General features: G+C 74.2%; 55 protein-coding genes and 1 riboswitch (2 of these 56 running past the window's edge). Of the genes, 26 read left to right on the forward strand and 29 right to left on the reverse strand.

From position 1 onward, the window contains the following. A protein-coding gene (locus tag ACZ7C5_RS06640) for a dihydrofolate reductase family protein (RefSeq protein WP_401091844.1) crosses the window boundary here: on the forward strand, positions 1-58 show its final stretch. Its footprint begins 527 nt before the window's first position; only the last 58 of its 585 coding nucleotides appear in the window; its start codon lies off the left edge, out of view; its stop codon occupies positions 56-58. 31 nt (positions 59-89) lie between these two features. Here the strand turns inward: ACZ7C5_RS06640 and ACZ7C5_RS06645 are convergent, their stop codons facing one another. Continuing rightward, complete coding sequence (locus ACZ7C5_RS06645) at positions 90-1073, reverse strand: adenosine deaminase (RefSeq protein ID WP_401091846.1); 984 nt, start codon at positions 1071-1073, stop codon at positions 90-92. Positions 1074-1215: 142 nt separating this feature from the next. Between ACZ7C5_RS06645 and ACZ7C5_RS06650 the strand changes: the two genes are divergently transcribed. Further along, the gene (locus tag ACZ7C5_RS06650; protein ID WP_401091848.1) at positions 1216-1497 is read left to right on the forward strand and encodes a DUF6158 family protein; all 282 of its coding nucleotides are present in this window, start codon (positions 1216-1218) and stop codon (positions 1495-1497) included. Positions 1498-1621: 124 nt separating this feature from the next. Continuing rightward, positions 1622-3010, forward strand: coding sequence for an NADP-dependent succinic semialdehyde dehydrogenase (locus tag ACZ7C5_RS06655; protein ID WP_470322145.1), 1389 nt, complete (start codon positions 1622-1624; stop codon positions 3008-3010). Positions 3011-3042: 32 nt separating this feature from the next. Here ACZ7C5_RS06655 and ACZ7C5_RS06660 read toward each other — a convergent pair whose 3' ends face one another. Beyond that, the gene (locus ACZ7C5_RS06660; protein ID WP_470322146.1) at positions 3043-3354 is read right to left on the reverse strand and encodes a hypothetical protein; all 312 of its coding nucleotides are present in this window, start codon (positions 3352-3354) and stop codon (positions 3043-3045) included. A gap of 57 nt (positions 3355-3411) precedes the next feature. Then, positions 3412-4404 (reverse strand): non-homologous end joining protein Ku, encoded by a 993-nt coding sequence (ku, locus tag ACZ7C5_RS06665; RefSeq protein WP_470322147.1) that lies wholly within the window; start codon positions 4402-4404, stop codon positions 3412-3414. 147 nt (positions 4405-4551) lie between these two features. Here ku and ACZ7C5_RS06670 point away from each other — a divergent pair, with 147 nt between their 5' ends. The 5 genes from ACZ7C5_RS06670 to ACZ7C5_RS06690 all read left to right on the forward strand — a co-directional run bounded on the left by ACZ7C5_RS06670 (position 4552) and on the right by ACZ7C5_RS06690 (position 12116). Further along, positions 4552-4779, forward strand: coding sequence for a hypothetical protein (locus tag ACZ7C5_RS06670; protein WP_470322148.1), 228 nt, complete (start codon positions 4552-4554; stop codon positions 4777-4779). Between the two features lie 267 nt (positions 4780-5046). Continuing rightward, positions 5047-6486: an amino acid permease gene (locus ACZ7C5_RS06675; protein ID WP_401091856.1), complete on the forward strand. Its 1440-nt coding sequence runs from the start codon at positions 5047-5049 to the stop codon at positions 6484-6486. Between the two features lie 665 nt (positions 6487-7151). After that, positions 7152-7820: an aggregation-promoting factor C-terminal-like domain-containing protein gene (locus ACZ7C5_RS06680; protein WP_470322149.1), complete on the forward strand. Its 669-nt coding sequence runs from the start codon at positions 7152-7154 to the stop codon at positions 7818-7820. Positions 7821-8025: 205 nt separating this feature from the next. Then, positions 8026-9030, forward strand: coding sequence for a glycosyltransferase family 2 protein (locus ACZ7C5_RS06685; protein ID WP_401091860.1), 1005 nt, complete (start codon positions 8026-8028; stop codon positions 9028-9030). A 161-nt stretch (positions 9031-9191) separates the two neighbouring features. After that, positions 9192-12116: an FAD-binding and (Fe-S)-binding domain-containing protein gene (locus ACZ7C5_RS06690; protein ID WP_470322150.1), complete on the forward strand. Its 2925-nt coding sequence runs from the start codon at positions 9192-9194 to the stop codon at positions 12114-12116. Here ACZ7C5_RS06690 and ACZ7C5_RS06695 read toward each other — a convergent pair. The 3 genes from ACZ7C5_RS06695 to ACZ7C5_RS06705 all read right to left on the reverse strand — a co-directional run bounded on the left by ACZ7C5_RS06695 (position 12113) and on the right by ACZ7C5_RS06705 (position 14218). After that, a complete protein-coding gene (locus ACZ7C5_RS06695; protein ID WP_401091864.1) occupies positions 12113-12628 on the reverse strand; it encodes a hypothetical protein in 516 nt (171 codons plus the stop codon). The two genes, ACZ7C5_RS06690 and ACZ7C5_RS06695, sit on opposite strands and share 4 nt — an antisense overlap. A gap of 68 nt (positions 12629-12696) precedes the next feature. Next, entirely contained in the window at positions 12697-13146 is a 450-nt protein-coding gene (locus ACZ7C5_RS06700) for a CBS domain-containing protein (RefSeq protein WP_470322151.1), read from the reverse strand. A 199-nt stretch (positions 13147-13345) separates the two neighbouring features. Next, complete coding sequence (locus ACZ7C5_RS06705) at positions 13346-14218, reverse strand: SPFH domain-containing protein (RefSeq protein ID WP_401091868.1); 873 nt, start codon at positions 14216-14218, stop codon at positions 13346-13348. 161 nt (positions 14219-14379) lie between these two features. On the opposite strand from ACZ7C5_RS06705, the gene ACZ7C5_RS06710 reads away from it, so the two are divergent. Then, the gene (locus tag ACZ7C5_RS06710) at positions 14380-15168 is read left to right on the forward strand and encodes a uracil-DNA glycosylase (protein WP_470322152.1); all 789 of its coding nucleotides are present in this window, start codon (positions 14380-14382) and stop codon (positions 15166-15168) included. Between the two features lie 25 nt (positions 15169-15193). On the opposite strand, the gene ACZ7C5_RS06715 is transcribed toward ACZ7C5_RS06710, so the two are convergent. Next, positions 15194-16072 (reverse strand): CHAD domain-containing protein, encoded by an 879-nt coding sequence (locus ACZ7C5_RS06715; protein ID WP_470322153.1) that lies wholly within the window; start codon positions 16070-16072, stop codon positions 15194-15196. Between the two features lie 202 nt (positions 16073-16274). On the opposite strand from ACZ7C5_RS06715, the gene ACZ7C5_RS06720 reads away from it, so the two are divergent. The 3 genes from ACZ7C5_RS06720 (at position 16275) to ACZ7C5_RS06730 (ending at position 18644) form a co-directional block, all read left to right on the forward strand. Continuing rightward, positions 16275-16937: a hypothetical protein gene (locus tag ACZ7C5_RS06720; protein ID WP_401091873.1), complete on the forward strand. Its 663-nt coding sequence runs from the start codon at positions 16275-16277 to the stop codon at positions 16935-16937. 154 nt (positions 16938-17091) lie between these two features. Continuing rightward, on the forward strand, positions 17092-17904 hold the full coding sequence (locus ACZ7C5_RS06725) for a DsbA family protein (protein WP_401091874.1): 813 nt from the start codon (positions 17092-17094) through the stop codon (positions 17902-17904). An 89-nt stretch (positions 17905-17993) separates the two neighbouring features. Continuing rightward, a complete protein-coding gene (locus ACZ7C5_RS06730) occupies positions 17994-18644 on the forward strand; it encodes a vitamin K epoxide reductase family protein (protein WP_188300498.1) in 651 nt (216 codons plus the stop codon). 7 nt (positions 18645-18651) lie between these two features. On the opposite strand, the gene ACZ7C5_RS06735 is transcribed toward ACZ7C5_RS06730, so the two are convergent. The 4 genes from ACZ7C5_RS06735 to ACZ7C5_RS06750 all read right to left on the reverse strand — a co-directional run bounded on the left by ACZ7C5_RS06735 (position 18652) and on the right by ACZ7C5_RS06750 (position 21338). Continuing rightward, complete coding sequence (locus ACZ7C5_RS06735) at positions 18652-19152, reverse strand: NUDIX domain-containing protein (protein WP_401091876.1); 501 nt, start codon at positions 19150-19152, stop codon at positions 18652-18654. Positions 19153-19268: 116 nt separating this feature from the next. Beyond that, a complete protein-coding gene (locus ACZ7C5_RS06740; protein ID WP_470322154.1) occupies positions 19269-20333 on the reverse strand; it encodes a serine hydrolase domain-containing protein in 1065 nt (354 codons plus the stop codon). A 48-nt stretch (positions 20334-20381) separates the two neighbouring features. After that, the gene (locus ACZ7C5_RS06745) at positions 20382-20897 is read right to left on the reverse strand and encodes a GNAT family N-acetyltransferase (RefSeq protein WP_401091988.1); all 516 of its coding nucleotides are present in this window, start codon (positions 20895-20897) and stop codon (positions 20382-20384) included. Between the two features lie 24 nt (positions 20898-20921). Continuing rightward, entirely contained in the window at positions 20922-21338 is a 417-nt protein-coding gene (locus tag ACZ7C5_RS06750) for an ankyrin repeat domain-containing protein (protein WP_470322155.1), read from the reverse strand. A 455-nt stretch (positions 21339-21793) separates the two neighbouring features. Here ACZ7C5_RS06750 and ACZ7C5_RS06755 point away from each other — a divergent pair, with 455 nt between their 5' ends. The 3 genes from ACZ7C5_RS06755 to ACZ7C5_RS06765 all read left to right on the forward strand — a co-directional run bounded on the left by ACZ7C5_RS06755 (position 21794) and on the right by ACZ7C5_RS06765 (position 24404). Continuing rightward, complete coding sequence (locus ACZ7C5_RS06755) at positions 21794-21988, forward strand: hypothetical protein (protein WP_188300502.1); 195 nt, start codon at positions 21794-21796, stop codon at positions 21986-21988. Between the two features lie 116 nt (positions 21989-22104). Then, a complete protein-coding gene (locus tag ACZ7C5_RS06760) occupies positions 22105-23718 on the forward strand; it encodes a hypothetical protein (protein WP_401091990.1) in 1614 nt (537 codons plus the stop codon). Positions 23719-24029: 311 nt separating this feature from the next. After that, positions 24030-24404 carry an RNA polymerase-binding protein RbpA gene (locus ACZ7C5_RS06765; RefSeq protein WP_188300504.1) on the forward strand — a complete coding sequence of 125 codons (375 nt, stop codon included), beginning with the start codon at positions 24030-24032 and terminating at the stop codon, positions 24402-24404. Positions 24405-24597: 193 nt separating this feature from the next. Here the strand turns inward: ACZ7C5_RS06765 and fxsA are convergent, their stop codons facing one another. From fxsA to ACZ7C5_RS06785, 4 genes are all read right to left on the reverse strand, one after another. After that, positions 24598-25170: an FxsA family membrane protein gene (fxsA, locus tag ACZ7C5_RS06770; RefSeq protein WP_470322156.1), complete on the reverse strand. Its 573-nt coding sequence runs from the start codon at positions 25168-25170 to the stop codon at positions 24598-24600. Positions 25171-25225: 55 nt separating this feature from the next. Next, complete coding sequence (gene lnt / locus ACZ7C5_RS06775) at positions 25226-26872, reverse strand: apolipoprotein N-acyltransferase (protein WP_401091992.1); 1647 nt, start codon at positions 26870-26872, stop codon at positions 25226-25228. Positions 26873-27462: 590 nt separating this feature from the next. After that, positions 27463-29103, reverse strand: a complete 1641-nt coding sequence (locus ACZ7C5_RS06780; RefSeq protein WP_401091993.1) for an amidohydrolase — start codon at positions 29101-29103, stop codon at positions 27463-27465. 31 nt (positions 29104-29134) lie between these two features. Next, positions 29135-29575: an Lrp/AsnC family transcriptional regulator gene (locus ACZ7C5_RS06785; RefSeq protein ID WP_045694655.1), complete on the reverse strand. Its 441-nt coding sequence runs from the start codon at positions 29573-29575 to the stop codon at positions 29135-29137. Positions 29576-29803: 228 nt separating this feature from the next. Here ACZ7C5_RS06785 and ACZ7C5_RS06790 point away from each other — a divergent pair, with 228 nt between their 5' ends. Further along, on the forward strand, positions 29804-30325 hold the full coding sequence (locus tag ACZ7C5_RS06790) for a hypothetical protein (RefSeq protein WP_401091994.1): 522 nt from the start codon (positions 29804-29806) through the stop codon (positions 30323-30325). Positions 30326-30399: 74 nt separating this feature from the next. On the opposite strand, the gene ACZ7C5_RS06795 is transcribed toward ACZ7C5_RS06790, so the two are convergent. After that, on the reverse strand, positions 30400-31563 hold the full coding sequence (locus ACZ7C5_RS06795) for an acyl-CoA dehydrogenase family protein (protein ID WP_188300510.1): 1164 nt from the start codon (positions 31561-31563) through the stop codon (positions 30400-30402). Between ACZ7C5_RS06795 and ACZ7C5_RS06800 the strand changes: the two genes are divergently transcribed. From ACZ7C5_RS06800 to ACZ7C5_RS06810, 3 genes are all read left to right on the forward strand, one after another. After that, complete coding sequence (locus ACZ7C5_RS06800) at positions 31562-31831, forward strand: hypothetical protein (protein ID WP_401091995.1); 270 nt, start codon at positions 31562-31564, stop codon at positions 31829-31831. The two genes, ACZ7C5_RS06795 and ACZ7C5_RS06800, sit on opposite strands and share 2 nt — an antisense overlap. Then, positions 31774-32430: a uridine kinase family protein gene (locus tag ACZ7C5_RS06805; RefSeq protein WP_470322157.1), complete on the forward strand. Its 657-nt coding sequence runs from the start codon at positions 31774-31776 to the stop codon at positions 32428-32430. Before ACZ7C5_RS06800 ends, ACZ7C5_RS06805 begins: the two co-directional genes overlap by 58 nt. A gap of 389 nt (positions 32431-32819) precedes the next feature. Further along, positions 32820-34859 carry an AAA family ATPase gene (locus tag ACZ7C5_RS06810; RefSeq protein WP_401092063.1) on the forward strand — a complete coding sequence of 680 codons (2040 nt, stop codon included), beginning with the start codon at positions 32820-32822 and terminating at the stop codon, positions 34857-34859. A gap of 65 nt (positions 34860-34924) precedes the next feature. Here the strand turns inward: ACZ7C5_RS06810 and ACZ7C5_RS06815 are convergent, their stop codons facing one another. The 11 genes from ACZ7C5_RS06815 to ACZ7C5_RS06865 form a co-directional block, all read right to left on the reverse strand. Further along, positions 34925-35911, reverse strand: coding sequence for an NAD-dependent epimerase/dehydratase family protein (locus ACZ7C5_RS06815; protein WP_470322158.1), 987 nt, complete (start codon positions 35909-35911; stop codon positions 34925-34927). Positions 35912-36021: 110 nt separating this feature from the next. Next, positions 36022-37068 carry a hemolysin family protein gene (locus tag ACZ7C5_RS06820; RefSeq protein ID WP_401091998.1) on the reverse strand — a complete coding sequence of 349 codons (1047 nt, stop codon included), beginning with the start codon at positions 37066-37068 and terminating at the stop codon, positions 36022-36024. Then, the gene (locus ACZ7C5_RS06825) at positions 37065-38408 is read right to left on the reverse strand and encodes a hemolysin family protein (protein WP_401091999.1); all 1344 of its coding nucleotides are present in this window, start codon (positions 38406-38408) and stop codon (positions 37065-37067) included. Before ACZ7C5_RS06825 ends, ACZ7C5_RS06820 begins: the two co-directional genes overlap by 4 nt. A gap of 266 nt (positions 38409-38674) precedes the next feature. Further along, positions 38675-39115 carry a PH domain-containing protein gene (locus tag ACZ7C5_RS06830; protein ID WP_317620354.1) on the reverse strand — a complete coding sequence of 147 codons (441 nt, stop codon included), beginning with the start codon at positions 39113-39115 and terminating at the stop codon, positions 38675-38677. A 210-nt stretch (positions 39116-39325) separates the two neighbouring features. Beyond that, on the reverse strand, positions 39326-40174 hold the full coding sequence (gene hisG, locus ACZ7C5_RS06835) for an ATP phosphoribosyltransferase (RefSeq protein WP_188299759.1): 849 nt from the start codon (positions 40172-40174) through the stop codon (positions 39326-39328). A gap of 56 nt (positions 40175-40230) precedes the next feature. Then, positions 40231-40503 (reverse strand): phosphoribosyl-ATP diphosphatase, encoded by a 273-nt coding sequence (locus ACZ7C5_RS06840; RefSeq protein WP_097238956.1) that lies wholly within the window; start codon positions 40501-40503, stop codon positions 40231-40233. Positions 40504-40604: 101 nt separating this feature from the next. After that, positions 40605-41078, reverse strand: coding sequence for a 6,7-dimethyl-8-ribityllumazine synthase (gene ribH / locus ACZ7C5_RS06845; RefSeq protein ID WP_401092000.1), 474 nt, complete (start codon positions 41076-41078; stop codon positions 40605-40607). 52 nt (positions 41079-41130) lie between these two features. Beyond that, a complete protein-coding gene (locus tag ACZ7C5_RS06850) occupies positions 41131-42417 on the reverse strand; it encodes a bifunctional 3,4-dihydroxy-2-butanone-4-phosphate synthase/GTP cyclohydrolase II (RefSeq protein ID WP_470322159.1) in 1287 nt (428 codons plus the stop codon). Further along, positions 42414-43061 (reverse strand): nicotinamide mononucleotide transporter family protein, encoded by a 648-nt coding sequence (locus tag ACZ7C5_RS06855; RefSeq protein ID WP_470322160.1) that lies wholly within the window; start codon positions 43059-43061, stop codon positions 42414-42416. The genes ACZ7C5_RS06850 and ACZ7C5_RS06855 overlap by 4 nt, the downstream gene beginning before the upstream one ends. Then, a complete protein-coding gene (locus tag ACZ7C5_RS06860; RefSeq protein WP_401092003.1) occupies positions 43058-43813 on the reverse strand; it encodes a riboflavin synthase in 756 nt (251 codons plus the stop codon). The genes ACZ7C5_RS06855 and ACZ7C5_RS06860 overlap by 4 nt, the downstream gene beginning before the upstream one ends. Before the next feature lie 226 nt (positions 43814-44039). Then, a riboswitch (FMN riboswitch) is annotated at positions 44040-44167 on the reverse strand. A 151-nt stretch (positions 44168-44318) separates the two neighbouring features. Continuing rightward, on the reverse strand, positions 44319-44633 hold the full coding sequence (locus ACZ7C5_RS06865) for an antibiotic biosynthesis monooxygenase family protein (protein ID WP_188299763.1): 315 nt from the start codon (positions 44631-44633) through the stop codon (positions 44319-44321). A 170-nt stretch (positions 44634-44803) separates the two neighbouring features. On the opposite strand from ACZ7C5_RS06865, the gene ACZ7C5_RS06870 reads away from it, so the two are divergent. Continuing rightward, the gene (locus ACZ7C5_RS06870) at positions 44804-45499 is read left to right on the forward strand and encodes an MSMEG_1061 family FMN-dependent PPOX-type flavoprotein (RefSeq protein WP_401092004.1); all 696 of its coding nucleotides are present in this window, start codon (positions 44804-44806) and stop codon (positions 45497-45499) included. Between the two features lie 152 nt (positions 45500-45651). Here the strand turns inward: ACZ7C5_RS06870 and ACZ7C5_RS06875 are convergent, their stop codons facing one another. Further along, the gene (locus ACZ7C5_RS06875) at positions 45652-45840 is read right to left on the reverse strand and encodes a YegP family protein (protein ID WP_188299765.1); all 189 of its coding nucleotides are present in this window, start codon (positions 45838-45840) and stop codon (positions 45652-45654) included. A 168-nt stretch (positions 45841-46008) separates the two neighbouring features. Between ACZ7C5_RS06875 and ACZ7C5_RS06880 the strand changes: the two genes are divergently transcribed. The 4 genes from ACZ7C5_RS06880 to ACZ7C5_RS06895 all read left to right on the forward strand — a co-directional run bounded on the left by ACZ7C5_RS06880 (position 46009) and on the right by ACZ7C5_RS06895 (position 50106). Beyond that, positions 46009-46422: an HIT family protein gene (locus tag ACZ7C5_RS06880; protein ID WP_401092005.1), complete on the forward strand. Its 414-nt coding sequence runs from the start codon at positions 46009-46011 to the stop codon at positions 46420-46422. 111 nt (positions 46423-46533) lie between these two features. Further along, positions 46534-47598: a serine hydrolase domain-containing protein gene (locus ACZ7C5_RS06885; protein ID WP_470322161.1), complete on the forward strand. Its 1065-nt coding sequence runs from the start codon at positions 46534-46536 to the stop codon at positions 47596-47598. A gap of 429 nt (positions 47599-48027) precedes the next feature. Then, positions 48028-48900: a hypothetical protein gene (locus ACZ7C5_RS06890; RefSeq protein WP_470322162.1), complete on the forward strand. Its 873-nt coding sequence runs from the start codon at positions 48028-48030 to the stop codon at positions 48898-48900. Positions 48901-48921: 21 nt separating this feature from the next. Beyond that, entirely contained in the window at positions 48922-50106 is a 1185-nt protein-coding gene (locus ACZ7C5_RS06895; protein ID WP_470322163.1) for an alpha/beta hydrolase family protein, read from the forward strand. Between the two features lie 108 nt (positions 50107-50214). On the opposite strand, the gene ACZ7C5_RS06900 is transcribed toward ACZ7C5_RS06895, so the two are convergent. After that, on the reverse strand, positions 50215-50760 hold the full coding sequence (locus ACZ7C5_RS06900) for a winged helix-turn-helix transcriptional regulator (RefSeq protein ID WP_401092009.1): 546 nt from the start codon (positions 50758-50760) through the stop codon (positions 50215-50217). 120 nt (positions 50761-50880) lie between these two features. On the opposite strand from ACZ7C5_RS06900, the gene ACZ7C5_RS06905 reads away from it, so the two are divergent. After that, positions 50881-52383, forward strand: a complete 1503-nt coding sequence (locus ACZ7C5_RS06905) for an MFS transporter (RefSeq protein ID WP_470322164.1) — start codon at positions 50881-50883, stop codon at positions 52381-52383. Positions 52384-52603: 220 nt separating this feature from the next. Beyond that, positions 52604-54138 carry the 5' end (the start) of a SpoIIE family protein phosphatase gene (locus ACZ7C5_RS06910; protein WP_470322165.1) on the forward strand. It continues 2149 nt past the right edge of the window, so the window shows 1535 of its 3684 coding nt (coding positions 1-1535); it begins with the start codon at positions 52604-52606; its stop codon lies off the right edge, out of view.

Genomic DNA, 54138 nt, shown 5'->3' on the forward strand with positions numbered 1-54138 from the left:
CAACGGCGTCACCCTGCTGCACTACGAGCGCCGCGGCCCGTCACCCCTGGACGGGTGACGGGCCGCGGCGACGGACGGGCAGGGCCGGGTCAGAAGACGTACGCCTCGACCTCGGCCAGGAGTTCCGCCCGGCGCCGCTCGCCGATGAACGAGGCGCGGAAGGAGTTCGCGGCCAGCAGGCGCAGGGTCTCCCGGTCGAGGGCGAGGGCCTCGCGCACGGCACGGAAGTTGTCCTCCACGTAGCCGCCGAAGTACGCCGGGTCGTCGGAGTTGACGGTGACCAGTAGCCCGGCCTCCAGCATCTCGCGCAGCGGGTGGTCGGCGAGGGTGTCGATGCAGCGCAGCCGGACGTTGGAGAGCGGGCAGAGGGTCAGCGGGATCTGCTCGCGCACCAGGCGGGCGACCAGCTCGCCGTCCTCCAGGCAGCGCAGCCCGTGGTCGATCCGCTCGACGCCGAGGACGTCCAGCGCCTCGGTGATGTACGCGGCCGGGCCCTCCTCACCCGCGTGGGCGACCCGGCGCAGCCCGGCCTCGGCGGCCCGGCGGTACACCTCGCGGAACTTCACCGGCGGGTGGCCGACCTCGGCGGAGTCCAGGCCGATGCCCGCGATCCGGTCGAAGTACGGGCGGGCGGCCTCGAAGGTCTCCAGCGCGGACTCGGCGGACTCGTCCCGCAGGAAGCACATGATCAGCTGGGTGCTGATGCCGTACCGCTCCTCGCTGCGCTCCAGCGCCCGGGTCAGTCCGTCCACCACCACGCCCAGCGGCACCCCGCGCGCGGTGTGCGCCTGCGGGTCGAAGAAGATCTCCGCGTGCCGCACGCCCTGTTCGGCGGCCCTGGCCAGGTAGGCGTCGGCGAGGTCGGCGAAGTCCTCCTCGGTGCGCAGCACGGCCATCAGCGCGTAGTAGAGGTCCAGGAAGGACTGGAGGTCGCTGAAGGAGTACGCCTCGCGCAGCGCCTCGGTGTCGGTGTACGGCAGCCGGACGCCGTTGCGGGCGGCGAGCTCGAAGGCGAGTTCGGGCTCCAGGGTGCCTTCGATGTGCAGGTGGAGTTCGGCCTTGGGAAGCGGCATGTGCGATCTGTCCGAGCTGTAGCGGGTGGTCCTGGAAGGTGCTGACGGATTCATCCTATGATCCGCGCCCCGGCGAACGGGTGCACCGGCGGCGGTCGGCGGGCACCCTGGAGGAGGGGACTTCCGCCGAGGAGGCACCGAGATGCGGCACGCCGACGACCCGCACATCCGGCCCGCGGGCATCTCCGCGCACGCCCTGGGCAACGACACGCTCCTGCACGAGCTGGAGCAGCTGCACCGCACCCGCCACGAGACCTTCCTGTACGGCTCGGAGGACGCGCTGAAGCGGCACACGCTGCGCACCGGGGAGCTGGAGGCCGAGTACCTGCACCGCTTCCCCAACCGGCAGGTCACCGCGGCGCGGACCAGGTCGGGGGCCAGGGCCAGGGAGGCGGCCGCCCGGGTGGAGTCGCTGCCGGAGTGAGCCGCGGCGGCCGCGCGCCCGGCGGGACACGCCGGGTGCGCGGTGGCGTGCCCGGAGCCGGGCCGTCGGGGAGGGTGTGAGGGCAGACGCGCACCGGACCCGAACCCCCACCTGGGAGCCCCGCATGCCCATCGCCAGCGTCAACCCCGCGACCGGCGAGACCCTCCAGACCTTCGAAGCACTCGACGCGGCCGGGATCGAGCACCGGCTGGCCCGCGCCGAGGCCGCCTTCCACCGCTACCGCGAGACCTCCTTCGCCGCCCGCGCCGGGCTGCTGCGCCGCGCCGCCGACCTCCTGGACCACGACCGGGAGCTGGTCGCCCGCATCATGACCGAGGAGATGGGCAAGCCGCTCGCCGCCGCCAGGGCCGAGGCCGCCAAGTGCGCGAAGGCGATGCGCTGGTACGCGGACAACGCCGAGGCGCTGCTCGCCGACGAGTACCCGGCCGCGGCCGACGTCGCCGACTCCGGCGCCGCCCGCGCCTATGTCCGCTACCGCCCGATCGGCGCCGTCCTGGCCGTTATGCCCTGGAATTTTCCCTTCTGGCAGGTTCTCAGGTTCGCGGCACCGGCCCTGATGGCGGGCAACGTGGGCCTGCTCAAGCACGCCTCCAACGTGCCGCGCACCGCGCTGGCGATCGAGGAGCTGTTCCGGCGGGCCGGTTTCCCCGAGGGCTGTTTCCAGACCCTGCTGATCGGCTCGGGCGCGGTGGAGGGCGTGATCCGGGACCGCCGGGTCGCCGCCGTCACCCTGACCGGCAGCGAGCCGGCCGGGCGGGCGGTCGCGGCCACCGCGGCGGACGTGGTGAAGAAGGCCGTCCTGGAGCTGGGCGGCAGCGACCCGTTCGTGGTGCTGCCGAGCGCCGATCTGGACGCCGCGGTGGCGACCGCCGTCCGGGCCCGGGTGCAGAACAACGGCCAGTCCTGCATCGCCGCCAAGCGCTTCGTCGTGCACACCGACGTGTACGCCCGCTTCACCGCCGCGTTCACCGAGGCGATGCGCGCGCTGAAGGTCGGCGACCCGATGGACGAGGGCACCGACGTCGGTCCGCTGGCCAGCCGCCAGGGCCGGGACGACCTGGAGGAGCTGGTCGAGGACGCCCGCACCCGCGGCGCCCGGGTGGAGTGCGGCGGCGGGCGCCCCGAGGGCTGGGACACCGGCTGGTTCTACGAGCCGACGGTGCTGACCGGCATCACCCCGGCGATGCGGATCCACCAGGAGGAGACCTTCGGTCCGGTCGCCACCGTCTACCGGGTGGCCGACCTGGACGAGGCGGTGGCGGTCGCCAACGACACCCCGTTCGGGCTCAGCGCCAACGTCTGGACCACCGACGCGATCGAGCAGGAGCGCTTCGTCCGGGACATCGAGGCCGGCGGGGTGTTCTTCAACGGGATGACGGCCTCCCACCCGGCGCTGCCGTTCGGCGGCGTCAAGCGTTCCGGGTTCGGGCGGGAGCTGTCCGGGCACGGGATCCGGGAGTTCTGCAACATCACCACGGTGTGGATCGGCTGAGCCCTCCCGGACCCCCGCTCACCCCGGCCGGGTCAGGACGCCATCCGGTGCCGGCCCGGCCCCGGGGTCATCCAGCGGGCGACCACGCCGCCCATCGCGACGACCGTCAGGCCCCAGAAGATCGCCATCGGCACCAGCACCGGCAGCAGGCTCACCTGGACGGCGATCATGCCGAGGCCGACCGAGAGCGCGATCATGAACGTCACCACGGTGGGGCTGAGGCTGAGCAGCCAGTGCCAGAGGCGGTGCCCGAAGCCCCGGGCCCTCCGGGCTTCGGGGCCGGTGTCGGCGTCGGCCTGGGCCTCGGCCTGGGCGTCGAGTTCCTTGTAGGTCAGCAGGTCCATCGGGATCGCCTCCAGTGCTGGACGGCTGGACGGGAGGAACGCCTGGCCCGGGGAGGGTCAGGAGGCCTTGCGGGGAGCCGTGGACTTCCGGGTGGTGGTCTTCTTCGCCGCCGGGCTCTTCGCCGCCGAGCTCCCGGCAGAGCTCTTCGCGGAACTCTTTGCGGAGGTCTTCGCGGGGGCCGCCTCCGGAGCCTCCGAGGCGGCTGCCTTCTTCGCCGGGGACCGCTTGCGCGGCGCGGGTTTCTCCTCCTCGGCGCCGTCGTCGGCACCCCGCCCGCCCTTGGCCCGCTTGAGGCTGCTGCGCAGCGCCTCCATCAGGTCGATCACGTTGTCCGGCGCCTCGCCCGGCTCCTCCTCGTGCGGGATCTCCACGCCCTCCAGCCGCGCGGTGATCACCTGCTGGAGCGCCTGCTGGTAGTCGTCGTGCAGCTGGGCCAGGTCGAAGTCCTCGGAGAGGGTGTCCATCAGCGACCGCGCCATCTTCAGCTCCTGCGGCCGGACGGTGACGCCCTCCTCGGGCGCGATGCCGGCCACCGGGCGGACCTCGTCGGGCCAGATGCAGGTCTGGAGCACCAGGGTGTTGTCGTGCACCCGCAGCACCGCGGGCGACTCCCTGGTGCGCAGCGCGATCTTGGTGACGGCGATCTGCCCGGACTCGGTGAGCGCGTCGCGCAGCAGCGCGTACGGCTTGGCGGCGGCCTTGTCGGCGACGCCCACGTAGTAGGCCTTGGAGAACATCAGCGGGTCGATCTCGCCCTCGTCCACGAAGGCCAGCACGTCGATGATCTTCTTGCTGGGCAGCGGCAGGTCGGCGAGGTCCTCGTCGGAGAGCGTGACGGTCCGCCCGTCGGGAGACTCGTACCCCTTGGCGATCTCCGCGTACGGGACCTCCTTCTCCTCCCGCTCGCAGTACCGCTTCATCCGCACCCGGCCGCCGTCCTTCGCGTGCACCTGGTGCAGCGGGACGTCGTGCTCCTGGGTGGCGGAGTACAGGTGGACGGGGATGCTGACCAGCCCGAAGCTGATCGTCCCCTTCCAGGTGGTCTGCATGGGGTCGCTCCTGACCGGCGCCGGGTGCCGGCCGGCTCCGAGAACGCTCGGGATGCTCCTACGACATGTCCCGAGAGTCCCACTCTGCCCGGATTCGCGGCGATCGGCCACACCGCGCCGACAATGGGACCGAGGAGGTCGATGCGGATGACCGCCCGGAGCCCGGAGGGCGGGGACCAGGCGCCGCCGCCGGAGCGGTACGGCTACCTGGTGACGTACGCGGTGCGGGGCGAGTCCGGCGTACGGCGCGCGGAGGTGACCGTGCTGCCCGGATACTCGCAGGAGACGGACATCCCGCGGATCCTGGCCGCCCGGCTGACCGGGCGACCGGCGGACGAGACGTCCGTCACGATCCTCGACGTGCGGCCGGTCTGACCGCCCACCCCGGGGCGATGTGAGCCCCGACAGAGCTTGGGAACCCTTCCGAAGGCTGACGATGTGTCAGATTTGAGGTTTTCATGCCACTTTCGTACCCGCTCTGACCAGGGCTTTTGTGTCCGTTGAGCGAACAGTTACCAAAAGATTGTTCCGATCATCGGTGCATAGAAGTTAGGTTGCGACGCAATGCGCGGGTCAGTCCCCCACCCTCCGGCGCGTCGAGCCGAGGGACAACGCCGCGCTGGAAAGGCACAGGGCACCCTGATGAGTGCGGACACCACCAAGCCCACGACGGCCACGAAGGTCCCCCACCAGCCGGGGCCGGCCGGGAACGGCGGCGACGGCCACCTGAAGGCCGGGCTCAAGAACCGCCACCTGTCGATGATCGCCATCGGCGGCGTGATCGGCGCCGGTCTGTTCGTCGGCTCCGGCGCGGGCATCGCGACCACCGGACCGGGCATCCTGCTCTCCTACGCACTGGCCGGCGCGCTGGTCGTCCTGGTGATGCGGATGCTCGGCGAGATGGCCGCGGCCGACCCGCAGAGCGGCTCCTTCTCGGCGTACGCGGACCGCGCGCTCGGCCGCTGGGCCGGCTTCTCCATCGGCTGGCTGTACTGGTTCTTCTGGGTCGTGGTGCTCGCGGTCGAGGCCACGGCCGGCGCGAAGATCCTCAACAACTGGGTCCCCGGCGTCCCGCAGTGGGGGTGGGCGCTGATCGTGATGGGCGTGCTGACCGCCACCAACCTCTTCTCGGTCGCCTCCTACGGGGAGTTCGAGTTCTGGTTCGCCGGGATCAAGGTGGTCGCGATCGCCGCGTTCCTGGTGATCGGCACCCTCGCCGCCTTCGGCCTGCTGCCCGGCACCCACGCGGTCGGCGCCAGCAACCTGACCGGGCACGGCGGCTTCCTGCCGCACGGGGTGGGCGCGGTGTTCACCGGCATGCTCACCGTGGTCTTCGCCTTCATGGGCAGCGAGATCGTCACCCTGGCCGCCGGCGAGTCGGAGAACCCGGAGAAGGCGGTCAGCAAGGCCACCAACAGCGTCATCTGGCGGATCGGGATCTTCTACCTGGGCTCGATCCTGCTGGTGGTCACCCTGCTGCCCTGGGACTCCGCCGACGTCAAGGCCAGCCCGTACGTGGCGGTGCTGGACCACATCGGCATCGCGGGCGCCGGCCAGGTGATGGACGTGATCGTGCTGACCGCGGTGCTGTCCTGCCTCAACTCCGGGATGTACACCGCCTCCCGGATGGCCTTCTCGCTCGGCCAGCGCGGGGACGCGCCCAAGGCCTTCGCGACGGTGACCCCGCGCGGCGTGCCGCGGGTGGCGATCCTCTCCTCGGTGGTCTTCGGCTTCGTCGCGGTGTTCTTCAACTACACCTCGCCGGACACCGTGTTCGCCTTCCTGCTCAACTCCTCCGGCGCCGTCGCGCTCTTCGTCTGGCTGGTGATCTGCGCGACCCAGCTGCGGATGCGCAAGATCATCGAGCGCGAGATGCCCGAGCGGCACACCGTGCGGATGTGGCTGTACCCGTACCTGACCTGGACGGCCATGGGCATGATCGGGTTCGTCATGGTGTACATGTTCACCGACGCCGACGGGCGCAAGCAGATGTACCTGTCGCTGGTCGCCGCAGCCATCGTGCTGGCGGCCTCGGCCGTGGTGGGCCGACGGCGGCGGGCGGCGGTGGCGGCGGGCTCCTGACCCGTCCGCCCCGCGCGGGAACGCCGGGCCCGGGAGCCGTTGCGGAGGCTCCCTGGCCCGGCGCCGTTTCTTCCCGCACCACCACACCCCCTGGGCCCCGCTTCGCTCCCGTACAGCCGGGGCGGGGCGCCGTGACCGGCCGCTCACGCTGCGCCGATGCCGCCCCCGCGAACGTGTGAGCCCGCCCACAGGGGCATCCCCACGTACGACCCCCGATAGTGGACGAGCGCGCCGGAGCCCCCTCCGCGCCACCGCCGGGCCACCCCGGCCACAGTGCCCGCGACCGCGTCCCGCCCGAAGGACGCAGGCCACCGCGCCTGGCGCCCTTGCGTTCCACCACCGCTCCCCGGCCTCGCCCCACAGGCTCGCAATATGGACAAACTCCACCAAATCAACCGCCGATCACTGCTGCGCCCGCCCCGCAACCACGACTCGGCGTAGTAGCGGACCCCTTTGCCACCCGTCCCCGGCCCTGCCAAGAATGGCCCGTCGCCGGGCAGCGCGACCGACCACCCCCGCCGCGCAGCCCGTCCGCCCCGCCGCTTCGGCCGGGGCGCCACGGCCGTCCAGGGCGGCCGCACCGGCCCCGCTCACCCGGAGCCGCCGCGATGCCCCGCCCCCGGTGCCACCGGCACGGCCCCCGACGGAGAAGGATCGTCCGCCTCATGCAGCTCAGCCAGCTCAGCCATGCCCGCCGCAACTCCCTGATCACCGGCATCGCCACCCTCGTGGTCGCGAGCGCCGCCACGGCCGCCCTCGCCATCCCGCAGGCCGGGAACACCACCACCGAGGCCGCCCCCGTGGCGGCCGTCGCGGTGGACGGCGAGCCGGTCGCCGACCAGGGCCAGGCCGACACCGCTGCCGCCGCTGCCGCTGAGCAGGCCGCCCAGGAGGCCCAGGCCAGGGCCGACGCGGACGCCGCCGCCCAGGCCCAGGCCCAGGCCGAGGCGCAGGCCCAGGCGGACGCCAAGGCCAAGGCCGACGCCGAGGCCGCCGCCTCCCGCTCCCAGGAGCGCCAGAACCTCGCCGCGGCCCCGGCCGGCTACTCCGGCACCCCGCAGCAGATCGCCGCCCAGATCGTCCCGGCCGGCCAGCTCCAGTGCTTCAGCAACATCGTCTTCCGCGAGAGCAGCTGGAACCCGCTCGCCGTCAACGCCTCCTCCGGCGCCTACGGCCTGGTCCAGGCCCTGCCCGGCTCCAAGATGGCCTCCGCCGGCGCCGACTGGCGCACCAACCCGGCCACCCAGATCAAGTGGGGCCTGGACTACATGAACACCCGCTACGGCAGCCCCTGCGCCGCCTGGTCGTTCTGGCAGAACCACCACTGGTACTGAGCCGCCCCGTTCGGCCCCCGGGCCCGCGACGCACCCCGCGTCGCGGGCCCCGGCGCGTATCGCCGCAGGTCGGGACGGGCGTGGACACGCCCGGAAGGCGGCGTGAAGATATGGCGCACACTCGTACGATTTGTCGGTGATTGCGGGGAAATACCCGCCATCGAGCCTTTGCCACGGTTCGCGGGCCCTCTTACGCTCCGGCGTCATGCCCTCACCCCTGATCAGCGTCGTGCTCCCCGCCTACGACCGGCAGAAACAGCTCGCCGACTGCCTGGACTCGCTGCTCGCGCAGTCCCTGGCCGACGTCGAGGTGATCGTGGTCGCCGACCGCTCCCCCGAGACCGCGGCCGGGCTCGCCGACGCCTACGCGGCGCGGCACCCGCGGGTGTCGGTGCTGCACCTGAACGCGGCGGTCGGGGTCGGGGCGAGCCGCACCGCGGGGGCGGCGCGGGCGGCCGGCGAGTACCTGCTGTTCCTCGACGCCGACCACCTGCTGCCCAGGGACGCGCTCCAGGCGCTCGCCGACCGGCTCCGGCAGACCGGCCCGGTGGACGTGCTGCTGTTCGGCCACTCCCGCCGCCACCAGGACCGGGACTGGCCCGGCGGAGCCGAGGCGCTGCTCGCGGAGGCGGGCCCCGAACCCTTCGCCCCCTTCGACCGGCCCGCGCTGTTCGGCGCGCCGCCGCTGATCTGGGACCGGCTGATCCGCCGCGACCACTGGGCCGGGCTGGGCCTGGCCTTCCCGCCCGGCCGCCACGAGGAGGTCCCGGTCGTGCACGCGGCCCTGCTCGGCGCCCGGAAGGCCGCCGTGCTGGCCCGGGAATGCGTCCAGCTGCGCCGCAGGGAGACCGTCCATCCGGCGGGCGGCCCCGGCAGCAGCGTCTTCGACCTGTTCGAGCAGTACGAGCGCAGCTTCGCCCTGCTGGAGGACCAGCCGCACCTGTACGCGGTGCGCGAGGCACTGTTCGTCCGGATGATCCGGCACTACCTGTTCGTCTTCGACCTGGCCGGCTGCGTCTCCCGCGTCGAGCGGCCGCAGTTCTTCCACCGGGCCGCCGAGCACCACCGGCGCTTCCAGCCGCCCGGCCACCGTCGGCCGGGCGGCCGCGAGGGGATCAAGTTCTCGCTGCTGGCGGGCGGCGCCTACCCGGCCTTCGAGGTGGCCAAGCTCTCCCACATCGCGCGCGGCACGCTCACCGGGCGGAAATAGCGCGCGCCCGCCCGGCCCTCACCTCGGCGGGCGGCCGGGGCTCCCGGCGGGTGCCGCGCGACACCCCGTCGGCGGTACCCCCGTCGCGCCCGGTACCGGTCCGGGCCGGTGCCTGGAATCATCGGCGGGGCCGTCGCCGCACCCGCCCCGGGAGGTCCCTGGTGAGCCGTCCGTCCGCCGACCCGGGGGCCGCGCTGGCCCGTGAGCTGGCCGCCGTGCTGCGCGGCGAGGTCCGCTTCGGCGCCGCCGAGCGCACCGTCTACAGCCAGGACGCCTCCAACTACCGGCAGTTGCCGCTCGGCGTGGTCAAGCCCGCCGACCTCGACGACGTGCGCACCGCGCTGGCGCTCTGCCGCGCCCACCGGGTGCCGGTGGTCGCGCGCGGGGCCGGGACCAGCATCGGCGGGCAGGCGATCGGCCCGGGCGCGGTGGTGCTGGACTTCCGCCGCCACCTCGGCGCGGTGCTGGAGGTCGACCCGGAGGCCCGCACCGCGCGGGTCCGGCCCGGCACCGTGCTGGACGACCTCCAGCGCGCCGCCAGGCCGTACGGGCTGCGTTTCGGCCCCGACCCGTCCACGCACAGCCGCTGCACCCTCGGCGGCATGATCGGCAACGACTCCTGCGGCTCGCACTCGCTCGCCTGGGGGCGCACCGCCGACAACGTCGAGCGGCTGGAGCTGCTGCTCGCGGACGGCACCGAGCTGACCGTCGGCGGTCGGCTCACCTCAGGGGAGCGCGCCGCGCTCGCCGCGCAGGGCGGTCCGGTCGGCCGACTCCACACCGGGCTCCAGGAGTTCACCGACCGCAACCTCGCGGTCATCCGGCAGGGCATGCCGCAGCTGCCCCGCCGCACCTCCGGCTACCCGCTGGACGCCCTGCTGCCCGAGCACGGCCACGACCTGGCCAGGGCGCTCACCGGCACCGAGGGCACCTGCGCGCTGCTGCTCGGCGCCACCGTCCGGCTCGTCGAGGACCCGCCCGCCCGGGCCCTGGTGGTGGCCGGCTACCCCGACGAGGGCGCCGCCGCCGACGCCGTCCCCGCCCTGCTGCCGTACGGTCCGCTGACCGCCGAGGGCATGGCCGCCGACCTGATCACCGCGCTGCTCGCCGCCGGGCCCCGCCCGCCCGCGCTGGACCGGCTGCCCGCCGGCGAGTGCTGGCTGTTCCTGGAGACCGGCGGCGCCACCCCGCTGGAGGCCTACCAGGCCGCCCGCACCCTGGCCGACGCGGTGCGCCGCGAGCGGTCGGCCACCGTCGCACTGGTCACCGACCCGGTCGAGCAGCGCCAGCTGTGGGCCGTCCGGGAGGCGGGCGCGGGGATCGTCACCCGGCTGCCGGGAGGCGGCGAGGCCTGGCCCGGCTGGGAGGACTCCGCCGTCCCGCCCGAGCGGCTCGGCGACTACCTGCGGGACCTGCGCGCCCTGCTGCGCCGGCACAGCCTGCACGGCGTCCCGTACGGGCACTTCGGCGACGGCTGCGTACACCTGCGGATCGACTTCCCGCTGGACGAGCCCCAAGGAGTGCTGGTCTTCCGGGAGTTCCTGGAGCAGGCCGCCGACCTGGCGGTCTCCCACGGCGGTTCGCTCTCCGGCGAGCACGGCGACGGGCAGGCCAGGGCCGAGCTGCTGCCGCGCATGTACCCGCCCGAAGTCATCGCCCTGTTCGGCGAGTTCAAGCGGATCTGGGACCCGGAGAACCTGCTCAACCCGGGCGCGCTGGTCGACCCCCGCCCGCTCGACGCCGACCTGCGCTTCGTCACCACCCCGCCCCGCACACTGCCGCTGGCCCTCCCGTACGCGCAGGACGGCGGCAGCCTGGTCACGGCGGTGCACCGCTGCGTGGGCGTCGCCAAGTGCGTGGCCCCGGGCAGCGGGGTGATGTGCCCGAGCTACCTGGCCACCGGCGAGGAGCGGCACTCCACCCGGGGACGGGCCCGACTGCTCGCCGAGATGCTGCGCGGGATGGGGGCACCTCCCGGCCACCGGGACGGGGGAGCGGTCCCGGGCGGCTGGCGCTCGGAGGAGGTCAGGGAGGCGCTGGACCTCTGCCTGAGCTGCAAGGGCTGCGCGAGCGACTGCCCGGTCCACGTCGACATGGCGACGTACAAGTCCGAGTTCCTGCACCAGCACTACCGGCACCGGCCGCGCCCGCTCGCGCACTACTCGATGGGCTGGCTGCCGCTCTGGCTGCGGGCCGTCGCGCTCGCGCCGGGGGCCGCCAACACGCTCGCCCGCTCCCGGGCCGGCGGGCTGCTCAAGCGGCTCGGCGGGATCGACGGGCGCCGGGTGCTGCCGGTCTTCCCGCCGGAGACCTTCACCGCCTGGTACCGGCGGCACCGCGCCGGCCGTCCGGCCCCGGCGGGCGCCCGGCCGGTGCTGCTGTGGCCGGACACCTTCTCCGACCACCTCCAGCCGGACGTGCCGCGCTCGGCCGTCGAGGTGCTGGAGCACCTGGGCTTCGACGTCAGGCTGCCCCCGGGCCCGGTGTGCTGCGGTCTCACCTGGTACTCCACCGGCCAACTCGGCACCGCCCGGCGGGTGTTGAGGCGCAGCCTGCGGGTGCTCGAGGCGGCCGGGCTCCCGGCCGACACCCCCGTGGTCGGCCTGGACCCGAGCTGCACCGCGACCCTGCGCGAGGACCTGCCCCGGCTGCTCGGCGCGGACGGCCGCCCGCTCGCCGACCGCACCCGGACCTTCGCCGAGTTCCTCGACGAGCACGCCCCGGACGCCCCGCTCCCCCGGATCGGTCTGGACGCCGTCACCCAGACCCACTGCCACCAGCACGCGGCGCTCGGCAGCGCCGCCGACCGCCGGGTGGAGGCCAGGCTCGGTCTGAACAACCGGGTGCTGGACGCCGGTTGCTGCGGCCTGGCGGGCAACTTCGGCTTCGAGCGGGGCCACTTCGAGGTGTCCGAGGCCATCGCGGAGCGGGTGCTGCTGCCCGAGGTCCGGGCCGCCGGGCCGGAGACGGTGGTCCTGGCGGACGGCTTCAGCTGCCGCACCCAGATCGCCCAACTCGCCGACGGGCGCCGGGCCCTGCACCTGGCGGAGCTGATCGCCCGGGAGCTGCGCGCGGCGCGTCCCTAACCTTCCGCGTGCGCGGCGAGGAAGGCCCCGGCGTGTGCCGCGGCCTCCTCCCTGCTCCGGAGTCCGGTGGACGCCTCGCCGGTCGCGCCGTCGGCGCCGACGGCCGTCCAGCGCCAACCGCCGGAGGCCTCGTCCTCGTCCAACTCGGCGGTGCCCCCGAACAGTTCGAGCGATCCCGGCCGCGCCGGCGGACGGCTGACGGCCTCCGGCCACTTCTTCCTGGCGCCCTGCCTGGTGATGCCCCAGGCGGCGCCGAGCTGCTCGTAGCCGGCGCCGTAGGAGCCCGCCGTGGCGGCCGCGACCGCGGTGAGCCGCTTGACCTCCGCGTCCACCAGCTTCCAGGCGGACAGCACGGAGAGGGCGACCTCGACCGGCTCGGCGTTCCACATCCGCTCCGCGGGCAAGCCCCCGCTCGCGCGGGAGCGCACGGCTGCGGCGAGCGGGTCGAGCGCGCCGAGCAGGGCCGTGGCCAGCTCGGCGCGCTCCTCATGAGTGATCTCCACAGACGTCATACCGACAACTCTAGTTGTCGAATCCATTCTCGACAACCAAAGTTACCGACGGGCCGCGCACGGGAGTGTCAGCCCTGGGCGGCCCCGGCCGGCGACTGCTCCGCACAGACCGCCGAGACGAACTCGGCCACCCGCACCTGCGGCAGCCCGCGCGCGATGTCCGCCTCGCTGATCATGCCGACCAGCTTGTGCTCCGGGTGGTTGATCACCGGCAGCCGGCGCACCTGGTACTGCTCCATCACCCGCAGCACCTGCTCGCAGTCCTCGTCCGCCTCCACCGTCATCGGCCGCCCCTGCGCCAGCTCCCCCGCCGTCACCGACGCCGGGTCGCGCCCCTCGGCGACGCAGCGCAGCACGATGTCGCGGTCGGTCACGATGCCCAGCAGCTTGTCGCCCGGCCCGCAGATGGGCAGGGCGCCCACGTCGCGTTCCCGCATGATCCGGGCGGCGTCCGCGAGCGTCTCGTGCTCACGGATGCACTCCGCGCCCGGGTGCATGATGTCGCCGGCTCTGGTCATGGTCCGCCTCCTGACCTGGCTTCCCGTCCCCTCGTCCATCGTGGTCCGCCCGGACGGCCGTCGCCACCGGGCGGCGCGCTCAGGAATCCCCGTCCGGCCCGGTGCGGGCGGCCCACTCCACCCGACCGTCCACCGACTCCGGGCGGTCCACCGGGGACTGCTCCAACACCTCCTCCAGGGGCGGGAGTTCGCGCTTCGGCTACTCGGGTCCGAGCTCCTCCTCCGGGACCTCGCCGCTCTCCACCGCCTCCTCCGCGGCCTTCGCCCCGGCCGCGGCCGCCGCGGCCGTCAGCAGGTTCCGCTGCTGCACCTCCGTCGCGCTGTCCAGGAACCGCAGCAGCTCCACCGGGAAGGGCAGCACCAGCGTCGAGTTCTTCTCCGCGGCCACCTCCACCACGGTCTGCAACAGCCGCAGCTGGAGCGCGGCCGGGGTCGCGCTCATCACCGCCGCGGCCTCCGACAGCCGCTCCGAGGCCTGGAACTCGCCGTCCGCCGTGATGATCCTGGCCCGCCGCTCCCGCTCGGCCTCCGCCTGCCGGGCGATCGAGCGCTTCATCGACTCCGGCAGCGCGACGTCCTTGATCTCCACCCGGTCGATCTCGATGCCCCAGCCCAGCGCCGGGCTGTCGATCATCAACTCCAGTCCCTGGTTGATCGGTTCGCGGTTGGCCAGCAGGTCGTCCAGCTCGCTCTTGCCGATGATCGAGCGCAGCGAGGTCTGGGCGACCTGGGAGATCGCGAAGTTGTAGTCCTGCACGTTGACGGTGGCCTTCACCGGGTCCTGCACCCGGAAGTAGACCACCGCGTCCACCCGGACGGTCACGTTGTCCCTGGTGATGCCCTCCTGCGCCGGGATCGGCATCGTCACGATCTGCACGTTCACCTTGCGCAGCCGGTCCGCGACGGGCATCAGTGCCACCAGCCCCGGATCGCGCACCTCCTCGCGCACCCGCCCGAAGCGGAACACCACGCCCTTCTGGAACTGCTGGACGACCCTGATGCTCAGCCCCGCCCAGATCGCCCCCAGCCCGGCCAGCCCCCCGATGGCTCCCAGCACCGCTTCGACGATCATCGCGGCCTCCTCGCGGCCCGCGCCCTGCGCGCACACCGACGTGCCCGGCCGCTGCCGACCCGACCGGCCGGGGCCGCCGGAACACCTGGTTCCACGCTACGCCTGCCCGCACGACGGCGGACCGAACGTCCCCCGGCCCCCGAAACCCTAGGATCGTGGCCATGCCGACCGTGGCCGTGCCCCCGTCCCCCGCCGACGACCCCGACGACCCCCGCCACCCCGCGGAGGCCGCCGCCCTGGCCCCCGGCCTCACCGCGCTGGACCGCGTCGTCACCGGCTGCCGGGCCTGCCCCCGCCTGGTCGAGTGGCGCGAGGAGACCGCCAGGACCAAGCGCCGCGCCTACCTGGACTGGGACTACTGGGCCCGGCCCGTCCCCGGCTTCGGCCCGCCGGACGCCCCGCTCGTCCTGGTCGGCCTCGCCCCCGCCGCCCACGGCGCCAACCGCACCGGCCGGATCTTCACCGGCGACCCCTCCGGCGACCTGCTCTACGCCGCCCTGTACGAACTCGGCTTCGCCAACCGCCCCCAGTCCGTCCGCCACGGCGACGGTCTGGAGCTGTCCGGCGTACGGATCACCGACCCGGTCCGCTGCGCCCCGCCGGACAACAAGCCCAGCACCACCGAACGCGACACCTGCCGGCCCTGGATCACCCGGGAACTGGAGCTGATGCGCCCCACCGTACGGACGGTCGTCGCCCTCGGGGCCTTCGCCTGGCAGGCGATGCTCCCGGTGATCGCGGAGGCCGGCTGGCGGGTCCCCCGCCCCCGCCCGGCCTTCGGCCACGCCGCCCTGGCCACCTTCCCGGCCCGCGACGGCGGCCCCGGCCTGCGGATGTACGGCTGCTACCACGTGAGCCCGCGCAACACGAACACCGGCCGGCTGACCACCGCGATGCTGCACGACCTGCTGCGCGAGGCCGCCCGCTCGGCGGGGCTCACCCCGCGGTAGCGGGCTCCCGCCGGCCCGCGTCCGCCTACCCGAACCGCGTCAGCTTCCGCTTGCCCGCCCGCCGCCAGACCTCCGGCAGCCGCTCCCTGGCGGCCCCCTCGGTGGCCAGCTGGCGACCGTACAGGGCGCCGTAGCCGAACGGTTCGCCCCCGCTCGCGGCCTGGGCGGCGAGCGTGCTCGCGGCGACCACGGCGTCCTGGTGCTCACCCAGCACATCCTGGACGTCCTTCATCCGCCGCGCGAAGCGCTCGGCCCTGGCACCGGCCGCCGGGGCCGCCGTCTCACCGGCGTAGCGGGCGCGCTTGGCCGCCTTGCGGGCCTCGTGGAGGGCGCGGTCCCGCTCCTCCGGGGCGGCGGCGAGGGCCGCGCGGACGCGTTCGGCGGTGCGGTGCTGCTCCCGGGCGGCGAACCGGGAGAGCTCCCGGAGGGCGCCGCGCGCGGCCCGCGGGCGCAGCGGCGGGTCGGCCAGCAGGGTGACGAGGGCCTCGCCGAGGGCCCGGCGGCGAGGGCTGTCCAGGGCCGCGACCACCTCGGGCCAGACCTTGCGGTACTCGGCCTCGCCCCACCGCTCCAGCTCCGCGGCGACCCGCTGCGGCGCGCACTCGGCGGGCAGCTCCCGGGCCTCGGCGGCCAGCCGTGCGGCCAGCACCTCGCGGTCCCGCGCCCCGCCGAGGGCGGCGGCGAGCCAGCGCAGCTCGGCGACCAGCTCGTCGGTGGCGCCGGCGGTGAACAGCCGCCGGAAGGTCCGCAGGGCGCTGCGCAGCCGCCGGCAGGCGACCCGCATCCGGTGCACGGCGTCCGGCTCGTCGGCCCGGACGGCGTCGTCCAGCTCCGCCAGCACCACCGCCTGCGCCCCGATCCGGGCCAGCAGGACCTGCCCCACCGTGGTCTCGGGTTTCGCCATGTGCGCTCGCCCCCTCGTCGGGTCAGCGGGAACGCCTTCCAGGCTAGTGCGCGTACGGCCGCTGTCGAGTCCGCCGGAGGCCCTGCCCGAGACCCTGCCGGAGACCTCACGGGAGACCTCTCAAGCCACTGAGGACACGTCAGCCGGACCAGGGACCTACGGGCCCTCGTGCGGATGTGAGCGCCATGGCATACTCCGGAGCGTGACGACCTCCTCCCCCTCGACCAGGGCCCTGCGGGCCGCGGTGTTCACCGCGCTCGCCGTGCCCATGGCCGCGTTGGGCCAGGTGGTCATCACGGGCCGCCCGCTGCCGCTGCCGCTGGTGGCCTCGGCGGGCGTCGTCGTCTTCCTGGTCGCGGCCGTGCTGGCCGGCGGGGAGCGGCGGATGCTGCACATCTCCGGTGTGATGGTGCCGGTCGAGCTGCTGCTCAACACCACGTTCAACCTGGGCCAGACCGGCTGTGCGCCGGTGCTGACCGGCCAGGTGCCCGCCCGCGGCGTGAACCTGCTGGTCTGTGGCGGCGGTTCGGTGGACGGCTCGCTGCTGGGCCACGTCGGGCAGTTGGCACCGGCGGCGACCCAGCTGCTGCTCCTGCTGGCGCACCTGGTGATCGCGCTGGCGGCCTCGGCCTGGCTGCGGCTGGGCGACGCGGCGCTGTCGGGCCTGGCCCGGGCGATGCGCACGCTGCGCGAGTCGCTGGCCGCCCCGCTGCACGCCCTGGTGGTCCTGCTGACCCCGGCTCCGGTCCGCCCGGTGCTGCGGGTGCCGCTGCCGGTGTCGGACCGCCCGCGGCCGCGCCGCGAGGACGTGCTGCTGAGCCCGGCACCCCGGCGTGGTCCGCCCGCCTTCGCGCCTGCCTGCTGATCGCCCTTCCCCCTCCGATCAACCCCGTACCCGGCCGGACGGCCCCGGTACGCCCGCAGGCAGTGCGCACGACTCCCGCGTTCACCCGGCCCCGCCGCACCCCGTGCGGTTTCCCGCGCGCACCCGCGCGCCGCGTACAGGAGTTGACTTCCCCATGGCTCAGACCCCCAGCAAGCAGCAGGCCAAGCGCGTCAGTGCCCGTGAGCGGATCCAGGAGGCGCAGCGCCGCGAGCAGCAGGCCGGCAAGCGCCGTCAGCGGATCGTGGTGGCGGTCTCGGCCGTCGCCGTCCTGGCCCTCGCGGGCGGCGTCGCCGTCGCGGTCAACTCGGCCTCGGACAAGAGCGACAAGGGCACCGCGGCCGCTTCGGCACCGTTCGTCGCGCCCGCCAACGCCTCCGGCCCGGACGGCACGGTGATCACCTACGGCAAGGCCGACGCCCCGCACACCATGGAGATCTACGAGGACTTCCGCTGCCCGATCTGCAAGCACTTCGAGGCGGCGAACAGCGAGACCGTCAAGAAGCTCACCGAGGACGGCCAGATCAAGGTGGAGTTCCACCTGGCGGCGTTCCTGGACAAGAACCTCGGCGGCAAGGGCTCGCGCACCGCGCTGGCCGCCGCCGGAGCCGCGCTGAACGAGGGCGTGGACCAGTTCAAGGCGTTCCACGACGTGCTGTACGCCAACCAGCCGGACGAGCGCGAGGACGCCTTCGGCGACGTCGACCACATCCTGGACCTGGCCGGCCAGGTGCCCGGGCTGAAGACGGACGCCTTCGTGAAGGCGGTGACCGACAGGACCTACGCCCCGTGGGCGGCCAAGGTCTCCGACGCGTTCAACGGCAGCGGTGTGACCGGCACCCCGACGGTCAAGGTGGACGGCAAGACGATCTCCCTGTTCGCCGGCAACGCCGTGGTTCCGGCCGAGCAGTTCACCGCGCAGGTGAAGCAGGCCGCCGGCCTCCGGTAGGCCGGGCCCCGCACCGTACGGCACAACCCGGCCCGGCCGAACATCCGGCCGGGCCGGCTCCTCCCAGCCAGCCACCGGAGTGTGCTGCCATGACCGCCGCTACCACCGTGCACCTGTCCCGCTCCGAACCCGACGACGCCGGCCGGGCCCCGGTCGGCGCGAGCCGCGCCTACGCGTTCCTGCTGTTCCTCGGCGGGCTGGTCGGGCTGGCCGCCTCGGCCGTCCTGACCTTCGACAAGCTCCGCATCCTGGAGAACCCCTCCTACGTCCCCAGCTGCAACCTCAACCCGGTCATCAGCTGCGGCTCGGTGATGCGCACCGACCAGGCGGAGGTCTTCGGCTTCCCGAACCCGCTGCTCGGGCTGGCCGCCTTCGGCGCGCTGACCGCGATCGGCGCGGGGCTGCTCTCCGGTGCCGCGTACCGGCGCTGGTTCTGGCTGGGGCTGAACGCGGGCACCGCGCTGGGCGTGGTGTTCGTGCACTGGCTGGTCGACCAGGCGCTGTACGACATCGGTGCGCTGTGCCCGTACTGCATGGTGGTCTGGGCGACGGTGGTGGTGCTGTTCTGGTACACCACGCTGCACAACCTGCGCTCCGGCGTCATCCCGGTGGGCCCGCGGCTGGCGGTGGCCGTCCGGGAGGCGGCGCGGTACCACTGGGCGCTGCCGGTGCTGTGGGCGGCGGTGATCGCGCTGCTGGTGCTCAACCGGTTCTGGTACTACTGGAGCACCCTCCTCTGACCGTCCCTCACCCCACGTACCCGTGGGAGTGCAGCAGTGCGGCGGCGCCGGTCCGCCGGGCCTCCAGGGCCCCGGCGAGCCGGCGCGCCGCACCGGGCTGCAGCAGGACGGCGGCCCGCGCCGGGGTGAAGTACCCGTGGTCGGCGACCTCCTCGGGCTGCGCCCTGACCACCGCCCCGGGGGCGACCGTGCCTCCGTCGAACATGAACTGCACGGCGGGGTGGGCGTGTTCGCCCTGGTCGGGGATGGCTTCGCGCCACTCCACCACGAGCAGCCGCAGCGGCCCGACCGCCAGCCCGGTCTCTTCGTACAGCTCCCGGGCCGCGCACTCGGCGGGCCCCTCCCCCGGGTCCATCCCGCCGCCGGGGAACTGCCACTGGTCGCGGTAACTGGCCTTCAGCAGCAGGACCTTGCCCGCCGCGTCGGTGAGCAGCACGCTGCACCCGACGTAGGCGCGCACCATCCCGGCGAGCCACTCCTCCTCCGAGAGTGCCCAGGTGTCCGTCATCGTGCCCCTCCGCCGACCGCCGTCCTCGGGGACAATCTGCCGCGATCCCCGCCCGCCAAACGGCGGTTCACGCGCAGTCCACCCGAACGAGTGCCGACGGGGGCGGCTCGGGCCGGCTAGCCGAAGACGGCCTGCCGGAAGGCGTTGCGCAGCTCGGTGAGCTGTCGGACGCCCCAGTCGTAGTGCACCTTGTTGGTGAGCAGCAGGGCCCAGCGGCCGAGCCGCCGGGAGATCCAGAAGCCGGTGCCGGTGAAGCCGTAGTGGACGAAGGTGCCCTCCGCCGGATCGGTGCCGGGGGCGCAGAGCCAGGACAGGCCGCGGGCGGGGACGAGGCCGCCGGTCTGCTCGCGCAGCGACTCGTCGATCCACGCCCCGCCCCAGGGCAGTCCGGGCGGCGGGGCGAGCAGCGCGGTCAGGAAGCGGGCGAGGTCGCGGGCGGTGGAGAACGCCCCGGCGTTGCCGGAGACCCCGCCGAGCAGCCGGGCGGAGGGGTCGTGAACGACTCCGCGCAGGTGGGTGCCGGTCCGCTCGTCGTACTCGGTGGGCGCGGTACGGGCGGCGAGCACCGTGCCGAGCGGGCCGTACCGGGTGTCGGCCATGCCGAGCGGCTCCCAGACCCAGCGCGCGGCGAGCTCGTCCAGCGGCGCGCCGCCGAGGTCCTCGACCAGGTAGGTCAGCAGCACGGCGGCCCGGTCGGTGTACTCGACGGCCGTACCCGGCGGGCGGTGCAGCGGGGCGGTGACCACCCCGGCCCTGATCGCCGCGAGGTCCCGCCCGTAGAGCTGCTCGAACCGGGTGTACGGGAGCATCCCGGCGGTGTGGGCGAGGAGTTGACGAACCGTCACCTCGCCTGCGGGGTGCCCGGCGGCGGGCGGCCACCAGTGGCCGAGCGGCTCGTCCGGTGGCAGCCGCCCGGACTGCCACAGCACCCCGGCGCAGGGCCAGAGCGCGACGATCTTGGTGAGGCTGGCGAGGTCGTGGAGGGTGTCGGGCCCGGGCCGCAGCCGTGCGTACGGCCCCTGGCCGAGCAGGCCGTGGCTGCCGCCGCCGAGTGTGCCGCCGGCGTCGCCGACGGCCCAGACGGCACCCGCCCCGACGGTGCGCGCGCCCTCCCCGACCAGCCGGTCGACTCCGGACATTCCGAGCCCGTCGGCGCCGGACGCCGGTCGGCGATGACTCATCCCGTCCCCCCTTCGAGGCGACGTGAGCCTTCCCCGCGCGGCCGCCGCTCAGACCGCCGGAGTCAGCTCCTTGCCGAGGCAGATGCTCTGCTCGTGGTCCCTGTAGATGCCGAACTTCCGGATCGCGGCGTAGCCCTCGGACTCGTACAGCGCGACGGCCTCGGGCTGCTCGGTGCCGGTCTCCAGGATGACGCGGGTCCGCCCGGCCTCGATCGCGCTCCGCTCCAGGCGGTGCAGCACCGCACGGGCCAGGCCGCGGCCGCGGGCGTCGGGGACCACGAACATCCGCTTCAGCTCGACGTCACCGTCGCGCAGGTCGTCCGGGCCGGCCTGCTTGGCCCGCCAGCCGCCGCAGGCGACCGGACGGCCGTCCAGGTAGACGATCATGAACAGGCCGGCCGGCGCCTCGAAGTCCTCGGGGTGCATGACGGTCTCGTCCGGGTCCCCGTAGCGGCGCACGTACTCCTGCTGCACCTCCGCCGAGAGGGCCTGGGCGTCGGGGTGGGCGTAGCCGGTGACGCGGAACTCGACGGTGCCGGTGTCCTGGGCGGTGCTGGTGCTCATGGGAAAAGAGCCTACGGTCCCCGCTCAGCGGACCTCGAACCGGGCGACCAGCTCGTCCTTGCCGAACATCCGGGCGGTGTCCACGGCACTGGGGGTGCCCGCCCGCGGGTCGGCGCCGCCGGCCAGCAGCACGTCGAGCACGTCGGTGGCGCCCTTGAAGACGGCACCGGCCAGCGGGGTCTGCCCGCGGTCGTTGGCGAGGTCCGGGTCGGCGCCGTGCCGGAGCAGCTCCGCCACCGTGGCGGCGTGGCCGTGGTAGGCGGCGAGCATGACCAGGGTGTCGCCGCGGTCGTTGGTGAGGTCGGCCGGGGCGCCGGCGTCCAGGTAGGCGCCCAGGGTGTCGGTCTCCCCCGCCCTGGCGGCGTCGAAGAGCTTCCCGGCGAGCGCGATCACCTCGGCGTCGGGGGCGTCGGCGGGCTGCTGGCTGGCGGCGTCGGTCATGGCGGGTGGCCTTTCCGGTCGGGTCTTCGGGCGGATCTTCGGTCGGTTCCCGGGACGGCTCCCGGGGCGGTGCTTCGGGCGGTGCTTCGAGACGGTCACCGGCTGTGCCAGGGCACGGTAGCGGCCGGTGCCGCGGCGGACCAGCGGGCATCCGGAATCCGGATGACGGCCCGCCGCCGCCCCGACACACGACCACGTGCGTTGCGCAGCCATTCGAGCGAACTTCCCCGACCCCCCGGAAACTTCCCGCCCGCCGTCAGGGAATGCCTCGGCGCACGGAATCCCCGCGCCGCCCGGCCCCCGCACCGACCGGTTCCCATACCGCCGTCCGGTCGCCGGAAGGGCATTGAATGGCAGAACCACCCATTTGCGCCGTTCCATCATCTATTACTTTTTGTCACGATTAGTGCACTTTCCGTAACACCCCTGCTGGTTCCCCTTCCGAGGAGCGGAACGTGATCCTCTCGATTTCCGGCATCGTCCTGTTCGGCACCATCGCCTTTCTCTTCTTCCGCCGGGACGGACTAAAGGTCTCCCACGCCATCGTCTGCGCCCTCCTGGGCTTCTACATCGCCGGCTCCTCGATCGCCCCGAGCATCACCGCGGGCGGCGCGAGCCTCGCCAGCCTGCTGAGCGGCATCAGGTTCTAGCCGGCCCCGGCCTCCCCGCATCCCCGTACCGGCCCGGGCGCGGATCCCACCGCCCCGGGCCCCGTCGCACCCCACCCGCGAACCCCCACCCGTCCCGCCGCCCGGGGAGTCAAGGAATGCCGCTCCACCGCCACCTCAGCAGGGGCCGCGCGATCGCCCGGACCGCCGGGGACCACGCCTCCGACATGTTCACCCCGCTCTCCGTCATCGGCCGCGGCCTGCGCCACCACGCCGACTGGGCCAAGGAGCGCTGGCAGGCCACCCCGAAGGAACGCCGCGGCCCGACGCTCTTCCTGACCGCCGCCATGGGGATCGGCGTCTACCTGCTGCCGCACGGCCTGCTGTTCGCCCTGATCGCCCTGATGGCCAGCGCCGCCTGGACCGGCCGGGCCCCCAAGGCGGCGCCGGCGCCGCCCGCCCCGGACGTCGCCGACGTCAAGCTCGGCGCCCTCTACGCGGCGCTCACCCCGTACCTGTGCGGCCCCGAGGACGCCAACCCGCTGTACCACTTCGAGGGCGGCTACCGGAGCGCCTTCAGCGCCTGGGAGTTCGACGGCGAGGGCCGGCTCGCCCGGCTGGAACTGAGCTACCCCGCGTACTTCACCGACACCGAGCCCGCCTCCAGGGCCAGGATCGAGCAGGTGGTCCAGGGCAAGGCCGGCCGGGCCAGGGAGTTCCGCTTCGACTGGGACGAGGAGTCCAACCGGCTGCGGATCTCCGCGCTGGCCCCGCTGCCCACCGACGTCGTCGCCCAGCGCTTCGTGGCCGCCCCCGGCGAGATCGTGCTGGGCTTCACCGACGAGGACGGCACCGCCAGGACCATCCCGGTCACCCAGGGCGGCACGACCGTCCAGCAGCCGCCGGTGGTCTGGCGCACCGGCCCGCGCTCCTCCGAGCCGCACCTGCTGGCGCTCGGCGTCACCGGCTACGGCACCTCCAGCCTGCTGCGCTCGATCGCGCTCCAGGCCCTCCCGTACGGCGACCTGGTGGTGGTCGACGGCGCGGGCACCGGGGAGCACGCCTGCCTGGTGAACCGGCCCGGCGTGCACACCGTGGAGACCAGCCTGCACGGCGCGCTGGCCGCCCTGGAGTGGGCCGCCGGGGAGACCGAGCGCCGGCTCGCCGCGCTCAACGCCGCCCGGCACGCCGGCACCGCCCCGCCCGAGGACGTCACCCGGCCGCTGTGGCTGCTGCTGGACCACCCGACCGAGCTGAGCGAGCTCGCCCAGGCCGAGGGCCGCCCGGACCCGCAGGACCTGCTGGAGCTCCCGCTGCGGCACGGCCGGGCCGCCCGGGTCACCGTGGTGGTCGCCGACGACGTCGAGGCCGGGGACCGGATCACCGCCACCGTCCGCGCCACCACCAGGGCCCGGGTGGTGCTCGGCCCGGCCGGCCCCGACGAGGGGCGCGCCGCGCTCGGGGCCGCGCTGGACATCGTGCCCGCCTCGCACGTCCCGGTCGGCCGCGGCTACGCCCGGATCGGCAACGGCGCCCCGGTCCGGCTCCAGGTGCCCGCCACCGTCGACCCGCTGGACGACGAGGCCCCGGACCGGCTGCGGGACGCGGTGATCGCCCTGCTGCCGCACCGGGACGGCCGCGTCGAGGCCGCCGCCGCGCCGCCGCGCCCGGAGCACCCGCCCACGCTCCCGGCGGCCGGGACGCCCGCGTCGGCCCGTCCGGTCGACCTGGTGAAGGGCGAGCCGATGGTCCGTTCCCGACCGATCTCCTGACCGCGGGCCCAGCCGGCCCTTCCGGGCCCGGTTTTCCGGTCCCCGCGGGGGTCGGCGCCCACCGGCGAATCCCGTCCCGGTACGCTCGTCGCAGAAAGTCCACCCGATCACCAGATGTGAAATAGGTGACACCTGGGGTGATATCACCGGCCAGATGTGACAAATCGGGCGCAGGTGGGTACAAACAGGGGCGGCACTACAGACGACGCATGTCCCGGGACGGGAATCTTCGTCGGAAGCCGAGCGTTGACCGAACGACGAAGAACAGCGACCACTAGTCCTGTGGGCCATAAGCCCGGGAGGCACGATTCATGAGCGAGCGAGCTCTCCGCGGCACGCGACTCGGGGCCACTAGCTACGAGACCGACCGTGGTATCGATCTGGCTCCCCGCCAGACCGTCGAGTACGCATGTCAGAACGGACACCGTTTCGAGGTTCCTTTCTCGGTCGAGGCGGAGATCCCCTCGACCTGGGAATGCCGCTTCTGCGGCCAGGAAGCGGCCCTTCTCGACGGTGACGAGCCGGAGGAGAAGAAGACCAAGCCGACGCGCACCCATTGGGACATGCTGATGGAGCGCCGGACGCGCGAGGAGTTGGAGGAGGTGCTGGCCGAACGGCTGGCCGTGCTCCGCTCCGGCGGGATGAACCTCGCGGTGCACCCGCGGGACACCCGTAAGAGCGCCTGACCCGACCTCGCTCCCGCTCCGGCGGGAGGACGCGAAAAGGGACCCTGGTCACCAGGGTCCCTTTCGCGTTGTCCGGTGCGCGCTGCCCGGTTCCGCATCGGCCGGTTCCGTATCGGCCGGCTGCACCTCCGCCGGGCCTCGGACCGTCCGGTCCGGCGGGCGCCGGACCGGACGGTCCACGGGAACGGGAGGGTCAGCCCGCGATCGGCGGACGGTGGGTGGTGTCCGGGCCCTGCGGGCCGGCCTGCGGGTCCACCACCTCGCCCTGGATCACCTTGCCGTCCGGGCGGTGGATGCGCAGCTGCTCCTGGAGCCGCATCGCGTCCGCGAACGGGTCGGCGCCCGCGGTGGCGGCGGCGCCGCGCAGCGCCTTGTCCGCGGCCCGGCGCCCGGCCACCCGCCACAGCGCCCGGGTGGGCGGGAAGATCAGGGTCAGGGCCACCAGGTCCGACAGGAAGCCGGGGACGATCAGCAGCAGGCCGGCCAGCACGGTCATGCTGGTGCCGGTCTCCGGCTGCTGGGACTGCGGGTTCTTGCTCTGCTCGATCGCCGCCGACAGCGCCTTCAGCCCGGCCCGCTTGATCAGCGAGCCGCCGATCAGGACGCCCGCGACGAGCAGCAGCACGACGGTGAAGCCGCCCAGCCACGAGCCGACCTGGACCAGCAGCCAGATCTCCAGCACCAGCCACGCGGTGATCAGCAGTGGCAGCACCCGGCGGAGCCTGCTCCGCCGGGCCGGACGGGTGGGGGTAGCTTGCTGGGTCACGGTACGAATCCACTCCAAGCGGTGCTCTGCGCGCCGCACGGGAGGTCCGGGCCGGCTACGGCACCACCTGGTCCAACGATTCCCGGCCTGCCGGTGTTCCGGCGGAGGACTTCTTCCGGCGGCCGATCAGCAGGGCCGCGCCGCAGGCCAGCAGACCTCCGACGGCCAGCGTCCACTCCGGGACGGCGCCGACCCGGTCGGCGACCGTGGTGCCGTCGCGCAGCGGGACTGTGGCCGACAGCTGGGCCGCGGTCAGCTCCTCGGTGCGCTGCTGGACGCTGCCGTCCGGGGCGATCACCGCGCTGATGCCACTGGTGGCGGCGATCAGCACCGCCCGGCCGTGCTCGACGGCCCGCAGCCGGCTCATCGCGAGCTGCTGCTCGGGCTGGCCGGTCCTGGCGTAGGTCGCGTTGTTGGTCTGGACGACCAGGACCCGGGCGCCGCTGTCCACGGTGTCCCGGACGATCTCGTCGTACGCCACCTCGAAGCAGATCACGTCGCCGATCCGGGCCGGGCCGAGCTGCATGACGCCGTTGTGGTCCCCGGGGTAGAAGTCCCTGGCGACCCGCTGGAGCCGGGTGATCACCTGCATCAGCTGGGCGCGGAAGGGCACGTACTCGCCGAACGGGACGGGGTGCTGCTTGGTGTAGGAGGCGCCCGGCCCGGTGACCGGGTCCCAGACGATGCCCTCGTTCTGGACGTGCTGCGCGTCCGGGCCGTCCACCAGGGTGCCGACCAGGGTGGGCACGCCGATCGCCTTCACGGCCTCGTCGATCCGCTGGTGGGCGAGCGGGTCGCTGAACGGGTCGAGGTCGGAGGAGTTCTCCGGCCAGATCACGATGTCGGGGCGCTGGACCCTGCCGGCCTCGATGTCGGCGGCGAGGCGCTCGGTGGCCGCGGCGTGGTTGTTGAGGACCATCATCGGGCGGCCCAGGAAGTCCATGCCCGGGTTGGGCACGTTGCCCTGGACGATGGCGACCTTGACGGTGTCGGCCGCGGCGGTGGGCACCGGGACGAGGTAGCCGGCCAGCAGCGCGGCCACCGCGCCGAGCGCCGCCAGCGCGGCCGCCTTCGGGGCCCTGCCGGGCCCGCGCAGGCGCAGCGCGGCCCAGGCCAGCAGGGCGCCGGAGAGGGCGACCGCGAAGGTCACCAGCGGCGCGCCGCCGAGCGCGGCCAGCGGGGTGTACGGGGTGGCGGTGTTGGCGAAGGCGAGCCGGCCCCAGGGGAAGCCGCCGAGCGGCAGCCGGTCGCGGGCCCACTCCTGGGTGATCCACAGGCAGGCCGACCAGAGCGGCCAGCCGGGCAGCCTGGAGGTGACGGCCAGGGCGCCGCCGAGCAGAGCCAGGAACAGCGCCTCCACGACGGACAGGCCGACCGTGGCGTCCCAGCCGACCACCCGCAGCCAGCTGAGCAGCATCAGGAAGAACGGCAGGCCGAAGGCGAAGCCCGTCCACAGGCCCTGCCGGAAGGTGCGGCCCCGGGTGAGCAGCGACAGCGCGGCCACGCCGAGCAGCGACAGCGGCCAGAGGTCGTACGGCGGGAAGGCGAGGGCGAGCAGCAGGCCGGCCAGGGCGGCGAGGCCGGTCCTGGGCAGTCCGGCGCGGACCTTGGCGAGCGCCCGGGCGCCGCGGCCCGGTCCTGGCACCGGCCCCTGGGGCTGCGGCACGGTCTCGGACCGTTCCTGGGTGACGGGAGTGGCCACCGGCGCACCATCTTCCTGGGGCTTGCTGTTCGGACGCTGTGCGAAGAAGGTACCCCGGAACGTCGATGGCCCGTGAGGTCAGGGTGGTGGCCGGGGCAGCGCGGGGCGTAGCGGAACTCCCGCAGCGGCCAGTGGCCGGTGAGCCAGTCGGAGACGGCCCGGTACAGCGGGGTGTCCAGGTGGGCGCGGTCGGCCCTGACCCAGGAGCTGACCGAGAGCACGGACGGGTCCTCGCGGTCCGGGTAGAGGCAGACGCAGCCGATCACCTCGTCGCGGTCCGGCTCCAGGACGGTGTAGGTGAAGCCGGTGCGGGCCTCGAAGTCGGCGGCGTGCCGGCGCAGGTCGTCGAGGTTCCGCTCCGGCGGCATGCCCTCGGCGGGCGGCCAGCCGCGGCCGGCCCAGCCGGGGGTGGCGCGGATGTGGGCGATGCTGCTCGTCCAGGCGGCGTGGTCGGAGGCGTTGTGCCGCTCGCCCAGGGGCTCCAGGCGGAACTCCGGGGCGAGCAGCTCGCGCGGGACGGTGAAGTCGGCGGGCACCGGTGCGGTCATGGTGGTCAACCCAGGGTGCGGCGGCCCGCCGTTCCACGGGATTTACCGCTGGTACACCGTGCGGCCGCGGACCACGGTGCGCAGGCAGGCCGGCAGCGGGTGGCCGGGGGTGAGGTCGGGCAGGCCGGGGGTGCCGGAGCGCGGGTCGGTGGACCAGCCGGCCACCCGGGAGTCGGGCGCCTGGACGACGAGTTCGCCGGCCGCCCAGATCGCGTAGCTGGCGACCGCGCCGGGCACCAGCACGCCGTCCTGGTCCCGGCCGACGGCCCGCCAGCCGCCGCGGGTGTGGGCGGTGAAGGCGGCGCGCACCGAGATCCGGTGCTCCGGGGTGTGGTGGAAGGCGGCCGCGCGGACGGTGCCCCACGGGTCGAGCGGGGTGACCGGGGCGTCCGAGCCGAAGGCCAGCGGGACGCCGGCCCGCAGCAGCGCGGCGAAGGGGTTGAGGGCCGCCGCCCGCTCGGCGCCGAGGCGCCGGACGTACATGCCCTCGGGGCCGCCCCAGGCGGCGTCGAAGGCGGGCTGGACGGAGGCGGTGAGGCCGAGTTCGGCGAAGGCGGCGACGGTCTTGTCGTCCAGGGCCTCGGCGTGCTCGACGCGGTGGCGCAGGGCCCTGACCCGGTCGGCGCCGACCCGGGTGCCGGCCGCCCTGACGCCCTCGACGACCGCTGCCACGGCGGCGTCGCCGATGGCGTGGAACCCGGCCTGGAGCCCGGCCTCGGTGCAGGCGGCGACGTGGTCGGCGACCTGCCCGGCGCTCAGGTAGGCGGTGCCGGTGTGCCCGGCGTCGGCGTAGGGGGCGTGCAGGCAGGCGGTGTGCGAGCCGAACGCGCCGTCCACGAAGAGGTCGCCGCCGGCGCCCACCGCGCCGAGCCTGCGGGCGGTCTCGACGCCGCCCAGCTCGCCCCAGTAGCCGAAGACCTCCGGCCCCTCGCCCTCCGCTGCCAGGGCCAGCAGGGCGGTCAGGTCGGCCTCGGAGGAGATCTCCGGGCCGGCGCACTCGTGCACCGCGCCGATGCCGAGTTCGGCGGCGCGGGCCAGGGTGGCGCCCTGGGCGCGGCGGCGCTGCTCGGGGGTGAGGCGGGCCAGCGCGGTCTGCCGGACGGCGTGGTGGGCGTCCTTGGTGAGCGGGCCCTCGGGGTCGAATCCCGGCGCCTCGGCCAGGCCCTCGGTGAGGGTGCGCAGCGCGCTGGTGGCGAGCGCGGAGTGCACGTCGGTGCGGGAGAGGTAGAGCGCGGCGCCGCGGGCGGCCTCGTCGAGTTCGGCGAGCGTGGGCGGGCGGCCCTCGGGCCAGCCGGTCTCGTCCCAGCCGTGGCCGATCAGCACCCCGCCGGGCTCGGACCGGGCCTCGGCGAAGGCGGTGACGGCGGCCAGGGCGGCGGCCAGCGAGGGGCTGCCGGTGAGGTCGAGACCGGTGAGCGCCAGGCCGGTGGCGGTGGCGTGCACGTGGGCGTCCACGAAGGCCGGGGTGACCAGGGCGCCGTCCAGCTCGACGATCTCGTCGGCGGTCGCGGCGTACGCCTCGGCGGCGCCGTCGCTGCCGACCCAGGCGACGTGCCCGCCTTCCACGAGCATCGCGGTGGCGAAGGGGTCGGCGGGGCTGTACACGGCGCCGCCGCGCAGCAGGACGGTTCGTGGGCCCTTCCCGTCCGAGGGCGGGCAGGAAGGGAGGGTGCGTTCGGTCATGCGGCCAAGTCTGCACCCCGCCGGTTCGCGCTCAGAGCTTCGGGGGTCGCGCCTCGTACGGGGTGGACAGGACGACGGTGGTGCGGGTGGAGACGCCGGCGGCGCTGCGGATGCGGGCGAGCAGGTCCTCCAGGTCGCCGGGGGCGCCGACGCGGACCTTGAGGATGTAGTTCTCGTCGCCGGCGACGCTGTGGCAGGCCTCGATCTCGGGCAGGCCAGCCAGGCGCTCCGGGGTGTCGTCCGGGGCGCTCGGGTCGAAGGGTTTGACCGAGATGAACGCGGTCAGCGCCAGGTCGACGGCGTCGGGGTCGATGATCGCGGTGTAGCCGCGGATCACCCCGCGCTGTTCGAGGCGGCGCACCCGCTGGTGCACCGCCGAGGTGGACAGGCCGGTGGCCTTGCCCAGGTCCGTGTAGCTCATCCGGCCGTCTTCGAGGAGCAGCTGGACGATGCGTTGGTCGAGATCCTCCACAGTGCGCAAACCTACCCGGTCGGGAGCACGGGGGGCGCACGAGGTGGCACGGAGCGGTTTCCCAGGTGCCAGACGGCATGTGCCGGGAGAATGTGGCAACCGGTGTGGCCAAGGACACACCCGGTGCATCACGGTGCGCAGAAGCGCAGGATTATGAGTCCGGATCACAGGGAAGTGCTGGTTGTGGCCCTGGACGACCACGCCGGGCCCGATCCTAGGGGGATCCTCATGCCTGCTACCGACCAGCGCGTGCTGGGCGCCGACGAGACCGACGATATGACCGACCGCGAGGACCTCGCGGTCGACCACATGCCGGGCACCGACCCCGGCGAGGCGGACACCTGGGACATCTTCCGGGTCCACTGCCCCGAGTGCCGCCGCCCGATCGCCCTGGTGGCGGACGAGGAACGGCTGCCGCTGCACGCACTGCTGCCGACCGCCTGGAACCCCTTCGCCCCCGCGATCTGCCCGGGTTCGGGCACGCCCACGGACGACCTGGCCGAGGCCGAGGATTCGGAGGACGCCGAACCGGTCCTGTTCGACGCGCTGTTCAAGCTCCCGAGCGGGCTGGACTGGCGCACCCAGCCGTTCTCGCACGCCGTCGCGCACCGCCCGGTGCGGCTCGCCGCGGTCGGCCAGGCCGCTCCGGTCGTGCCCGCCGGCCCGACCGTCACGGCCCTGCGGGGCGCCATCCCGGAGCAGCGCCGTCGTCGTCCGGCGCTGACCGCCCGTACCGCCAAGGCGAGTTGACCCGTCATCGGAAATGCCTCCGGCCGTCACTCCGCACCCTGGAGTGACGGCCGGAGGCCGTGTGGGGGAAGGCCTCAGGCCTTCGTGAGGTGCCGGCCGATCACCAGGCGCTGGATCTGGTTGGTGCCCTCGACGATCTGGAGCACCTTGGCCTCGCGCATGTAGCGCTCGGCCGGGAAGTCCTGGGTGTAGCCGTAGCCGCCGAGCACCTGGACGGCGTCGGTGGTCACCCGCATCGCCGCGTCGGTGCAGAACAGCTTGGCCATCGCCGCCTCCTTGGAGAACGGCCGGCCGGCGTCCCGCAGCCGGGCGGCGGACAGGTAGAGCGCCCGGCCGGCCTCGATCTGGGTGGCCATGTCGGCGAGCATGAAGGACAGGCCCTGGAAGTCGGCGATCGGGCGGCCGAACTGGCGCCTGGTGCGGGCGTAGTCGACCGCGAGGTCGAGCGCGGCCTGGGCGACGCCGACCGCGCAGGCCGCGATGCCGAGGCGGCCGGAGTCCAGGGCGGCGAGCGCGATCTGGAAGCCCTGCCCCTCCTCGCCGACCAGCCGCTCCCTGGGGACCCGGGCGCCGTCGAAGTGGAGCTGCGCGGTCGGCGAGGACCGCATGCCCATCTTGTGCTCGGGCGGGGCCGCGGACAGGCCCTGCTGGGTGCCGGGGACGAGCAGACAGCTGATGCCCTTGGCGCCCTCGGCGCCGGTGCGCACCAGGGCGCTGTAGAAGTCGGCCCGGCCGCCGTGGGTGATCCAGGCCTTGGTGCCGTTCACCACGTACGCCTCGCCGTCGAGGTCGGCGCGGGTGCGCAGCGCGGCCGCGTCGGAGCCGGACTGGGGCTCGGAGAGGCAGTAGGCGCCGAGCTGCTCGCCGGAGAGCATGCCGGGCAGCCAGGCGTCGCGCTGCTCGTCGGTGCCGAAGGTGGCCAGCGCGTGGCAGGACAGGGTGTGCACGCTGACGCCGAGGCCGATGGCCAGCCAGCCGGCCGCGAGCTCTTCCAGCACCTGGAGGTACACCTCGTAGGGCTGTTCGCCGCCGCCGTGCTTCTCGCCGTACGGGAGGGAGAGCAGGCCGGCCTCGCCGAGGGTGCGGAAGACCTCCCGCGGGAAGCGTCCGGCGGCCTCGTCCTCCGCCGCGCGCGGCTGGATCTCGCGCTGGACCAGGTCCCGGGTGAGGCTCAGCAGCTCGCGGGCCTCCTCGCTGGGCAGCTGGCGCTCCACGGCTTTCACAGGGGAGGGGGTCATGGCGGTGGTCGCCTCCTCGATCGGGCGCCGGGCCGAGGTGTCGGCCGGTCCGGCGGGGGTGTGGCAGTCGGACCGACCGGCACCGGGTTTCGGTGAACGGCCGTTCACAGTCGTGGCGAAGGCGAGTATGCCCGAAACCCGCGCCGCCGTCACGACCAGCACATTTGAACTGTCCGCAGTGGCGGGATACGGCACCGTAGGGTTGACGTTGTGGCTGCATCCGAACTTCTCCCGCCCCCGCTCCGGTCCGCTCGCGACGACCGGCTGACCGCGCTCGCGGCGGAGCTGCGCGCGCTGCCGCCGTCCTGCGGGCCGGTGCGGCTGGTCGCGGTGGACGGGCACGCGGGCTCGGGCAAGACCACCTTCGCCGGACGGCTGGCGGCGGCGCTCGGCGGGGCACCGGTGGTCCACCTCGACGACCTGGCCACCCACGAGGAGTTGTTCGAGTGGACCGGACGGCTGCGCGAGCAGGTGCTGGAGCCGCTGGCGGCCGGCCGGGACGCCGAGTACCGGGTGTACGACTGGACGCTGCGCCGTTTCGCGGGCACGGCCCGGGTGCCGGCCGCCCCGGTGGTGCTGGTGGAGGGGGTGGGCGCGGGACGGCGGGCGGTGCGTCCGTGGCTGGCGCGGGTGATCTGGATGGAGTTGGAGGCGGCCGCGGCCCGGCGGCGCGGCGAGCAGCGGGACGGTCCGGAACTGGCCGGGTTCTGGGCGGGTTGGGCCCGGGCCGAATCGGCGCATTTCGCCGTCGATCCGAGCCGTCCGTACGCCGCGACGAGGGTCGACGGGGTGACCGGCCGGATCGCGCCGGGCACTGTGGGTGAATCTTCAACCATCGCCTTGACCTGCGACATCGCCGGGACCTAGGTTCGTCCCAGCCGCCGGAACACCTGCTTCCGGCCGCCCGGACCCGGCGCCCCCGGCTTGTTCCCCCGTGAGCCGGGGACGCCGTCCGGTCCCCTTCCGAAAGTCGCTCCCCCGCCGCCGGTTTCCCCGCCCGGCCGCTCAACGACCGCTCGCGCGATCACATTTGACTCGGTGCCACACCCTTCCGGATCAGCCCCGCGCCGGTACGATTCCTGGCAGGCGCAGACGCGCCGCATGGGGTCGACGACCACCAGCCGGGCTGGGCGCAGGCGACTCGCCGGCCGAGCCCCGGGCCGCACCGCGGGGGGGCGTGAGTGACGACGGTGGACAGTTCCGACAGCACGGCGGGCGGACCGGACCGGCTCGCCGACCGTGCCTGGCTGCGCGCCATGGACGCCTACACGGCCGGCGCGTACGCCCGGGCCGAGGAGGAGTTCCGGGCCGCCGTCCGGCTGGACCCGGGGATGGCCGACGCCTGGCTCGGCCTGCACGCGCTGCGCAGCGACACCTCGGCCGCGCTGCTGGCCATGTACCGCAACCAGAAGCGGTTCGGCGAGCAACGGCGGCTGCACCGACGGCCGCTCAGCTCCTGGTACTGGCTGGGCTGGTGGGTGCAGCCCGTGCTGGAGGACGCCCGCGACCTCGCGCTCGCGCACGCCTCGCACTGGCTGGACGGCCGCCATCTCGCCGAGCTGGACCGGGCGTTGGAGCAGTGCCCGGCGCCCGGCGAGGACTCCGCCGCCCGCTTCCTGTACGCCTGCCGCTCCTACCTGCTCAAGGACTGGGAGCAGCTGATCCGGGACACCGACCGGCTGCTGGACGACCCGCTGCTCGGCATCGAAGCCGGGCTGTTCGCCGGCATGGCACGGGTGCGCCTCGACATGTGCGCCCAGGCGCAGGTGCCGCTGGCCGCCTCGCTGGCCCGCTGCCGCTCCGAGCAGCCGCAGCGCAAGGAGCTGCGGTACTGGCTGGCGCGGGCGTACGACGGCGCCGGGCGCAGCGCGGCGGCGCTCCCGCTCTACCGGGCGGTGCACCGGGCGGACCCGGCGTTCATGGACACCGCGGCCCGGCTGGCGGCCATCTCGGCCGAGGACGGGCTCGCGGACGGGCTCACCGACGCGTTGTCGGACGGCACCACGCTCGGCGGGCGCCCGGGCGGGACGGACGCACCGGGCGGGCCCGGCGTCGACTCCGGGTACCCGGAGGACGCCGGATTCGCCGGACTGCCGGGGTACGGCGAGGAGTTCGGGGACATCGGCGGGCCCGCCGGCGCGACCGTCCCCGGCGACGAGGTGTCGAACGGTGCGCCGACCGGCGGGGTGCCGTCGGGTGGCGGGCCCTCGGTGGACGCCGGGCTGGTGGACGGCCCCCCAGCGGGCGGCGCACCGTTCGACGGCGTTCCGGCCGGCGGGGCCCCGCCGGCCGGCGCCCCCGCCGACGGCGCGCCGCAGACCGCCGGGGAACGCTCCGGCTCGGCCCCCTCGCCCGGCACCGCCGTACCGCCGCCGCTGCCCGCCCTCGGCCGGGCGCAGCCCAGGGCCGCCGCCGCGCCCGAGCCCAGGGCCGGCGGCAACGAACGGGAGCTGGACGCGGCCCTGGCCGAACTCTCCCTGATGGTCGGCATGGAGCCGGTCAAGCGCCAGGTCCGGGCGCTCTCCGCCCAGTTGCGCATGTCGCGGCTGCGGGCCGAGCAGGGCCTGCCGGTCCAGCCGCCGAAACGCCACTTCGTCTTCTCCGGCCCCTCCGGCACCGGCAAGACCACCGTGGCCCGCATCCTCGGCCGGGTCTTCCACGCCCTCGGCCTGCTCTCCGGCGACCACCTGGTGGAGGCCCAACGCGCCGACCTGGTGGGCGAGTTCCTCGGCCAGACCGCCGTGAAGGCGAACGAGCTGATCGACTCCGCGCTGGACGGCGTGCTGTTCATCGACGAGGCGTACAGCCTCTCCAACTCCGGCTACACCAAGGGCGACGCGTACGGCGACGAGGCGCTCCAGGTGCTGCTCAAGCGCGCCGAGGACAACCGCGACCGGCTGGTGGTGATCCTGGCCGGCTACCCCGAGGGCATGAACCGGCTGCTCGCCACCAACCCCGGCCTCAACTCCCGCTTCACCACCAGGGTCGACTTTCCCAGCTACCGCCCCGGCGAGCTGACCGCGATCGGCGCCGCGCTGGCCGGCCGGGACGGCGACGGCTGGGACGAGGACGCCGCCGAGGAGCTGGCCAGCATCTGCGTCCACGTGGTCCGCGAGGGCTGGATCGACGAGCTGGGCAACGGCCGGTTCATCCGCACCCTGTACGAGAAGTCCTGCGCCTACCGGGACCTGCGGCTGTCGCTGCTGCGCGAGCCGCCCGGCCGGGAGGACCTGGCCACGCTGCGCCTGCCGGACCTGGTCCAGGCGTACGGGGAGCTGATCGACGGGCGGGGCTGAGGCCCGCCCCGCGGATCAGCCCCCTCGCTTGTTCCCCGCCGGCCGCCCGTCGGTCCGGCCCCGGTTCAGCCGTTGAGCAGCGCGGCCTCCCGCTCGCGGTCGAGCCCGACCCTGGCCCGGTCCGGCCGCCGCGGCGCGCTGCCGCCGATCGACCGCAGCCAGGCCCAGGTGTCCTCGACGGTCTCGGCGACCGGTCGGCAGCGCAGCCCGGCGCCGAGCGCGCGGTCGACCAGGCCGGTGTGCAGGAAGTCGTACAGTTCGCCGGGCGCCAGCCAGATCGGCAGCTCGGTCCACGGCTCGATGCCCGCCGCGAGGATCCGCTCCGGGTCCGTCCAGCGCAGTTCGGCGTCCGAGCCGGTGACCCGTACGCAGGCCTCCAGCAGCTCGCCCATGGTGGCGTGGCCGGAAGGGCCGACCAGGTTGTACGGGCCGCCGAGGCGGGCCGCCACGGCGTCCAGGGTCCAGGCCGCGAGGTCGCGCGCGTCGATGTACTGGAGGGCCAGCTCGCGCGGCCCCGGGGCGAGCACCGGGCCGCCCTCCGCGATCCGGCTGAGCCACCAGGGCAGCCGGCCGATGTTCTCGTGCGGGCCGAGGATCAGCCCGGCGCGGGCGAGCAGCGCCTGCCCGCCGTACTCCGCCTCCAGCGCCAGTTCCGCGCCGCGCTTGGCCTCGGCGTAGGCCACCTCGCCGGTGAGGTCCGGGGAGGAGGCGACCACCGGGGCGGCCTCGCCGGCCCCGGCGGGCAGCGGGTGGTCGTAGACCGACCGGCTGGAGACGTACGCGTAGTGGCCGACCCGGCCGTTCAGGAAGCGGGCGCTGTCGCGCACCGCCGCGGGGGCCCAGGACCAGGTGTCCACCACCGCGTCCCACTCCCCCGCGCCGAGCGCCGCGAGGCCGTCCTCGGCGGTGCGGTCGCCCTTCAGCACCCGGACACCCTCCGGCGCGGGCCGCGTGCCGCGGTTGAGGGCCGTCACCTCCCAGCCCCTGGCCAGCGCCTCCTCGGCGACGACCCGTCCGACGAACTCGGTTCCACCCAGCAGGAGAAGTCTCATGCCGACCACCCTGCTCCCAGGGTGGCCGGCATGGAAGGGCTGACTGCTCTGGGCGGAATCGCCGGGAGCGGACACGCCGTCAGCGGAATCCGGAACCTTCCGGACGGACGTCAGGCCGTGGCGCGGTGGTCCGGGTCGTGCATCTCCCCGACCAGCTCCTCCAGCACGTCCTCCAGCATCACCACGCCGAGCGTGCGCCCGTCCTGGTCCAGCACGGCGGCCAGGTGGCAGGTGGCCCGGCGCATCGCGCCGAGGGCGTCGTCCAGCGGGAGGCTGCCGCGCAGCACCGTGATCGGCCGCCAGAGGCGGGCCGGGACCGGCGCCGAGATGTCCTCCACGTCGAGGATGTCCTTGAGGTGGAGGTAGCCGAGGTAGCCGTGGCCGGCCGGGTCGCCGTCGGTGACCGGGAAGCGCGAGAAGCCGGTGCGCAGCGCCAGCTCCTCGACCTCGGCGGCGGTCGCCTTGGAGTCCACGGTGACCAGCTGCTCGGGCTTGAGCAGCACCTCGGTGATCGGGCGGCGGCCCAGCTCCAGGGCGTCCTCCAGACGCTCCTGGCGGCCCTCGTCGAGCAGGCCGGCGTCCCGGGAGTCCGCCAGCAGGTACATCAGCTGCTCGGTGGTGAAGACCGACTCGACCTCGTCCTTGGCCTCCACCCTGAAGAGCCTCAGGATGCCGTTGGCGAAGGCGTTCAGCACCCGGATCACCGGGGCGAGCCAGCGGGCCAGCCGGTCCAGCGGCGGGCCGAGCCAGAGCGCGGCCTTCTCCGGGGCGGCCATGGCCATGTTCTTCGGCACCATCTCGCCCATCACCATGTGCAGGAAGACCACGACGGCGAGCGAGATCCCGTACGAGAGCGGGTGCATCAGGCCGGACGGGACGCCGATCGCGTGGAACGGGCCCTCCAGCAGGGAGGCGATGGTCGGCTCGGCCAGGGCGCCGAGGCCCAGCGAGCAGACGGTGATGCCGAGCTGGGCGGCGGCCAGCATCGCGGAGACGTTGGAGAGCGCGTGCAGCACGGTGCGGGCGCGCTTGTGCCCGGCCTCGGCGAGCGGCTCGATCTGGCTGCGGCGCACCGACACCACGGCGAACTCGGCGCCGACGAAGAAGGCGTTGCCGAGCAGGAGCAGCAGCGCGACGGCCAGTTGCAGGGCGGTCATCGGCCCTCCTCCCGGTCCTCGTCGAACTGCGCGGGCGCGGTGGTGCGCTCCACCCGGACCTCGGTGGTGCGGTGGCGGTCGACACCGGTCACCGTGAAGCGCCAGCCGGGCAGCTCGGTCTGCTCGCCCACCTCGGGGAGCTTGCCGAGCAGGTCGGTGACCAGACCGGCCAGGGTCTCGTACGGGCCGTCCGGGGCGTTCAGGCCGATCCGCTCCAACTGGTCGATCCGGGCGCGGCCGTCGGCCTCCCAGACCGGCAGGCCGTCGACCGGCGGCAGCGGGAACAGCTCGGGGTGGTCGTCGGGGTCGTGCTCGTCCTGCACCTCGCCGACGATCTCCTCGACGATGTCCTCGACGGTGACGACGCCGGCGGTGCCGCCGTACTCGTCGACCACGATGGCCATCGGCTGGAGGCGGCGCAGCTGGTCGAGCAGCCGCTCGGCGGGCAGCGTCTCGGGCACCAGCAGCGGCGCCGAGGACAGCGCGCCGACCCGCACCAGGCCGCGGCGGGCGGCCGGGACGGCCAGGGCGTCCTTGAGCGTGACGATGCCGGTGACCTCGTCCAGGCTGTCGGTGTAGACCGGGAAGCGGGACAGGCCGGTGGCCCTGGTCAGGTTGATCACGTCGGAGGCGGTGGCGTCGCCCTGGAGCGCGGCCACGTCCACCCGCGGGGTCATCACGGACTCGGCGGTCAGCTCGCGCAGGCCGAGGGTGCGGACGAACAGCGTCGCCGACTCCTCGTCTATCGCGCCGGCCTTGGCCGAGTGACGGGCCAGCGAGACCAGCTCGTCCGGGGTGCGGGCGTGCCCCAGCTCCTCCTGCGGCTCGACGCCGAAGGCCCGGACCGTCCGGTCGGCGGTGCCGTTCAGAAAGCTGATCAGCGGGCGGCAGACGAAGGAGAAGGCCATGTGCGGGGCGGCGACCGCGCGGGCCACCTGGAGCGGGTGGGAGATCGCCCAGTTCTTCGGCACCAGCTCGCCGATCACCATCTGGACGACGGTGGCCAGCACCATGCCGACGACCACGGAGACGCCGCGCGCGGCCGAGTCGGGCACGCCGATGCCGGACATGACGGGTGCGAGCAGGGTCGACAGGGCCGGCTCGGCGAGCATGCCGACCACCAGCGAGGTGACGGTGATGCCGAGCTGGGCGCCGGAGAGTTCGAAGGAGAGGTGCCGCAGGGCCCTGGCGACCCGCTGGGACTTGGCGTCGCCCGCCCCCGCGGAGCGTTGCACCGCCCCGCGCTCGACGGTCACGAAGGCGAACTCGGCGGCCACGAACAGGCCGTTGGCGAGGATCAGGAGAACGGCTGCGAGCAACAGCAGCCAGGCGGTGATCACAGTGCCGCCTGCCTTCCGGGGATCGGAAGCGAGGCGGCGCAGGTACTACCGGACGGATCGTCCATCGAGGGGGAGTGTCACTCCTCTGGTCGGATGTCGGGCACTCGATCGGGAGCAGGGCGCACTTTGCCCTGCTTTTACCAGCGTAGACCATACCCGGACGGAGGTAAGGGCACCCTTCGGCCCGCCGGGGGCACGGTGCCCGGAGCGGGCTGCCGGGAGCGGTGCCGGAGTCGAGTGGAGGGGGTGGACGGGCAGGTGGCGGCTCAGCCCCGGGCGTGCCGCTCGACCAGGTCGCGCAGCGCGCGGGCGTCCGCGATGGCCTGGGCCCTGCCGACCCCGGGCTGGATGCCGACCGCGGCGAGCGAGGTGCCGTCGGCCAGGTCGAGGGTCGCCCACGGGTCGCCCTGGCGGAGGTTGACCCGGACGATCTCGGCCCAGGCGAGCCGGCGGCGGCGGACGAAGTTGACCACCGTCACGCCGTCCGCGTCGGCGCTCACCCGGGGGCGGGCCAGCATCAGGCCGACGGCGGCGAACAGGACGCCGCTGGCCGTCATCATGATCCGGTCGTTGAGCTGCCAGTTCTCCGGGAGCATCACGGCCATCGCGGAGAACAGCGCCACCAGCAGCACGCAGACCGGCAGCAGCACGGCGCGGGTGCGGCGCGGCGCCCAGGTGACGGGGAACTGGACGGACGGCGTGGACACGTGGGGACTCCGGGGGTGGTTCTGGTGGCGGCAGCGCGAGGGGCGGGGACGCGGTCGGCGTCCCCGCCCCATTGAACCGTTCTTTACTCGCGGACGGGCGGCCAGGTCACCCGGGCGGCGCGGTCACGCGGGTCGCTCGGGCCGCTCGGGTGCGCGGACCGGGCGGGTGCGCGGACCGGGCGGGTGCGCGGGCCGGGCGGACCGCTCGGGTCAGAGGCGGCAGGCGTGGATGTTGGTGACCAGGATGGCCCGGGCGCCGATGCTCCACAGGTCGTCCATGATCTGCTGGGCCTCCTTGCGGAGCACCATCGAACGCACCGCGACCCAGCCCTCGGTGTGCAGCGGCGAGACGGTCGGCGACTCCAGGCCCGGGGTGAGCGCGACGGCGGCGCCGACCTTCTCGGCGCGGATGTCGTAGTCCATCAGCACGTAGCGGCGGGCCACCAGCACGCCCTGGAGGCGGCGCAGGAACTGGTCGACCCGGGCGTCCTCGCCGGCGCCCTTGGGCCGGATCACCACCGAGTCGGAGACCAGGATCGGCTCGCCGAACACCTCGAGGCCGGCGTTGCGCAGGCTCGTTCCGGTCTCCACCACGTCGGCGATCACGTCGGCGACGCCCAGCTGCACCGCGGTCTCGACCGCGCCGTCCAGCTTGGTGACCGTCGCCTTCACCCCGTGGTCGGCCAGGTGCTGCTCGACCAGACCGGTGTACGAGGTGGCGATCCGCAGGCCCTCCAGGCCCTTGACGTCATCGACGTCCACGCCCTCGGGGCGGGCGAAGCGGAAGGTCGACCCGGCGAAGCCGAGCGCGAGCACCTCCTCGGCGTTGGAGTGCGAGTCCAGCAGCAGGTCACGGCCGGTGATGCCGACGTCGAGACGGCCGGAGCCGACGTAGACGGCGATGTCCCGCGGGCGGAGGAAGAAGAACTCCACCTCGTTGGCCGGGTCGACGAGGACGAGCTCCTTGGGGTCCTTCCGCTGGCGGTAGCCGGCCTCATGGAGCATCTCCGCCGCGGGACCCGAGAGCGAACCCTTGTTGGGGACGGCGATGCGCAGCATGGGAGGTTGCTTCCTTACCTGTTGGGAGGATGGGTGTGCTCGGGAGAGCGGGGTCTCTAGAGGTACTTGTAGACGTCGTCGAGGGTCAGGCCGCGGGCGATCATCATCACCTGAAGGTGATAGAGGAGCTGCGAGATCTCCTCCGCGGTCTGCTCGTCCGACTGGAACTCGGCGGCCATCCAGACCTCGGCGGCCTCCTCGACGACCTTCTTGCCGATCGCATGGACGCCCTGCTGGACGAGCTGCGCGGTACGGGAGGACGAGGGGTCGCCGGTGGCGGCCTTCTGCTGGAGCTCGGCGAAGAGCTCCTCGAATGTCTTCGAAGCCATGATGGGCCCACCTTACGGCGTACGGGCGGACGGACGGTAAACGGTCCCGGACCGTGGACAGTCGAGTGGACGTCCGCGCTCCGGGACCGTCCCGGCCGTCGTCAGAGCGCGGCGCGCAGCACCACGGCGGTGGCGACGGCGGCCGTGGCGGCCTCGTGGCCCTTGTCCTCGGCGGAGCCCGGCAGGCCCGCGCGGTCGATCGCCTGCTCCTCGTTGTCGCAGGTCAGCACGCCGAAGCCGACCGGGACACCGGTGTCCACGCTGACCTGGGCGAGGCCGGCGGTGGCCGCCTGGCAGACGTAGTCGAAGTGGGGGGTGCCGCCGCGGATGACCACGCCGAGGGCCACCACGGCGTCGTAGCCGCGCTCGGCGAGGTGCTTGGCGGCGACCGGCAGCTCGAAGGTGCCGGGCACCCGCAGCACGGTCGGCCCGGTGACGCCCAGTTCCTCGAACGCGCGGTGGGCGCCGTCCAGCAGGCCGTTCATCACCGTGTCGTGCCACTGGGCGGCGACGACGGCGACCTTGAGGCCGGCGGCGCCGTCGATGGTCAGTTCGGGGGCTCCGTGGCCGCTCATGGTTCCTGCTTCCTGTGGTGTCTCTGCTGGTGTCTCTGCCGGGAGGGGTGGTTCAGGAGTCGAGGCCGGGCAGGTCGTGTCCCATCCGGTCGCGCTTGGTGCGCAGGTAGCGCAGGTTGTGCTCGCCGGGCGCGATCTCCACCGCTTCGCGCCCCTTGACCTTGAGCCCGTGCTCGGTCAGCGCGGTCAGCTTCTGCGGGTTGTTGGTGAGCAGGGCGAGCGAGCGGACGCCGAGGTCCACCAGCATCTGGGCCGCGATGCTGTAGTCGCGGGCGTCCGCGGGCAGGCCGAGGTCCAGGTTGGCGTCGACGGTGTCCCGCCCCTGCTCCTGGAGCTGGTAGGCGCGCAGCTTGTGGGCCAGGCCGATCCCCCGCCCCTCGTGGCCGCGCAGGTACAGCACCACGCCGCGCCCGGCCTCGACGACCCGCCGCAGCGAGGCCTCCAGCTGGGGGCCGCAGTCGCAGCGCAACGAGCCGAAGACGTCACCGGTCAGGCACTCGGAGTGGACCCGCACCAGGACGTCCTCGCCCGCCGGCAGCCGCCCCTGCTCGTCCAGTCCGCCGGCCACCAGCGCGAGGTGCTCGACCCCGTCGAGGGTGCCCTTGTAGCCGACCGCGGTGAACTCGCCGTACGCGGTGGGCAGGGCGGTGGTGGCCGCCCGGTCGACGTGCAGCTCGGTGCGGCGGCGGTAGGCGATCAGGTCCTCGATCGAGATGATCGCGAGGCCGTGCTCCCTGGCGAAGGCGACCAGCTCGGGCAGCCGGGCCATGGTGCCGTCGTCGTTGACCACCTCGGCGATCGCGCCGGCCGGCGCGAGTCCGGCCAGCCTGGCCAGGTCGACCGCCGCCTCGGTGTGGCCGGGGCGGACCAGCACGCCGCCCTCGACGGCGCGCAGCGGGAAGACGTGCCCGGGGCGGGTGAGGTCGCCGGGCTCGGTGCCGGACGAGGAGAGCAGCCGTACGGTGCGGGCGCGGTCGGCGGCGGAGATGCCGGTGTCGACCCCCTCCCTGGCGTCCACCGAGACGGTGTACGCGGTGCCCTTGCGGTCCTCGTTGACCTGGGTCATCGGCGGAAGCCTGAGGCGGTCCAGCTCCTCGCCGGTCATCGGCGCGCAGATCACGCCGGAGCTGTAGCGGATGGTGAAGGCCATCAGCTCGGGGGTGGCGGCGGAGGCGGCGAAGACGATGTCGCCCTCGTTCTCGCGGTCCTCGTCGTCGACCACGATCACGGCACGGCCGAGGGCGATGTCGGCGATCGCCCGCTCCACCGGGTCGAGGACGAACTCGGACTCGGACTCGGTGGCGCCGTTGCCGGACTGGTTCTCGGTCTGCTCGGTCATACCGTGGCTCCCTGCGGGACGGTGGCGGACTTGGCGCGCGGCTCACGGGTGCTCAGCCACCAGGAACGCAGGCCGAGCAGCACCAGGACGAAGTAGACGGAGTAGGTGAGGCCGGAGAAGGTGTAGCCGCTGTTGAAGGCGAACGGCACGCCGACCGCGTCGACCGCGATCCAGGCGAACCAGAACTCCACCCAGCCGCGGGCCTGGGCGACCATCGCGGCCAGCGTGCCGACGAAGATGTAGGCGTCCGACCAGGGGCTCCAGGACAGGCTGGGGTAGGACGTGAAGAGCAGGGCGAGGGCGACCGTGCCGGCCGCGGTGCCCGCCGCGAGCGCGATCCGCTCGGGCCAGCGCGCGAACCGTACGGCGATCCCGCCGCCGTTGCGACGGCCCCGCTGCCACTGCGCCCAGCCCCAGGAGGCGGTGGCGATCACGATCAGCTGCTTGCCGATCAGGCCGGGAACGTGGCCGCCCAGGTAGGCGGTGATCAGCACCGCGCCGGACAGCAGCTGGACCGGCCAGCTCCAGACCGAACGGCGCCAGCCGAGCGCGAGCCCGCCGAGGCCGAGGATGTTGCCGATCATGTCGGCCCACTTGACGTGTTCGCCGAGGACGGTGAACGCCTCGCCGCTGAGCCAGCTCACTGGGACTCCCCCGGGGCTGCGTCGACCGGCAGGCCGGTCGGGTCGGTCGGGTCTGTGGGGTTGATCAAATCGGTCAGGTCTGTCGGGTCGGTCGGGCCGGAAAGGCCCGGCAGGGCGGGCAGGGTGCGGGACTCCAGGAGGCGCTCGACGTACTTCGCGAGCACGTCCACCTCCAGGTTGACGCTCTCCCCCACGGACCTGGTGCCGAGCGTGGTCAGCGCGAGGGTGGCCGGGATGAGGCTGACGGTGAAGCTGTCCCGGGCGGCCTCCACCACGGTGAGGCTGACGCCGTCGACCGTGATCGAGCCCTTCTCCACCAGGTAGCGGGAGACGGTGTCCGGCAGCGAGAAGCGCAGCACCTCCCAGCGCAGCGTTCCGTCCGCGCCGCGCTCGCCGGGCTCGCGGCTCAACAGCCGCCCGGTGGCGTCGACATGGCCCTGGACGAGGTGGCCGCCCAGCCGGGCGCCGAGCGCCATGGCGCGCTCCAGGTTGACCCGGGAGCCGGGCGCCAGCTCGCCGAGGCTGGAGCGGTGCAGCGTCTCGGCCATCACGTCGGCGCTGAACTCGCCGGTGCCGGCGGCCAGTTCCGCCGGGCTGTCGACGACGGTCAGGCACACGCCGTTGACCGCGATGGAGTCTCCGTGCCGGGCACCCGTACAGACCACCGGGCCACGCAGGCGGATCCGCGAGGAGTCGCCGATCTCCTCGATCGACACGACCTCGCCGAGCTCTTCGATGATGCCGGTGAACACCCGGGTTCTCCTCGCGCTTGGGGCGCGGACTCCGGGGCGGCAGGGGAGATGACGCGGACGGGCAGCGGCGCACGGACCCCGGGCACACCCGTCGCCGGGATGCCGAAGCCGCCGGGAGATCGCTCGCCCGGCCCGGGAGACACCGCTCCCGTCGTCGCACCTCACCGAGGCCCGGAAGGCCGGCTGTCGCCTGCCGATGGACCACGGGTACTGCTCTTCGTCCGCCCGCGCACGCCTCCCATCCGGACTTTAACCGTCGGTCCAGGAATTTCACCTGGTCAACCGGCCGCTGGCTGCGGACGGGTCGCGGACTGTAACCGCCGGTTCGGATTTTCACCGACCCCGGAGTGCGCTGAACGTCACTGCTTGATGCCGTCATTCTGCCACGGTCGACGCAGGCGCAGGGAGAGTCTCCGACTGTGGCCTGTTTCACGGGCTTGCGGGGAATGCGCGGCAGCCTGCTACCCGCCCCCTGCCCGGCCCCGCGAAACGGCGGGCCACGGCCTCAGGGCGCGGCCGGGGCGGCGATCGAGGTGAAGTGGGTGACCTCCGGGGGGTGGGCGAGGTAGCGCAGCTCGCCCTCCGACCAGACCGGCCTGATCCGCCACATCGGGCCGGCGTACCCGCGCAGCGCCTCCTCGTCGCGCCAGCGGCTCACCACCAGGACGCGGTGCCCGTCCTCGGAGACCGAGCGCAGCAGCTCACCGCCCAGGCAGCCGTCCGTCCGGCCCAGCTGCGGGATCACCTGGGCGGCCAGGTGCGCGCAGAACTCCTCGATGCGACCGGCCAGCACCTGCCCGGCCCAGATTCTGACGATCACGACCACCACCTCCGGCTGCGGCTGGTGCCCCTGGCCCCATTATCAGCGGAAATCCGCTGGTGAACAGGGGTCCGGGTGGTCCTTCACCGAGGGGTCCGGCCGGTCCTTCGCCGAGGGGTCCGGGACTGCCGGCCGGTGGGGCGCCGAGGGGCCTCGGTTAGATTTCCGGCATGACCATCACACCGGAAGCCACCGTTCCGTCAAGTACCGGTCAGGACCGCCCGAGCGGCCTGTTCGGGGCTCTCAGCGCGGGTGCGCTCAGCGATCCCGCCCAGTTGCGCGAGATCTACGAGCAGCCCGGCGCCCAGGCCCGCGGCAAGCAGGTCGACCGGCTGCACGAGGTCGCCCAGCGCCTGATCGCCTGCTCCCCGCTGGTGTTCGTGGCCAGCTCGGACGCCGCCGGGCGCTGCGACGTCTCCCCGCGCGGCGGGCCGGCCGGGCTGGTCTCGGTGCTCGACGAGTACACCCTGGCCCTCCCGGACGCCACCGGCAACAAGCGGCTGGACACCCTGCACAACGTCCTGGAGACCGGCCGGGTCGGGCTGCTCTTCGTCGTGCCCGGCCGGGACGCCACGCTGCGGGTCAACGGGCGGGCCTGCGTCTCGACCGACCCGGAGCTGCTGCGGCAGCTGACCGCCGTCGGCAAGCCGCCGCGCAGCGCGATCGTGGTCGCCGTCGAGGAGGTGTACGGGCACTGCCCGAAGGCCTTCCTGCGCTCCTCGGCGTGGAAGCCGGAGAACTGGCTCGCCCAGGACGCCCAGCCGAGTTCGGCGGAGGTCACGCTCTCGCACCTGCGGGACGAGTCGCTGACCGTGGAGATGATCGAGCAGAACGAGCGGGAGGCGCTGCTGTACCGGTACGAGTGAGCTGCCGGGGCACCCCGTGCCGTTCGCGGGGGTCCCTGGCGTTTACGGGGGCCCCTGGCGTTTACGGGGGCCCCTGGCGTTTGCGGGGCCCCTGCCGTTCCCGCCCCGCCCGGCGGCCGGTCCTGGCGGGCCGGGCGCCGGGCGGGGCGCGCTCAGGCGGCCTTGGGCACGTCCACCACGGGCGCGCCGTCGGCGGCCCGCTGGACCGCTTCGACGCCCTTGTGCGCGGCGTCCTTGCTGACGTAGCCCTGGCCGGTGGCGACGATCTCGCCGTTGCCCGCCTTGAGCCGGAACCGGTACTTGCCGCCGGCGTCCTGATAGACCTCGAACTTGCCCGACATCCGGGCCACCTCCTCGTGGGCGCTCGACGCGCCCGCTCTCCGGCCCCCGGCAGCACCGTGCGCCCGGCGGCGGGGCGGCCGCACCCGGTCGGCGGCCGGTCGGGTGAAGCCGGGTCCGTGACGGTTTGCGGGGGTGCCGGGACGGCCGCCGCTGGTTTGAATGGACGGATGGACTGCGTCTTCTGTGCGGTGGTGGCGGGCGACGAACCGGCGCACCTGGTGCTGGACGACGAGGCGGCGGTGGCCTTCCTGGACCGCCGGCCGCTGTTCCCCGGGCACGTCCTGGTCGTGCCGCGTGCCCACCACCCGACGCTCGCCGACCTGCCGCCGGCCGAGGTGGGACCGTTCTTCCTGCGGGTGCAGCGGGTGGCCGCGGCCGTCGAGCGGGGGCTGGGCGCGGCGGGCAGCTTCGTGGCGGCGAACAACCGGATCAGCCAGTCGGTGCCGCACCTGCACGTCCACGTGGTGCCGCGGAATCCGAAGGACGGGCTGCGCGGGTTCTTCTGGCCTCGGCGGCGGTATCCGGACGAGGCGGGGGCGGCCGAGGTCGCGGCCCGGCTGCGGGAGGCACTGGAGGGCTGAGGTCCGCTGCCGCGTGCAGCGCGGGGCGTACCTCCACAGGCGCATCGGAGGGGGTCGAAATCGTTTTCCGGGCGGACGACTTCGGTCGGCGGGGGAGCCTACCCTCGGCTCATGAACGAACTCGCCTCCCTCGTGCAACAGACGGTCGACCGGCTCGCGGAGCGGCACGTCGGTGCGGTGGTCGCCGGGCTGGCCGGTGGCGACGTGGAGATCCGTGGTGCCGGACGGACCGGGCCGGACGGCGGGGTGCCCGGACCGCACACGCTGTTCGAAATAGGGTCCGTCACCAAGGTGTTCACCTCGCTCGTGCTCGCCCGGCTGGTCCTCGACGGAGGCGTCCAGGTGGACGAGCCGCTCGCCGAGGTGCTCACCGGGGCGCCGGGCGGGCCCGCCGCGGTCCCGGCCAAGGGCCGGCAGCCGATCACCCTCCGCCACCTCGCCACCCACACCTCGGGGCTCCCCCGGCTGCCGCGCGGCATGGCGGTGCGGTCGCTGCTGTCCCCCAACGATCCCGACCCGTACGCCGGTTGCACCGCCGAGCGAATACTCGACGGGCTGGCCCGGACGCGGCTGCGGGCCACGCCGGGGCGCAGCTTCCGCTACTCCAACCTCGGCGCCGGGCTGCTCGGCCTGGCACTCGCGCAGCGGTCCGGCACCGGGTACGAGGAGTTGGTGGCCCGCGAGGTCTGCGAACCGCTGGGCCTGGTGGACACCTGTGTGCGATCGGACGCGGAGCGGTCCGCACGGCTGGCCCACGGGCACACGGGGGGCGGGCGGCCGGTGCCGCACTGGGAGTTCGCGGCCGTGCCCGGGATGGGCGGGCTCCGGTCGACGGCCGCCGACCTCGCGGTGTTCCTGCGGGCCCAACTCACCGCCGAGCGCGAGCCGGACGCGCCGCTGGCGCCCGCGATCGCCCTCACCAGGGAGACCCGCCACCGGGTCAACCCGTTCGCCTGGACGCACCTGGGCTGGCTCGGCCACCGGCTGCACACCCAGCAGGGCGGGCACCTCCAGATCTGGCACAACGGGGGCACGGGCGGGTTCAGGTCCTTCGTGGCCTTCGACCCGGAGAAGCAGGTGGGCGTGGTGGTGCTGGCCAACACCCGCCGCCCGGCCGATCCGGCCGGCACCGCGCTGCTGCGCAGGCTGCAGAACGAGTTCGCGACGACGGCCTGAGGGCTCGGACGCCACTCCGCCGCGGCCGGGGGATTTCGACCCGAATGTGCTGATCGGCACTGTTGTCGGAGGTGGCGGGCGGTCGATCCTGAGCATCCGACGGTTGCGGCTCTCCCGAGGGGCCGCGGAGTGGAAGGAGCTCGGCATGGCAGTGGATCGGTCCGCGGCGCGCGTGCTGCCGCACGGCCCGGGAGGCGTTCGCCTCGTCCGCACCCACCCCCGTGGCGAGGGGCTCCGGCCGGGGCGCGATGATGGCGGGGCCGATTCGGGCCAAAGGGTGTCGATTGGCACTGTCGTCTCAGGCGACGAACGGTCGATGCTGGGGATTCGGCAGTCGCGGTTCCGCTTGGGGAGCCCACCGGGTGAGAGGGGGCCGACATGGCGGTGACGTGGCCGCCGACGCGGGTGCGGTCGGCTGGTGCGGTCGGTGTGACCGGTGCGCCCGGTGTGACCGGCCCGGCTGGTTCGGCCGGCCCGGTCGGCTCCCCTGACCAGGCCGGACGGCTCGGCCCGGTGGTGCGGCTGTACCGGCGCTTCCGGCCGCTGCCGCGGCGGGCGCGGCTGTGGGTTCACTTCTTCGCGGCGGCCGTCGCCCTGGCCGCCTGTCTCGTGCTCGGGGAGTGGTGGCCCGCGCCCGTGCTGGCGGCCGCCACGGTGGTGGCGGTGAGCGAGTACGAGCGGCTGTGGCCGGCGCCCGGGCTGCGGTCCGTACGGGTCCACGAGGGCGGGCTGGTGCTCGTCTCGGCGGGCGGCGGCGAGGAGTCCCTGCCCTGGAGCGCCGTGGAGGCCACCGAGTACTCCCCCGGCGGGCCGTGCGGAGAGCACGAGCACGGACGAATATGGCCGGCCGGCGCGGAGGAGCCGCTGGTGCTGGCACACCTGCGCGGGCTGGCCGGGCTGTTCCGGGAGTCGGAGGAGCGCCTCTCCCCCGGGCTCCGGGCCGCCCTGCACGAGACGCTGCGCACCGAGGGGAGCGTCCGCTTCGCCCGGGGGCGGCTGACGGTGACGGCCCGCGGGCTGGTGCACCGGCCGCCGCACCCACTCGCCGCGACGGAGGCCCACCGGTGGGCGGAGGTGCACTCGGCCCGGGCGTCCGACCTCGGCGAGCTGGAGATCCGGACGCGCCCGGCCGGCCTCCCGCTCACCTTTCCGGTGCCCAACGCCCGTGCGGCGGCGGACTTCCTGGAGGACCTCAGGGCCGCCGCCGTAGGGTGGCCGCCCTCGGACGACCATCCCCTAAGGGGCCACGAGCCCTTCCCGGAAGGGATCACTACGCCGCTGAGTCGACGTCAGTTCCCTTGACAGCGGCCTACGGTCTCGGACATGAGCCGACTCCGTACGACCGCCGCCGCGGCGGCCCTGCTGCTCGCGCTGCCGCTGTCCGTGGCCACCGCCGTACCCGCCCTGGCCGCGCCGCCCATCGCCTCGGCCACCACCCTGGCCGGGACGCCCGCCCCCGCCACAGCCCGGGTCGAACTGCCGCGCCCGACGGGCCCGTACGCGGTCGGGCAGGAAGTCCTGCACCTGGTGGACCAGGACCGCCCGGACCCGTGGGTGCCCTCCGCCGGCCCACGGCAGCTGATGGTCTCGATGTACTACCCCGCGCACGCCGGAACGGGTACCCCGGCCCCCTACCTGACCACCGCCGCCGCCCAGGCGCTGCTGGACGCGAAACTGCCCGGCGGCCCCATCCCGGCCGAGGCGGCGGCCGGCGCCCGGACCTGGGCCGAGTCCGGCGCCCGGCCGAAGGGCGGCCACTACCCCCTGATCCTCCTGTCCCCCGGCTTCACCATGCCCCGGGCCTCGCTGAGCAGCCTCGCCGGGGACCTGACCAGCCACGGCTACGTCGTCGCCCTGATCGACCACACCTACGAGAACACCGGCACCACCTTCCCCGACGGCCAGACCCTCCCCTGCGTGATGTGCGGCCAGCTACGGACGCGGGAGGCGTGGCAGGGCCTGGACCGGAGCCGGGCGAAGGACGCCTCCTTCGTCTTCGACCGCCTGACCGACCGGCCCCACCCGGCCTGGCGCCACGCCCGGCTGATCGACCGCGACCGGATCGCCATGGCCGGACACTCCGCCGGCGGCGCCGCCACCGTCCCCGCCCTGCTCACCGACGACCGCATCCGCGCCGGAGTGAACCTCGACGGCTTCATGGACCTCCCGGTGCCGGAGTCGGGCATCGACGGCAAGCCCTTCCTGATGATCAACAACTCCGGCGACGACAAGGCGGCCAACTGGACCGAGAGCTGGTCGCGGCTGGACGGCTGCAAGCGCTGGCTGACCTTCGACGGCACCAACCACGGCAGCTTCACCGACTTCCCGCTGTTCTTCGACGCGTACGGCATCCCCCAACCGTCCGGGACCACCACGTCGAGCCTGCGCGGCCTCGACCTCACCCGCCGGTACGTCCGGGCCTTCTTCGACCTCCAGCTGAAGGGCGTCCCGCAGCCACTGCTCGACGGACCGACCGCCACCGACCCGGAGGTGCGGTTCACCCACTGAGGGCCACCCCTGGTCACCGCTCCCGGGTGACAGCGGTCCCGGGCGGGGCCGTCGGCACGCCGCCGACGGCCCCTCGGCGTGCGGGCCCGACGGCGTGCGGGCCGACGGTCAGCCGGTCGGCGGCGCCGCCGAGGCGATCGGTTCGAGCAGCAGGTGAGGGCGGAGCAGGGCCCGGGAAACCGGGTCCTCCCGGTGCGAGCCGGCGCGGGCGGGGTTGGGGCGCATGACGACCGCGGCCGGCGGGACGGGCCCGCCGCCACAGGCGGGACAGACGCCGACCGGGTCGAGGTCGGTGCCGCAGCCGGCGTGCGCGAAGAGGTGGTACGAGCCGCCGTCGGTGGCGTGCCGGCCACCCCAGCGGCTCAGCTGGTAGAGCGGTCCCCAGAGTTCGAGGCCGGTCCCGGTGAGCCGGTAACCGTGGCGCAGCGGCGCCTGCCGGTACGCCTCCTTGCGCAGCACCCCGGCCGCGACCAGGGCGTTGAGGCGCGAGGCGAGGACGGCGCGCGGGATGCCGAGGTGGGCGAGGAAGTCGTTGAAACGCTGCACCCCGTAGAACGCGTCGCGCACGATCAGCAGGCTCCAGCGCTCGCCGACCACCTCCAGCGCGCGGGCCAGTGCGCACTCCTGCAGCTCGTAGTCGGTTCCCAGGGCCATGGGCGTCAGCCTAGTCCACCCCCCTCAAGGGTTCAATGAACAGACCGACAGTGGTAGCGTGCCGCCCGAGATGAAGGTTCGTTCACCAGACCATAAGTCCGGCCCCCGGAGGGAACACCCATGTCCCCCGCACCACCTGGCTCTTCACCCAGCTCACCCGCCTCACCCGTCTCCCCCGCCGCCCCGGGCCCGCGCGTCCGGCCCGCCGCCACGCTGGCGACCACCGCGACGGCGACCGCCCTGACCACCCTCGCGTACACCTCCCCCACCGCCTCGCTCGCCGCCACCGCCCAGGCCGCCCATCTGGGCGCCACCGGCCGCACCTGGGTCCTCACCGGCACCCTGGTCGGCATCTCCGCGCTCCTGCTCACCGCCGGAAGCGCCGCCGACGACCACGGCCGCAAGCGGGTCTTCACCTTCGGCGTGCTGCTGTTCACGGCCGCCGAGGCGCTGGCCGCACTCGCCCCCGGCGGCGCCGTCTACCTGGTCTCCCGGGTGCTCCTCGGCGCCGCCTCGGCGGCCGTCCTGGCACCCGCGCTCGGCCTGATCGGTCACGCCCACCCTCCCGGGCCCGACCGGATCCGGGCACTCGGAGTCTGGGGCGCGGCACTCGGCCTCGGCATCGCGATCGGGCCGGTGTACGGCGCCCTGGTCCAGCAGTGGGCCGGGTGGCGCGCGGTCAGCGGCGGCATCGCGGTGGGCTCGGCCGTGGTGGCCGGCTGCGCCGTCGCCGTCCTCACCGAGTCGCGGGCCGAGCGGCCGCGAGCGCTCGACCCGTACGGGGTGCTCACCCTCGCCGCCGGCACCTCCTGCCTGATCGCCGGACTGGCCGAGGGCCGCGACGGCTGGGGGCGGCCCACCGCCGTGGCGCTGCTGACCGGCGGGGTGCTGCTGCTGGCGGCGTTCGCGGTGGTCGAGGCGAGGGTCCGGGAGCCGATGCTGGACCTCGCCCTGTTCCACGAGCCCGGCTTCGTCGCGGCCACCGGCGGGGCGCTGTTCACCGGGCTGTCGCTGGTCGGCTTCATGAGCTACCTGCCCACCCTGCTCCAGGGGGTGCTCGGCCTGTCCGGTCCGGCCGCGGCCGGCGTGCTGGTCCTGTGGTCGGGCCTGTCGGTGGTCTCCGCGCTCCAGGCCCGCCGGCTGGCCACCCGGCTGACCGCCACCACCCAGGTCGCCCTCGGTCTGCTGGTCTGCGGAGCGGGCGAGCTGGGCCTGTACGGGCTCGCGCCCGGCTCGTCCTGGCTGCGGCTGGCGCCGGGGCTCGCGGTCGCGGGCGTCGGCAGCGGGGTGCTCAACGCGGCCCTGGCCCGGCTGGCGATCGGCAGCGTCCCGGCGCACCGGGCGGCGATGGGCTCCGGCGCCAACAACACCTCCCGCTACCTGGGTTCGGCCCTCGGCGTGGCGGTCACGGTCGCCGTCGCCGGGTCCGCCCGGCCCGGCTCGCCCGGCCCCGCGGCGGCGGCCCGGGCCCTGGCGGCGGGCACCGACCGGGCCGTCCTGGTCGCGGCCGCCCTCTGCCTGGTCGGCGCGCTGCTCGCCCTCGCCGCCCGGGCCGCCGAAGCCCGCTCGGGCACGGAGCCGGACGCCGCACGGCCGGCCCGCCGGCCCACGGTCGTGCGGTGAAGCCCGGGACGTCGGCCCGGCCGGTGTCCTGCCCACCGGGCCACGCTCCCGTCGGCGCCACCGCCCTGGCGCCCCCGGGCCGGGCGCCGGGCGCCGATCGTGGCCGGGCGCCCACCCGCGGTGCCCGCTGCCACGGTGAGCGGCCGCCCGGGGCCGCGTGCGAAGATGGCAGGGCTGGTGGGAACGATCTCCGGACGTCATCTGGGACGGTTCTCTGGCCATGGTGGACGACTACGCGCAGCGCGCGGGGCAGCCTCGGCGTGACGCCCTGCTGATGGTGCCGATCGCGACGGCGCTGATCGACGCCGACGGGCGGATCCTGCACTGGAGCAGTGACGCGGAGGCACTCCTCGGACACTCCGCGCGGGAGGCGGTCGGGGCACGGGCGGCGACGCTGCTGAGCTCGGACGAGCGCCGGCCCGAGGTGCTCCGGCTGTTCCGGCAGATCCTGGCGGGCCGGTCCTGGTCCGGGGTCTTCCCGGTCCGGCACCGGGACGGGCACCTGGTGGACCTGGAGTTCCGCACCCATCCGATCCGCGGGCCCGGCGGCGCCCCGATGGTGCTGGCGGTCGCCTCCGAGGTGACCACACTGCACCGGCTCCAGGCGGACCTGGCCCTCCTCGACGGGTTCTTCACCCAGTCCCCGGTCGGCATGGCGGTCTTCGACACCGACCTGCGCTTCGTCCGGCTGAACGAGGCGCTCGCGGACGCGAACGGCCTGCACGGCGATGAGCCGCTGGGCCGACGGCTCACCGAGGTGCTGCCCAGGATCAACGCCGCCGAGTCCGAGGAGGTGATGCGCCGGGTGCTGGAGGGCGGCGAGCCGGTGGTGGACGACCTCGCGCACGGCCGCACCCCGGGCGACCCGAACCACGACCACGCCTGGTCCGCGTCCTACTTCCGGCTGAAGGACCGCGGCGGCCGGGTGCTCGGGGTGTGCGCCACGGTCATCGACATCACCGAACGGTTCCACGCCGACGCCAGAGCGGTGCGCGCCCAGGAACGCCTCGCCCTGCTGGTCGACGCGACCGCCTCGATCGGCACCACGCTGGACCTGCGGCAGACCGCCCGGGAGCTGACCGACGCGATGGTGCCCAGGGTCGCCGACATCAGCGCGGTGTTCGGACTGGAGGAGCTGGAGGCCGGCCGGAGCGTCGAGCCGCCCGCCCCGGACGCCCCGCTGCTGGTGCGCCGCCTGGCGATCTCCACCGCCGACGCGCTCTACCCGGCCGAGGCCCTGCCGGTGGACGCCGTGTACGAGCTGCCGCCGGACTCCCCGTACTCCCGGGCACTGACCAGCGGGCGGACGGTGGTCGTGCCGTCCTGGGAGCTGCCGATGCTGACCGAGGGCCTCAACGAGAGCCGCCGCCTGGCCTACCTCGGCGACCGCCCGCGCTCGGTGCGGATCACCCCGCTGGTGGCCCGCGGCACGACGCTCGGCATGGTCGTGTACTCGCGGCGCGGCTCGCGGGAGTCCTTCGCTGAGGCGGACATCACGCTCGGCGACGAGCTGTCCTCGCGCGCGGCCGTCGCGATCGACAACGCCCGGCTGTACCTGCGCCAGCACCAGACCGTGCTGGCCAGGCAGCAGGCGCTGCGCGAGGCGAAGGCCGCGCAGGAGCGGCTGGCGCTGGTCAACGTGGCCTCCACCCGGATCGGCACCACGCTCGATCTCGCCCAGACCGCCCAGGAGTTGGCCGAGGTCGCGGCGCCCCGGCTGGCCGACACGGTGGTGGTGGAGGTGCTGGAGGAGCT

Source organism: Kitasatospora sp. NPDC036993, assembly GCF_055607525.1.

Excerpts from the sequence above, each read along its gene's own strand:
- ACZ7C5_RS06740 (WP_470322154.1), bottom strand. The coding sequence starts at position 20,333 with ATGAGTCATCGCCGACCGGCGTCCGGCGCCGACGGGCTCGGAATGTCC.
- ACZ7C5_RS06840 (WP_097238956.1), bottom strand. The coding sequence starts at position 40,503 with ATGGCTTCGAAGACATTCGAGGAGCTCTTCGCCGAGCTCCAGCAGAAG.
- ACZ7C5_RS06650 (WP_401091848.1), top strand. The coding sequence starts at position 1,216 with ATGCGGCACGCCGACGACCCGCACATCCGGCCCGCGGGCATCTCCGCG.
- ACZ7C5_RS06850 (WP_470322159.1), bottom strand. The coding sequence starts at position 42,417 with ATGACCGAGCAGACCGAGAACCAGTCCGGCAACGGCGCCACCGAGTCC.
- ACZ7C5_RS06745 (WP_401091988.1), bottom strand. The coding sequence starts at position 20,897 with ATGAGCACCAGCACCGCCCAGGACACCGGCACCGTCGAGTTCCGCGTC.
- ACZ7C5_RS06900 (WP_401092009.1), bottom strand. The coding sequence starts at position 50,760 with ATGGCCCTGGGAACCGACTACGAGCTGCAGGAGTGCGCACTGGCCCGC.
- ACZ7C5_RS06820 (WP_401091998.1), bottom strand. The coding sequence starts at position 37,068 with ATGACCGCCCTGCAACTGGCCGTCGCGCTGCTGCTCCTGCTCGGCAAC.
- ACZ7C5_RS06700 (WP_470322151.1), bottom strand. The coding sequence starts at position 13,146 with ATGACCAGAGCCGGCGACATCATGCACCCGGGCGCGGAGTGCATCCGT.
- ku (WP_470322147.1), bottom strand. The coding sequence starts at position 4,404 with ATGCAGACCACCTGGAAGGGGACGATCAGCTTCGGGCTGGTCAGCATC.
- ACZ7C5_RS06795 (WP_188300510.1), bottom strand. The coding sequence starts at position 31,563 with ATGACCCCCTCCCCTGTGAAAGCCGTGGAGCGCCAGCTGCCCAGCGAG.
- ACZ7C5_RS06800 (WP_401091995.1), top strand. The coding sequence starts at position 31,562 with ATGGCGGTGGTCGCCTCCTCGATCGGGCGCCGGGCCGAGGTGTCGGCC.
- ACZ7C5_RS06675 (WP_401091856.1), top strand. The coding sequence starts at position 5,047 with ATGAGTGCGGACACCACCAAGCCCACGACGGCCACGAAGGTCCCCCAC.
- ACZ7C5_RS06780 (WP_401091993.1), bottom strand. The coding sequence starts at position 29,103 with ATGACCGAACGCACCCTCCCTTCCTGCCCGCCCTCGGACGGGAAGGGC.
- ACZ7C5_RS06810 (WP_401092063.1), top strand. The coding sequence starts at position 32,820 with ATGGACGCCTACACGGCCGGCGCGTACGCCCGGGCCGAGGAGGAGTTC.
- ACZ7C5_RS06670 (WP_470322148.1), top strand. The coding sequence starts at position 4,552 with ATGACCGCCCGGAGCCCGGAGGGCGGGGACCAGGCGCCGCCGCCGGAG.
- ACZ7C5_RS06790 (WP_401091994.1), top strand. The coding sequence starts at position 29,804 with ATGCCTGCTACCGACCAGCGCGTGCTGGGCGCCGACGAGACCGACGAT.
- ACZ7C5_RS06660 (WP_470322146.1), bottom strand. The coding sequence starts at position 3,354 with ATGGACCTGCTGACCTACAAGGAACTCGACGCCCAGGCCGAGGCCCAG.
- ACZ7C5_RS06880 (WP_401092005.1), top strand. The coding sequence starts at position 46,009 with ATGGACTGCGTCTTCTGTGCGGTGGTGGCGGGCGACGAACCGGCGCAC.
- hisG (WP_188299759.1), bottom strand. The coding sequence starts at position 40,174 with ATGCTGCGCATCGCCGTCCCCAACAAGGGTTCGCTCTCGGGTCCCGCG.
- ACZ7C5_RS06730 (WP_188300498.1), top strand. The coding sequence starts at position 17,994 with ATGACCGCCGCTACCACCGTGCACCTGTCCCGCTCCGAACCCGACGAC.
- ACZ7C5_RS06885 (WP_470322161.1), top strand. The coding sequence starts at position 46,534 with ATGAACGAACTCGCCTCCCTCGTGCAACAGACGGTCGACCGGCTCGCG.
- ACZ7C5_RS06870 (WP_401092004.1), top strand. The coding sequence starts at position 44,804 with ATGACCATCACACCGGAAGCCACCGTTCCGTCAAGTACCGGTCAGGAC.
- ACZ7C5_RS06705 (WP_401091868.1), bottom strand. The coding sequence starts at position 14,218 with ATGATCGTCGAAGCGGTGCTGGGAGCCATCGGGGGGCTGGCCGGGCTG.
- ACZ7C5_RS06710 (WP_470322152.1), top strand. The coding sequence starts at position 14,380 with ATGCCGACCGTGGCCGTGCCCCCGTCCCCCGCCGACGACCCCGACGAC.
- ACZ7C5_RS06735 (WP_401091876.1), bottom strand. The coding sequence starts at position 19,152 with ATGACGGACACCTGGGCACTCTCGGAGGAGGAGTGGCTCGCCGGGATG.
- ACZ7C5_RS06905 (WP_470322164.1), top strand. The coding sequence starts at position 50,881 with ATGTCCCCCGCACCACCTGGCTCTTCACCCAGCTCACCCGCCTCACCC.
- ACZ7C5_RS06695 (WP_401091864.1), bottom strand. The coding sequence starts at position 12,628 with ATGACGTCTGTGGAGATCACTCATGAGGAGCGCGCCGAGCTGGCCACG.
- ACZ7C5_RS06875 (WP_188299765.1), bottom strand. The coding sequence starts at position 45,840 with ATGTCGGGCAAGTTCGAGGTCTATCAGGACGCCGGCGGCAAGTACCGG.
- ACZ7C5_RS06715 (WP_470322153.1), bottom strand. The coding sequence starts at position 16,072 with ATGGCGAAACCCGAGACCACGGTGGGGCAGGTCCTGCTGGCCCGGATC.
- ACZ7C5_RS06815 (WP_470322158.1), bottom strand. The coding sequence starts at position 35,911 with ATGAGACTTCTCCTGCTGGGTGGAACCGAGTTCGTCGGACGGGTCGTC.
- ACZ7C5_RS06750 (WP_470322155.1), bottom strand. The coding sequence starts at position 21,338 with ATGACCGACGCCGCCAGCCAGCAGCCCGCCGACGCCCCCGACGCCGAG.
- ACZ7C5_RS06680 (WP_470322149.1), top strand. The coding sequence starts at position 7,152 with ATGCAGCTCAGCCAGCTCAGCCATGCCCGCCGCAACTCCCTGATCACC.
- ACZ7C5_RS06765 (WP_188300504.1), top strand. The coding sequence starts at position 24,030 with ATGAGCGAGCGAGCTCTCCGCGGCACGCGACTCGGGGCCACTAGCTAC.
- ribH (WP_401092000.1), bottom strand. The coding sequence starts at position 41,078 with ATGAGCGGCCACGGAGCCCCCGAACTGACCATCGACGGCGCCGCCGGC.
- ACZ7C5_RS06895 (WP_470322163.1), top strand. The coding sequence starts at position 48,922 with ATGAGCCGACTCCGTACGACCGCCGCCGCGGCGGCCCTGCTGCTCGCG.
- ACZ7C5_RS06725 (WP_401091874.1), top strand. The coding sequence starts at position 17,092 with ATGGCTCAGACCCCCAGCAAGCAGCAGGCCAAGCGCGTCAGTGCCCGT.
- ACZ7C5_RS06655 (WP_470322145.1), top strand. The coding sequence starts at position 1,622 with ATGCCCATCGCCAGCGTCAACCCCGCGACCGGCGAGACCCTCCAGACC.
- ACZ7C5_RS06645 (WP_401091846.1), bottom strand. The coding sequence starts at position 1,073 with ATGCCGCTTCCCAAGGCCGAACTCCACCTGCACATCGAAGGCACCCTG.
- ACZ7C5_RS06685 (WP_401091860.1), top strand. The coding sequence starts at position 8,026 with ATGCCCTCACCCCTGATCAGCGTCGTGCTCCCCGCCTACGACCGGCAG.
- ACZ7C5_RS06760 (WP_401091990.1), top strand. The coding sequence starts at position 22,105 with ATGCCGCTCCACCGCCACCTCAGCAGGGGCCGCGCGATCGCCCGGACC.